This is a genomic window from Streptomyces sp. NPDC026659 (genome assembly GCF_040638245.1).
In the GTDB taxonomy this organism is placed as follows: domain Bacteria; phylum Actinomycetota; class Actinomycetes; order Streptomycetales; family Streptomycetaceae; genus Streptomyces.
The window spans coordinates 110284-167355 of the sequence record NZ_JBEZXY010000012.1; the positions used below are offsets into that span (position 1 = coordinate 110284).

52 protein-coding genes (2 of these 52 cut by a window edge) are annotated in these 57072 nt (G+C 71.0%); 20 read left to right on the forward strand and 32 right to left on the reverse strand.

Going from position 1 to position 57072, the window contains the following annotated elements:
- The 5 genes from AB0E91_RS27260 to AB0E91_RS27280 all read left to right on the forward strand — a co-directional run.
- A protein-coding gene (locus AB0E91_RS27260) for a sugar ABC transporter substrate-binding protein (protein ID WP_361787226.1) crosses the window boundary here: on the forward strand, positions 1-432 show its 3' end. Its footprint begins 942 nt before the window's first position; 432 of the gene's 1374 nt are visible here — the last part of the coding sequence; its start codon lies off the left edge, out of view; the stop codon is at positions 430-432.
- Between the two features lie 14 nt (positions 433-446).
- Positions 447-1385: a sugar ABC transporter permease gene (locus tag AB0E91_RS27265; RefSeq protein ID WP_361787229.1), complete on the forward strand. Its 939-nt coding sequence runs from the start codon at positions 447-449 to the stop codon at positions 1383-1385.
- On the forward strand, positions 1382-2221 hold the full coding sequence (locus tag AB0E91_RS27270) for a carbohydrate ABC transporter permease (protein WP_361787232.1): 840 nt from the start codon (positions 1382-1384) through the stop codon (positions 2219-2221). The genes AB0E91_RS27265 and AB0E91_RS27270 overlap by 4 nt, the downstream gene beginning before the upstream one ends.
- Positions 2218-3207 (forward strand): zinc-dependent alcohol dehydrogenase family protein, encoded by a 990-nt coding sequence (locus tag AB0E91_RS27275; protein ID WP_161182287.1) that lies wholly within the window; start codon positions 2218-2220, stop codon positions 3205-3207. Before AB0E91_RS27270 ends, AB0E91_RS27275 begins: the two co-directional genes overlap by 4 nt.
- 168 nt (positions 3208-3375) lie before the next feature.
- Positions 3376-4572: a TerD family protein gene (locus AB0E91_RS27280; protein ID WP_361787472.1), complete on the forward strand. Its 1197-nt coding sequence runs from the start codon at positions 3376-3378 to the stop codon at positions 4570-4572.
- Between the two features lie 68 nt (positions 4573-4640).
- Here the strand turns inward: AB0E91_RS27280 and AB0E91_RS27285 are convergent, their stop codons facing one another.
- From AB0E91_RS27285 to AB0E91_RS27305, 5 genes are all read right to left on the reverse strand, one after another.
- Positions 4641-5207 carry a helix-turn-helix domain-containing protein gene (locus tag AB0E91_RS27285; protein WP_361787236.1) on the reverse strand — a complete coding sequence of 189 codons (567 nt, stop codon included), beginning with the start codon at positions 5205-5207 and terminating at the stop codon, positions 4641-4643.
- 188 nt (positions 5208-5395) lie between these two features.
- Positions 5396-5569: a hypothetical protein gene (locus tag AB0E91_RS27290; RefSeq protein ID WP_361787239.1), complete on the reverse strand. Its 174-nt coding sequence runs from the start codon at positions 5567-5569 to the stop codon at positions 5396-5398.
- A complete protein-coding gene (locus AB0E91_RS27295) occupies positions 5566-5973 on the reverse strand; it encodes an ATP-binding protein (protein WP_361787242.1) in 408 nt (135 codons plus the stop codon). Before AB0E91_RS27295 ends, AB0E91_RS27290 begins: the two co-directional genes overlap by 4 nt.
- Positions 5974-6127: 154 nt before the next feature.
- Positions 6128-7282, reverse strand: a complete 1155-nt coding sequence (locus AB0E91_RS27300; RefSeq protein WP_361787245.1) for a helix-turn-helix transcriptional regulator — start codon at positions 7280-7282, stop codon at positions 6128-6130.
- 255 nt (positions 7283-7537) lie between these two features.
- A complete protein-coding gene (locus AB0E91_RS27305) occupies positions 7538-8965 on the reverse strand; it encodes a hypothetical protein (protein WP_361787248.1) in 1428 nt (475 codons plus the stop codon).
- 268 nt (positions 8966-9233) lie between these two features.
- Between AB0E91_RS27305 and AB0E91_RS27310 the strand changes: the two genes are divergently transcribed.
- Complete coding sequence (locus AB0E91_RS27310) at positions 9234-11054, forward strand: endonuclease/exonuclease/phosphatase family protein (protein ID WP_361787251.1); 1821 nt, start codon at positions 9234-9236, stop codon at positions 11052-11054.
- A gap of 77 nt (positions 11055-11131) precedes the next feature.
- Positions 11132-12028 carry a 4-hydroxy-tetrahydrodipicolinate synthase gene (dapA, locus tag AB0E91_RS27315; protein WP_361787254.1) on the forward strand — a complete coding sequence of 299 codons (897 nt, stop codon included), beginning with the start codon at positions 11132-11134 and terminating at the stop codon, positions 12026-12028.
- A gap of 29 nt (positions 12029-12057) precedes the next feature.
- On the opposite strand, the gene AB0E91_RS27320 is transcribed toward dapA, so the two are convergent.
- Positions 12058-14187, reverse strand: a complete 2130-nt coding sequence (locus tag AB0E91_RS27320; RefSeq protein WP_361787257.1) for an MMPL family transporter — start codon at positions 14185-14187, stop codon at positions 12058-12060.
- Positions 14188-14203: 16 nt separating this feature from the next.
- A complete protein-coding gene (gene sigJ / locus AB0E91_RS27325) occupies positions 14204-15151 on the reverse strand; it encodes an RNA polymerase sigma factor SigJ (protein WP_361787260.1) in 948 nt (315 codons plus the stop codon).
- A gap of 179 nt (positions 15152-15330) precedes the next feature.
- Here sigJ and AB0E91_RS27330 point away from each other — a divergent pair, with 179 nt between their 5' ends.
- Positions 15331-15840, forward strand: coding sequence for a hypothetical protein (locus AB0E91_RS27330; protein ID WP_361787263.1), 510 nt, complete (start codon positions 15331-15333; stop codon positions 15838-15840).
- A 23-nt stretch (positions 15841-15863) separates the two neighbouring features.
- Here AB0E91_RS27330 and dapD read toward each other — a convergent pair whose 3' ends face one another.
- From dapD to AB0E91_RS27375, 9 genes are all read right to left on the reverse strand, one after another.
- Positions 15864-16853 (reverse strand): 2,3,4,5-tetrahydropyridine-2,6-dicarboxylate N-succinyltransferase, encoded by a 990-nt coding sequence (dapD, locus tag AB0E91_RS27335; protein ID WP_361787266.1) that lies wholly within the window; start codon positions 16851-16853, stop codon positions 15864-15866.
- Between the two features lie 155 nt (positions 16854-17008).
- On the reverse strand, positions 17009-17341 hold the full coding sequence (locus AB0E91_RS27340) for a metal-sulfur cluster assembly factor (RefSeq protein ID WP_161182276.1): 333 nt from the start codon (positions 17339-17341) through the stop codon (positions 17009-17011).
- On the reverse strand, positions 17338-17805 hold the full coding sequence (gene sufU / locus AB0E91_RS27345) for a Fe-S cluster assembly sulfur transfer protein SufU (protein ID WP_161182275.1): 468 nt from the start codon (positions 17803-17805) through the stop codon (positions 17338-17340). Before sufU ends, AB0E91_RS27340 begins: the two co-directional genes overlap by 4 nt.
- Before the next feature lie 16 nt (positions 17806-17821).
- Positions 17822-19078, reverse strand: coding sequence for a cysteine desulfurase (locus AB0E91_RS27350; RefSeq protein ID WP_361787270.1), 1257 nt, complete (start codon positions 19076-19078; stop codon positions 17822-17824).
- Entirely contained in the window at positions 19075-19839 is a 765-nt protein-coding gene (gene sufC, locus AB0E91_RS27355) for a Fe-S cluster assembly ATPase SufC (protein WP_361787273.1), read from the reverse strand. The genes AB0E91_RS27350 and sufC overlap by 4 nt, the downstream gene beginning before the upstream one ends.
- A 7-nt stretch (positions 19840-19846) precedes the next feature.
- Positions 19847-20173, reverse strand: a complete 327-nt coding sequence (locus tag AB0E91_RS27360; protein WP_161182273.1) for a non-heme iron oxygenase ferredoxin subunit — start codon at positions 20171-20173, stop codon at positions 19847-19849.
- Complete coding sequence (gene sufD, locus AB0E91_RS27365; RefSeq protein ID WP_361787276.1) at positions 20170-21354, reverse strand: Fe-S cluster assembly protein SufD; 1185 nt, start codon at positions 21352-21354, stop codon at positions 20170-20172. Before sufD ends, AB0E91_RS27360 begins: the two co-directional genes overlap by 4 nt.
- 55 nt (positions 21355-21409) lie before the next feature.
- Positions 21410-22831, reverse strand: coding sequence for a Fe-S cluster assembly protein SufB (sufB, locus tag AB0E91_RS27370; protein ID WP_161182271.1), 1422 nt, complete (start codon positions 22829-22831; stop codon positions 21410-21412).
- Positions 22828-23562 carry an ArsR family transcriptional regulator gene (locus AB0E91_RS27375; RefSeq protein WP_361787279.1) on the reverse strand — a complete coding sequence of 245 codons (735 nt, stop codon included), beginning with the start codon at positions 23560-23562 and terminating at the stop codon, positions 22828-22830. Before AB0E91_RS27375 ends, sufB begins: the two co-directional genes overlap by 4 nt.
- A 183-nt stretch (positions 23563-23745) precedes the next feature.
- On the opposite strand from AB0E91_RS27375, the gene AB0E91_RS27380 reads away from it, so the two are divergent.
- From AB0E91_RS27380 to AB0E91_RS27395, 4 genes are all read left to right on the forward strand, one after another.
- Positions 23746-24561 (forward strand): AAC(3) family N-acetyltransferase, encoded by an 816-nt coding sequence (locus AB0E91_RS27380; protein WP_361787282.1) that lies wholly within the window; start codon positions 23746-23748, stop codon positions 24559-24561.
- Between the two features lie 31 nt (positions 24562-24592).
- Positions 24593-25516, forward strand: coding sequence for an ABC transporter ATP-binding protein (locus AB0E91_RS27385; RefSeq protein WP_361787285.1), 924 nt, complete (start codon positions 24593-24595; stop codon positions 25514-25516).
- A gap of 83 nt (positions 25517-25599) precedes the next feature.
- Positions 25600-26316: an ABC transporter permease gene (locus AB0E91_RS27390; protein ID WP_361787474.1), complete on the forward strand. Its 717-nt coding sequence runs from the start codon at positions 25600-25602 to the stop codon at positions 26314-26316.
- 85 nt (positions 26317-26401) lie between these two features.
- A complete protein-coding gene (locus AB0E91_RS27395; protein ID WP_361787476.1) occupies positions 26402-27412 on the forward strand; it encodes a COX15/CtaA family protein in 1011 nt (336 codons plus the stop codon).
- Positions 27413-27441: 29 nt separating this feature from the next.
- On the opposite strand, the gene AB0E91_RS27400 is transcribed toward AB0E91_RS27395, so the two are convergent.
- The 3 genes from AB0E91_RS27400 to AB0E91_RS27410 form a co-directional block, all read right to left on the reverse strand.
- On the reverse strand, positions 27442-28539 hold the full coding sequence (locus AB0E91_RS27400; protein WP_361787288.1) for an amidohydrolase family protein: 1098 nt from the start codon (positions 28537-28539) through the stop codon (positions 27442-27444).
- Between the two features lie 181 nt (positions 28540-28720).
- On the reverse strand, positions 28721-29035 hold the full coding sequence (locus AB0E91_RS27405; RefSeq protein ID WP_161180226.1) for a hypothetical protein: 315 nt from the start codon (positions 29033-29035) through the stop codon (positions 28721-28723).
- A gap of 93 nt (positions 29036-29128) precedes the next feature.
- Entirely contained in the window at positions 29129-30082 is a 954-nt protein-coding gene (locus tag AB0E91_RS27410) for a heme o synthase (RefSeq protein WP_361787478.1), read from the reverse strand.
- Positions 30083-30447: 365 nt separating this feature from the next.
- On the opposite strand from AB0E91_RS27410, the gene tkt reads away from it, so the two are divergent.
- The 5 genes from tkt to pgl are packed head-to-tail and all read left to right on the forward strand — an operon-like array spanning position 30448 to position 37143.
- Entirely contained in the window at positions 30448-32535 is a 2088-nt protein-coding gene (gene tkt, locus AB0E91_RS27415; protein ID WP_361787292.1) for a transketolase, read from the forward strand.
- A 34-nt stretch (positions 32536-32569) separates the two neighbouring features.
- Positions 32570-33688, forward strand: coding sequence for a transaldolase (gene tal / locus AB0E91_RS27420; protein ID WP_361787295.1), 1119 nt, complete (start codon positions 32570-32572; stop codon positions 33686-33688).
- A gap of 1 nt (position 33689) precedes the next feature.
- The gene (zwf, locus tag AB0E91_RS27425) at positions 33690-35228 is read left to right on the forward strand and encodes a glucose-6-phosphate dehydrogenase (RefSeq protein WP_361787298.1); all 1539 of its coding nucleotides are present in this window, start codon (positions 33690-33692) and stop codon (positions 35226-35228) included.
- Positions 35225-36364 carry a glucose-6-phosphate dehydrogenase assembly protein OpcA gene (gene opcA / locus AB0E91_RS27430; RefSeq protein WP_361787301.1) on the forward strand — a complete coding sequence of 380 codons (1140 nt, stop codon included), beginning with the start codon at positions 35225-35227 and terminating at the stop codon, positions 36362-36364. Before zwf ends, opcA begins: the two co-directional genes overlap by 4 nt.
- Entirely contained in the window at positions 36361-37143 is a 783-nt protein-coding gene (gene pgl / locus AB0E91_RS27435) for a 6-phosphogluconolactonase (RefSeq protein ID WP_161178243.1), read from the forward strand. Before opcA ends, pgl begins: the two co-directional genes overlap by 4 nt.
- A gap of 74 nt (positions 37144-37217) precedes the next feature.
- Here pgl and AB0E91_RS27440 read toward each other — a convergent pair whose 3' ends face one another.
- The 5 genes from AB0E91_RS27440 to AB0E91_RS27460 all read right to left on the reverse strand — a co-directional run bounded on the left by AB0E91_RS27440 (position 37218) and on the right by AB0E91_RS27460 (position 43833).
- Positions 37218-38057 carry a carbohydrate ABC transporter permease gene (locus AB0E91_RS27440; RefSeq protein ID WP_361787305.1) on the reverse strand — a complete coding sequence of 280 codons (840 nt, stop codon included), beginning with the start codon at positions 38055-38057 and terminating at the stop codon, positions 37218-37220.
- Complete coding sequence (locus tag AB0E91_RS27445; RefSeq protein ID WP_361787308.1) at positions 38054-39415, reverse strand: sugar ABC transporter permease; 1362 nt, start codon at positions 39413-39415, stop codon at positions 38054-38056. Before AB0E91_RS27445 ends, AB0E91_RS27440 begins: the two co-directional genes overlap by 4 nt.
- An 8-nt stretch (positions 39416-39423) precedes the next feature.
- Positions 39424-40752 carry an ABC transporter substrate-binding protein gene (locus AB0E91_RS27450; RefSeq protein ID WP_361787311.1) on the reverse strand — a complete coding sequence of 443 codons (1329 nt, stop codon included), beginning with the start codon at positions 40750-40752 and terminating at the stop codon, positions 39424-39426.
- Positions 40753-40809: 57 nt separating this feature from the next.
- Entirely contained in the window at positions 40810-42423 is a 1614-nt protein-coding gene (locus AB0E91_RS27455) for a glycoside hydrolase family 13 protein (RefSeq protein WP_361787314.1), read from the reverse strand.
- Between the two features lie 144 nt (positions 42424-42567).
- Positions 42568-43833: an ABC transporter substrate-binding protein gene (locus tag AB0E91_RS27460; RefSeq protein ID WP_361787317.1), complete on the reverse strand. Its 1266-nt coding sequence runs from the start codon at positions 43831-43833 to the stop codon at positions 42568-42570.
- Positions 43834-44164: 331 nt separating this feature from the next.
- On the opposite strand from AB0E91_RS27460, the gene AB0E91_RS27465 reads away from it, so the two are divergent.
- The 3 genes from AB0E91_RS27465 to AB0E91_RS27475 are packed head-to-tail and all read left to right on the forward strand — an operon-like array spanning position 44165 to position 47781.
- The gene (locus AB0E91_RS27465) at positions 44165-44680 is read left to right on the forward strand and encodes a PadR family transcriptional regulator (RefSeq protein ID WP_161178249.1); all 516 of its coding nucleotides are present in this window, start codon (positions 44165-44167) and stop codon (positions 44678-44680) included.
- On the forward strand, positions 44677-45456 hold the full coding sequence (locus AB0E91_RS27470; RefSeq protein WP_361787321.1) for an ABC transporter ATP-binding protein: 780 nt from the start codon (positions 44677-44679) through the stop codon (positions 45454-45456). The genes AB0E91_RS27465 and AB0E91_RS27470 overlap by 4 nt, the downstream gene beginning before the upstream one ends.
- 42 nt (positions 45457-45498) lie before the next feature.
- Positions 45499-47781, forward strand: a complete 2283-nt coding sequence (locus tag AB0E91_RS27475) for an FtsX-like permease family protein (protein ID WP_361787324.1) — start codon at positions 45499-45501, stop codon at positions 47779-47781.
- A gap of 22 nt (positions 47782-47803) precedes the next feature.
- On the opposite strand, the gene pgi is transcribed toward AB0E91_RS27475, so the two are convergent.
- From pgi to AB0E91_RS27515, 8 genes are all read right to left on the reverse strand, one after another.
- Entirely contained in the window at positions 47804-49456 is a 1653-nt protein-coding gene (gene pgi / locus AB0E91_RS27480) for a glucose-6-phosphate isomerase (RefSeq protein WP_361787327.1), read from the reverse strand.
- A gap of 73 nt (positions 49457-49529) precedes the next feature.
- Positions 49530-50798, reverse strand: coding sequence for an MFS transporter (locus tag AB0E91_RS27485; RefSeq protein ID WP_361787330.1), 1269 nt, complete (start codon positions 50796-50798; stop codon positions 49530-49532).
- Between the two features lie 141 nt (positions 50799-50939).
- Positions 50940-51275 carry an RNA polymerase-binding protein RbpA gene (locus AB0E91_RS27490; RefSeq protein WP_003957010.1) on the reverse strand — a complete coding sequence of 112 codons (336 nt, stop codon included), beginning with the start codon at positions 51273-51275 and terminating at the stop codon, positions 50940-50942.
- A 216-nt stretch (positions 51276-51491) separates the two neighbouring features.
- Complete coding sequence (gene secG, locus AB0E91_RS27495; protein WP_078495896.1) at positions 51492-51728, reverse strand: preprotein translocase subunit SecG; 237 nt, start codon at positions 51726-51728, stop codon at positions 51492-51494.
- Positions 51729-51859: 131 nt separating this feature from the next.
- Positions 51860-52636, reverse strand: coding sequence for a triose-phosphate isomerase (gene tpiA, locus AB0E91_RS27500; RefSeq protein WP_361787333.1), 777 nt, complete (start codon positions 52634-52636; stop codon positions 51860-51862).
- A gap of 6 nt (positions 52637-52642) precedes the next feature.
- The gene (locus tag AB0E91_RS27505) at positions 52643-53854 is read right to left on the reverse strand and encodes a phosphoglycerate kinase (RefSeq protein ID WP_361787336.1); all 1212 of its coding nucleotides are present in this window, start codon (positions 53852-53854) and stop codon (positions 52643-52645) included.
- 135 nt (positions 53855-53989) lie between these two features.
- Positions 53990-55000, reverse strand: coding sequence for a type I glyceraldehyde-3-phosphate dehydrogenase (gap, locus tag AB0E91_RS27510; protein WP_361787339.1), 1011 nt, complete (start codon positions 54998-55000; stop codon positions 53990-53992).
- Positions 55001-55320: 320 nt separating this feature from the next.
- A protein-coding gene (locus AB0E91_RS27515; RefSeq protein WP_361787342.1) for a M14 family zinc carboxypeptidase crosses the window boundary here: on the reverse strand, positions 55321-57072 show its 3' portion. 1209 nt of this gene lie beyond the right edge of the window; only the last 1752 of its 2961 coding nucleotides appear in the window; the start codon falls outside the window, past its right edge; it ends in the stop codon at positions 55321-55323.

Consider the following 57072-nt stretch of genomic DNA (forward strand, 5'->3'; position numbering starts at 1 on the left):
AGCTCCGGCTGGCTCTACACCTGGGCGTGGGGCATCCAGAAGGCGTCCAAGAACCCCGACGACGCCTGGAAGTTCATCTCCTGGGCGTCCGGCAAGGGCTACGAGAACCTGGTCGGCAACCAGGCCGGCTGGTCCAACGTGCCCGCCGGCAAGCGCGCTTCGACCTACTCGATCCCGCAGTACACCAAGGAGGCGGGCGCCTTCGCGGACGTCACCAAGGAGGCCATCGCGAGCGCCGAGCCGACGAACCCGGGCGTGCAGCCCCGGCCCGCGCCCGGCATCCAGTTCGTCGGCATCCCCGAGTTCACCGACCTGGGCACCAAGGTGGCCCAGGAGATCAGCTCCGCGATCGCGGGCCGTCAGTCGGTGGACAGCGCTCTGAAGAAGTCGCAGGCGTACGCCGAGACCGTCGGCAAGAAGTACCAGAAGTAAGAAGTACGAGGATCATGACCGTCACTACATCGGCCCCGGCCGCCGCCACCGCGCGGCCGGCGGTCCGGCGGCCCTCGGACCGCCTGCGCGCGTGGGCCACCCGCGCCCCGCTCCTGCCCGCTCTGGTCTTCATGATCGCGGTGACCCAGCTGCCCTTCGTGGCCACGCTGGTGATCTCGTTCTTCGACTGGAACGCCCTCTACCCGAAGGACCGCCGGTTCAGCGGGATCGACAACTACCGCCAGGTGCTGACCGACGCGGACCTGCGTCAGTCGGTGTGGGTGACCGTGCTGCTCACCGTCGCGGTGGTGCTGGCCAGCCTGGTCATCGGACTGGGTCTGGCGCTGCTGCTCGACCGTAAGTTCCCGGGCCGCGGTGCGGTGCGCACCCTGCTCATCGCGCCGTTCCTGGTGGTGCCCACGGCCGCCGCCCTGCTCTGGAAGCATGTGCTCTACAACCCGGAGTACGGACTGTTCAATGGGTTGCTGCACTATGTGGGCGGCCCACAGCCCGACTGGATCTCGAACACCCCGCTGCTCGCGGTCGAGGCCTCGCTGGTGTGGCAGTGGACGCCGTTCATGATGCTGATCCTGCTGGCCGGACTGCAGAGCCGGGACCAGCAGCAGATCGAGGCCGCCCGGGTGGACGGGGCGAGCGACTGGCAGATCTTCCGCCATCTCACGCTGCCGCACCTGCGCCGCTACCTGGAGCTCGGCGCCCTGCTCGGCTCCATCTACATCGTGCAGAACTTCGACGCGGTGTTCACGCTGACCTCCGGCGGTCTCGGCACCGCCAACCTGCCCTACACCGTGTACCAGACCTTCTACCAGGCGCACGAGAACGGCCTGGCCTCCGCTGCGGGCGTGCTCGTCGTCATCGGCTCCATCATCATCGCGACGTTCGCCCTGCGCGTGGTGTCGTCCCTGTTCCGCGAGGAGGTGTCGCGCGGATGAGCACCATGACCGCGAAGCGGCGCGGCGGCCTCGGGCTGGGCCTCGTGGCCTGGCTGGCCGGCATCGTCTTCTTCCTGCCCATCGCCTGGATGGCGCTGACGTCCTTCCACTCCGAGACGGACGCGGCGACCAACCCGCCGTCCTTCGCCGCCGCCCTCACCCTGGACGGCTACCGCGACTTCTTCGGCGCGAACGGCGGGGCGAGCCCGTGGCCCGCGCTGATCAACTCGGCGATGGCGTCGGTTCTCTCGACCCTCTTCGTGCTGCTGCTGGCCCTTCCGGCGGCGTACGCGCTGTCGATCCGGCCGGTGAAGAAGTGGACGGACGTCCTGTTCTTCTTCCTGTCGACCAAGATGCTGCCGGCCGTGGCGGGCCTGCTGCCGCTGTACCTGTTCGCGAAGAACACCGGTCTGCTGGACAACATCTGGCTCCTGGTCATCCTCTACACCTCCATGAACCTGCCGATCGCGGTGTGGATGATGCAGTCCTTCCTCGCCGAGGTGCCGGTCGCGATCATCGAGGCGGCGCGGGTGGACGGGGCGCCGCTGCCGATGATCCTGGCCCGCGTGGTGGCCCCGATCGCCCTTCCGGGCATCGCGGCGACGTCCCTGATCTGCTTCATCTTCAGCTGGAACGAGCTGCTGTTCGCCCGGGTCCTGACGGGCGTGGTCGCCGAGACCGCCCCCGTGTTCCTGACGAGCTTCATCACCAGTCAGGGCCTGTTCCTGGCCAAGGTGTGCGCCGCGTCGCTCGTCATCTCCCTGCCGGTGCTCGCCGCGGGGTTCGCCGCCCAGGACAAGCTGGTCCAGGGCCTGTCTCTTGGAGCCGTGAAATGAAGGCCGCCGTCATCGAGTCCGTGGGCCGCGCCGTCGTCATGGAGGTCCCCGACCCGACGCCCGGGCCCCGCGAGGTCGTCGTCGAGGTCGCGGCCTGCGGCCTGTGCGGCACCGATCTGCACATCCTCCAGGGCGAGTTCGCGCCCAAGCTGCCGATCATCCCCGGGCACGAGTTCGCGGGCGAGGTCGTCGGCATCGGCAGCCAGGTCACCGAGGTCGCGGTCGGCGACCGGGTGGCGGTCGACCCCTCCCTCTACTGCTACGAGTGCCGCTTCTGCCGCGACGGCCACAACAACATGTGCGAGCGCTGGGCCGCGATCGGCGTGACCACGGCGGGCGGCGCCGCCCAGTTCGCGGTGGCCCCGGTGGCCAACTGCGTGAAGCTGCCCGAGCACGTGCGCACCGAGGACGCGGCCCTGATCGAGCCGCTGTCCTGCGCGGTGCGCGGCTACGACATCCTCAACTCCCGTCTCGGCGCCCATGTCCTGATCTACGGCTCGGGCACCATGGGCCTGATGATGATGGAGCTGGCCAAGCGCACCGGCGCCTCCAGCGTGGACATCGTGGACATCAACCCGGCCCGTCTGGAGACCGCCAAGCTGCTCGGTGTCTCGGGCGCGGCGGCCAACGCGGACGAGCTGGACCGGCCGCAGGGCTGGGAGGTCGTGATCGACGCGACCGGCAACGCGGCGGCGATCCAGGACGGTCTGGGCCGGGTCGCGAAAGCGGGCACGTTCCTGCAGTTCGGCGTGGCCGACTACGCGACGCGGGTCACCATCGACCCGTACCGCATCTACAACCAGGAGATCACCATCACGGGCTCCATGGCCGTGCTGCACAGCTTCGAGCGGGCGGCGGAGCTGTTCGCGAACGGCGTGCTGAACCCCGAGGTGTTCATCAGCGACCGGATCGCGCTGGAGAACTACCCGCAGGCGCTGGACCAGTTCGCGGCGGGCGTCGGCCGCAAGATCGTCGTGGTGCCCTGACCGTCGTGGTGCCCTGACCGGGGCATCATCGCGGTGCCCCGGCCCGGGGCACCGCCACTGACCCTGCCTGACCCAGGGCCTTGTCCGGTGCCGTGACCCGAACGGGGGTCACGGCACCGGGTAAGGGAACGGCAAAGTCATGTCGTTCGTTCACCCGGCATGACCGCTATGACCCCTGGTTCGAACGTCCCGCTGCCGGCCGCCCGTGTCTCGGTGGACGTCGCCGCGCCCGTGCGGCTCGACGTGTCGGGACTGCTGCTCACCGCCGACGGCAAGGTGCGCTCCGACGCCGACTTCATCTTCTACAACCAGCCGTCGGGCCCCGGCGTGGCCTACCGCTCCGGCGGCGGCGGTGCGCCGGACGCGATCACGGTGGACACCGCCGCCGTGCCGCCGGACATCGAGAAGATCGTGGTGACCGCGAGCCCGGACGCGGCGGGCCAGACCTTCCAGGGCATCGAGCCGACGGCCACGATCCGCGACGCGGACGGCGGTGCCGTACTGGCCACTTTCACCCCGCCCAGCCTGGCCAGCGAGACCGCGCTGGTGATCGTGGAGATCTACCGCAGAAACGGCCAGTGGAAGGCCCGCGCGGTCGGCCAGGGCTATGCGAACGGCCTGGCGGGCATCGCCACGGACTTCGGCGTGACGGTGGAGGAACCGGCCCAGCCCGCCGCGACCCCCGCGCCCCAGCAGGCCGCGCCCTCCTCCCCGCAGGCCGCTCCCCCCATGCCCGCCGCTCCCCCGGCCCAGCCCGCCGCGCCCGCCCCTCCCGTCCCCGGCGCGGGCAAGATCAACCTGGACAAGGGCCGGGTCAGCCTCCGGAAGAACGAGACGGTGTCGCTGGTCAAGGGCGGCGCCCCACTGCTCTCCCGGGTCCAGATGGGCCTCGGCTGGGAGCCCGCCTACCGGAGCAGGGACATCGACCTGGACGCCTCGGTCATCGCCTACGGCCCGCAGCGCAACGCGGTCGACGCCTGCTACTTCGGCAAGCTGTCGATCCTGAACGGCGCGATCAAGCACTCCGGCGACAACCTCACCGGCGAGGGCGGCGGAGACGACGAGGTGATCACGGTCGACCTCGGCCGCATCCCCCCGGAGGTCACCGGCCTGGTCTTCACCGTCAACTCCTTCTCCGGCCAGAAGTTCACGGAGGTCGCCAAGGCGTACTGCCGCCTGATCGACCCGATGACCGGCGAGGAACTGGTCCGCTTCGACCTGACCTCCGCCGAACCCCAGACCGGCGTCCTCATGGCCAAGCTGATCCGCCAGTACTCCGGCGAGTGGGACATGACCGCCCTCGGCGACTTCGTGAAGGCCCGCACGGTGAAGAACATGGTGAAGCCGGGGGCGCAGGCCCTCTGACGGCCCGGTCGACTCCCGCACACTGAAACGCCGGTGGCCGGGCGCCCGTAGGCCCGGCCACCCGAGGGCTACGGCCGCAGCCCCTCCGTCAGCAACGCCAGGTACCGGCGGATCTCGCGCCCCTCGCCGTCCGCCAACTCCGAGGCGGTGGCGACTCCATGGGCCAGGCGGAGGAGGTCCACCGGGGAGAGGTCGGTGCGCAGGGTGCCCTCGGTCTGGGCGGCGGACACCAGGCGGGTCACCGCGCCCTTGACCACCGCGCCGCAGGTGGTCAGCGGGACCGAGGTGCCGTCGGTGACGGCCTTGCCCAGCAGGGACTTCATGCCGCGGACCTGGATCGAGGCGACGCAGAGTTCGTAGAGCCACTCCGCGAGGGCCTCGCCCGGGGGCAGACGTTCGGCGAGGGCGTCGGCGCGGTCGCCCAGCGCCTCGATCCGCTCCACGTACGCCGCCTCAAGGAGTGCCTGGCGGGTGGGGAAGTGCCGGTAGAGGGTACCGGAGCCGACCCCGGCGCGCTTGGCGATGTCGTCGAGGGAGGCGTTCTCCCCGTGCTCGGCGAAGGCCTCGGCCGCCACCTCCAGCAACCGCTCGTAGTTCCGCCGAGCGTCCGCACGCATGGGCCTGACCTGCGCCATCAACTCACTCCTTGCCAACCGGATCACCAGTCTCGGAGTGCCCGAGAAGCGATCTCGGCTCGATCCTCCCTTTCAACCAGCAGGTCAGGCAAGGAAGCCTCGTTCGACGGTTCGGGAACGGGTGCCGACTCGGCTCCTTCGAGAACGGCGGCCACCCGCGCCAACGCTTCACCCGCGCCCTGAGACGGTCACGTCTGCTCGTCGTCCTCCAGCTCTCCGGCGACGGCGGCCGGGCCGGGCTCAGTGTCGGGCTCAGTGGGGGCCGTGCTGATGCGCAGGCCCCCGTCCGCGCCGAACAACTCGATCAGCTGGGACAAGTGGGCTCGGGCCAGACTGCGACTGGGGGTCTCGTCGCCACTCATCCGCGCGCCTCCAGCTCCGCCCACACGACCTTGCCCCAGGGCCGCTCCTTCGTGCCCCAGTCGGCCGCCAGCTCCGCCACGAGAGCCAGGCCACGCCCGCCCTCCTCGTCGCCCTTGGGCGTGCACAGCTCGGGCAGCGCGCGGGAGAAGTCCGCGACGGCCACGCGGACCGTGCGCGGCGCGGTGCGCTCCACCATGACGCGGATGGACTCCCGCCGGGCGTGCCGCACGGCGTTGGCCACCAGCTCGGAGACGACCAGGGCGCCGTTCTCGGCCGTCCCGTGCAGCCCCCACGCCGCACAGGCCGTGCGCACCAGGCGCCGGGCGGTGGCGGCGCTCTTGGGGTCACGCGGAAGAGTCTGGCTGTAGCCAGGATGCCCGGTCGGACGGGATGTGGTGGTCATGATCACCGGCCACCCCCGTCCGGGGCGCTCCGGGGTCGGCACACGCAGGCAGCGGAGCATGGAAAAAGGCTCATGCTCTCAACCGTGACGACACCACTGCGACGGCTCAATGACAGTCTGTTAGGACGTCAGGTCGAAGTATCAAAAGTGGAGTTCAGAGCGGCAGCCCCACCAAGTCGGCAAGTTGACGGGTCTCGTCGGTGAGGGTGCGCCGCCGGGCGATCGTGTCGGCCAGCGTGTCACGGGCGTAGGGCTGCTCAGCGATCCACTCCGGTGCCTCGGCCGCCACTTCCCCCAGCACTTCCAGTGCGTGGCCGTGCTGATGCGTCATCGTGTACGCCTTCGCCACATCGAGCCGGTGGCGGTGATACTCGGAACCCTTGCCGCCCTTGAGCCGGGAGGCGATCTCCAGCACCTCGTCCGGCCTCTCCGTCACAACGCCCTGCTCGGCGGCCTTGTAGGCGACCGTGGCAGGCCCCCAGGTCGCGATGCGCACGTCACCGTGCCCCAGCGGGCCGGTGGCGACCGCCGCCGACCGGGCGAGGCGCAGCATGTCGGCGGCCTCCCCGCCCCGGTTGTCCCGGAGCGCTGCCGCCTGTCCCTGGATGAGCAGCCATCCCCAAGCCGCCAGCTCCTCGGCGGTCGCCCGGGAGAACCGGGGTTCAGTGTCGTCCGCCCACTTCACCGCCATGTCACGAGCAGCGTCGAACCGTCCTTGCCGCACGAGCAGCCACGTCCAGGTGGTGATGACGCTTGCGGCCCGGAGGCGATCCGGGGCTTCGTCCAGGGCTCGGCGCAACGCGGTCTCAGCGGCCGCGAATTGGCGGGCGCTGGTCAGAGTCGAGCCGGCGATCTGGAGAAGCTGAGCGCGGGCCGCCCGCACGGCTGGGCCGTCTCCAAGAGCTTCAGCGTCCCTCAGCAGCGGCACCAGAAGGTCCACGGTTTCACGCATCCGCTTGCCGAAGTGAGCTGCCCTGACGTCCTCCAGGCCGTCCAGAACGCCTCGGGTCGTCGGCTCCTCGTCGGGCTGTTCGGCGGGGCGCTCCACGGCACGCTGGAGGGCTTGCCAGGGCTCGGGCGCGGGGTGGGGCTCGGCAGGCATCCGCGTCACCAGCGCAGTGGTGGGGACCCGCAGAGCGTTGGCCAGTTTCCGGGCAGTCTCCATGCGCGTGTCAGTGACGACGCCCTGTTCGAGCTTGGTGATCAGTGAGTGGCTGACCTTGGAAGCTTGCGCCAGTTCACGCTGTGAAAGACCGCGCCGCTTGCGGATCTCGCGTAGCCGGTCCCCGAGGCCGTGTTCGTCGGACATGGGCCCTCCTTCGGTGGCTCACTTCCGACAGTACCCAGGCAGCGTGAATCTGTGGTAACAACCATCAGCCCGGCCTCCTTTCGGGTTGACCACCGCACGGCCAGACGCCCGAGCGTGACGAGACCGATGCGCAGCCCCCAACCGCGAAAGCTCCGCGCCTACCTGGGGTGCGGGCCGCCTCCCAACGCGTACGGGAGCCGCAGCCGCACCATGCTCATCGGCCTCGGCGTCGCCCTCGACGTCCCCGCCGCAACCTCAAAGCCCCTGCTGCGACCGCGCCTTGAACGCCGCCTTGCGGGCTTCCTTGGCCACCCGCTTGTCCGGGTGGAGCCGCCCCATCGCCTCCAGCACCTCGGGAGTGGCCGGGTGGTCCACCCGCCAGGCGGCGGCGAAGAAGCCGGTGTGCTGTGCGGCCAACCCCTCGACCAGGGCCTGGAGTTCCTCGGAGTTGCCCTCCGCCTGGAGCTGCGCGGCGATGGTGTCGACGGTCAGCCAGAACACCAGGTCCTCGGTGGGCGGGGGCACATCGGCCGCGCCGTGCTCGCTGAGCCACACCCGGGAGAGGCCGCCCAGCTCGGGGTCGTCCAGCACCTCGCGCAGCGCGGGTTCCGCCTCGGGGCCGACCAGGGACAGTGCCTGCTGGCAGTGCAGCCGCCGCAGCGGGGCCCCGGCGTCGGCGCCCCGGGCAGCGGCCAGCAACTCCCGCGCGGCGGAGAGCGGTTCGCGCTCGGCGAGCCACCGCTCGGTCTCGTCGCGCGCGGCCTGCGGCCCGAACATGGCGGTGCCGTCGAGCAGTACGTCCGCGCCCTTGTCCGCGAGGTCGCCGACGGCCGGCGCCTCGAACCCGGCCTCAAGGAGCCGGGCGCGCATCCCCCACACACCGAGCGGGGTGAGGCGGACCATGCCGTAGCGGGAGATGTCGTCTTCGTCCACGAACGCGGCGGGCTCGGTGTCGGCGTCGCCCATCAGCGCCTCGTCGACCGGCTCGTACTCCACCGCGCCGACCGGCTCAAGCAGCCGGAACTGGTCGTCAAGGCGCATCATCGCGTCGGAGACCTGCTCCAGGACGGCGTCGGTGGGCTCGTCCATGTCGCCGGGCACGATCACGGAGGCGGCGAGGGCGGGCAGCGGGACCGGGCTCTCGCCGGGGCCGTCCTCGCTGGCGGACAGGAGGTAGAGGTTGCCGAGGACGCCGTCGAGGAACTCCGCCTCGGCCTCGGGGTCCCAGTCGAGCGACGCGAAATCGATCTCGCCGCCCTCCTCCAGGGCGTCGACCAGACCGTCCAGGTCGGGCACGCTCGCGTCCTCAAGGACCGTCTCCAGGGCGGCCAGCCAGACCCCGAGCACGTCCTGCGGGGAGCCGCCCGTGAGCAGCGCGAGGGCGTCGCCGGGCGCCACGGTCCCGGTCTCCTCGTCGGTGATCCCGACCAGCCCGGCGTCCACCGCGACCCGCCAGGCCTCGGCGGCCTCGGCGGCGGCGTCCGCCCCGTCGAGCCCGAGCAGCGCGGCGGCGGCCGGCAGCTGCTCCTCGACCAGGCTGCCGCCCGTGTCCACGCGCGTCTCGGGACCCGCCCAGCGGGCGAGGCGGGCGGCGCGGGAGAGCAGGGGGGTGGACAGCGCGGCGTGCGCCAGCTCCGCTTCGGGGCGCAGCCGCACGGGCGGCAGGGGGGCGCTGTCTGACATCGGCTGGTTCTCCTCGGACCGTGAACGGGCTCGACCGCTCAGCCTAGACGGGTTTCGCCCCGTGCCCCCCGGTTCATCCGTCCGTCATCACCCGTCCATGGCCTGAACCTTGACAACTCCCGTCGCCAGGCAGGAGATTGACGCGCGTAGAAGTCGGGGGGACTCCTGTTCGCCCGGTCCTGCGCGCGTCACGGAGGGCCACCGGCCCGACACGCAACAGCATGTCCACCCTCGTTCCGGCGTTCTCGTACGTCCCCGGAGGCATCCCTTGCCGAGCAGGTCTTCCGCGCGTCTCGCCGCGCTCACCGTCGCCGCCGTGTGCAGCGCGACGTCCGTCGTCGTCCTCACCTCGCCCGCGCACGCGGACGCGGTGCGTATCCACGACATTCAGGGCACCACCCGTCTCTCGCCGTACGTCGGCCAGAAGGTCGCGGACGTGCCGGGCATCGTCACGGCCGTGCGGGACTACGGCTCGTCCAAGGGCTTCTGGCTCCAGGACCCGACGCCGGACGACAACCCGGCCACCAGTGAAGGCGTGTTCGTCTTCACCAGCTCCGCGCCGAAGGCCGCCGTCGGCGACTCGGTCACGGTGTCGGGCACGGTCTCGGAGTACGTGCCGGGCGGCACCGCCTCGGGCAACCAGTCGCTGACCGAGATCACCAAGCCGGTCGTCACCACGGTCTCCAGCGGCAACCCGGTCCCGGCCCCGGTCGTCATCGGCAAGCGCTCGGTGCCGGACAGCTACACCCCCGCCGGGGACGCGAACGGCTCCGTCAACAGCGCCCAGCTCGCCCCCTCGACGTACGCCCTGGACTACTACGAGTCCCTGGAGGGCATGAACGCCCAGGTCGCCGACACCCGTGTGGTCACCGGCACGGACCCCTACAGCGAACTGTGGGTCACCGTGAAGCCCGGCGAGCACCGCACCCCCCGGGGCGGCACGCTCTACGGCTCGTACGACGCGCAGAACACCGGCCGTCTCCAGATCCAGTCGCTCGGCGCGACCGCCGACTTCCCGCAGGCGAACGTCGGCGACACCCTTCAGGGCGCCACGACCGGCCCGCTGGACTTCAACCAGTTCGGCGGCTACACCCTCGTCGCGAGCAGCCTCGGCACGCTCAGGAGCGGCGGGCTGGAGCGGGAGACGACGCGCGCGCAGTCCGCGCGGCAGCTCGCGGTGGCGACGTACAACGTCGAGAACCTGGACCCCTCCGACAACACCTTCGCGCAGCACGCGTCCGCGATCGTGAACAACCTGCGTTCGCCCGACGTCGTGTCTCTGGAGGAGATCCAGGACGACAACGGCGCCACCGACAACGGCACGGTGTCGGCGGGCGTGACCGTGAACAAGCTGATCGACGCGATCGTGGCGGCGGGCGGCCCGCGCTACGACTGGCGCTCGATCGACCCGGCCAACGACCAGGACGGCGGCGAGCCCGGCGGCAACATCCGCCAGGTGTTCCTGTTCAACCCGGAGCGGGTGTCCTTCGTGGACCGCGCGGGCGGCGACTCCACGACCGCCGTCGGTGTCACCAAGGACCACGGCAAGGCGCACCTGACCGCCTCGCCCGGCCGGATCGCCCCGGACGACACGGCCTGGAAGGCGAGCCGCAAGCCGCTGGCGGGCGAGTTCGTCTTCCGCGGCAAGACGGTCTTCGTGATCGCCAACCACCTCAACTCCAAGGGCGGCGACCAGGCGCTGACCGCGCAGTACCAGCCGCCGACCCGTAGCTCGGAGACGCAGCGGCACGCTCAGGCGACCCTGGTGAACGCGTTCGTCAAGGACATCCTGTCCGTCCAGAAGGACGCGAACGTCATCGCGCTCGGCGACATGAACGACTTCGAGTTCTCCGACACCGCCAAGATCCTGGAGGGCCGCGGCGATCTCTGGTCGGCGATCAAGTCGCTGCCCAAGAAGGAGCGTTACACCTACGACTACCAGGGCAACGCGCAGGTCCTGGACCAGATCCTGATCAGCCCGGAGATCAGGCGGAACGGTTCCTTCGCGTACGACAGCGTGCACATCAACTCGGAGTTCCACGACCAGATCAGCGACCACGACCCGCAGGTGCTGCGCTTCCGCCCGTAACCCTTCAGAGCTGCTTAGCGATATCTCGCAGCAAATTTAAGTGGAGCTGTACGGTCGAGGGTGCCGAGACTACGTCCATGACACCTCGCACCGCACCCTTCGGCCGTACGCTCTGCGCGATGGTCACCCCGTTCACACCGGCCGGCACGCTCGACGTGGACGGGGCGGCCCGCCTCGCCGCCCATCTGGTGGCCGAGGGCTGTGACGGCCTGGTCCTGAACGGCACCACGGGCGAGTCGCCCACGACGACGGACGCGGAGAAGGCCGAGCTGATCGCGGCGGTCCGCGCGGCGGTGGGCCCCGGGGTCTCCCTGGTGGCCGGTGTCGGCACGGCGGACACGCGCCACACCGTCGAACTGACCCGCGCGGCCGAAAAGGCGGGCGCCGACGGCGCGTTGGTGGTCACGCCGTACTACAGCAAGCCCCCGCAGGAGTCGCTGGAGGCGCACTTCCGCCAGGTCGCGGACGCGAGCGGCCTGCCGGTCATGCTCTACGACATCCCCGGCCGCACCGGCACCCGCATCGAGCCGGAGACGATGATCCGCCTCGCCGGACACCCCGGGATCGTCGCCGTCAAGGACTGCTCCTACGACTTCCTCGGCACCCAAAAGATGCTTGCCGCAACCGACTTGGCCTACTACGCGGGCTGCGACGAGCACATCCTCGCGCTGTACGCGGTGGGCGCGGCGGGCTGCGTGAGCACCGTCGCGAACGCCGTCCCGCGCCAAGTCGCCGCCATCCTGGACGCGTTCGACGCGGGCGACACGGCCAGCGCCACCGAACTCCAGCTGCGGGCCATGCCGTTGATCGAGGCGATGATGGCCGCGGGTCTCCCCGGCACCGTCACGGCCAAGGCCCTGCTGGACCGGCTCGGCCTCCCGGCGGGACCGGTACGGGCACCGCTGCTGCCCGTCGGCCGGGAGAGGGCCGACGAACTGCTGCGGTGCCACGCGGAGTTGACCGGGAGCCGTTGAACAGGCAGGTGGTGAGGGGAGGTTCGGCCTCACACGCCTCCGAGGGCGGGTTCGCGGTCGGGCTCGCCCTCGGGCAGAACGGGCTCGTCGCGCCGCCGGAACAGCGCGCCGGGCCACCACATCCACCGGCCCACGTCCAGGGTCAGCGCGGTCACCAGCACCGAGCGGACGATCACGGTGTCCAGCAGTACGCCGAAGGCCACCGCGAACCCGAGTTCAGCCGCGAACACCAGCGGCAGCGACGCCATCGCGGCGAAGGTACCGGCCAGCACGAGCCCGGCCGAGGTGATCACGCTCCCGGTGGCGGACAGCCCCGTCAGCGCGGCACGCCGGGTGCCGTGCCGCTGCGCCTCCTCGCGTACCCGGGTGACCAGGAAGATGTTGTAGTCGATCCCCAGCGCGACCAGGAACACGAACGTCAGCAGCGGGAAGGAGGCGTCCGCACCGGCGAAGTGGAACACGTGGTCGAAGACCAGGGCGCTCACCCCGAGGGCCGCGCCGAACGACAGCACCACGGTCGCCATGAGCAGCAGCGGCGCGACCACCGCCCGCAGCAGCAGCGCGAGGACGAGCAGCACCGCGATCAGTACGGCGGGGATGATGACCCGGTCGTCGCGGGCGGCGGCGTCCCGTACGTCGAGCACGATGGCCGTGTTGCCGCCGACCTGGGCGTTCGCGCCCTCGATCCGGTGGACGGCGGCCCTGGCGCGCTCGACGGTACGCATCGCGGCCGGGCCGCTGGGGTCGTCGTCCAGCTCGCCGAGCAGGAGGGCGTCGCCGCCCCTGACGACCGGCGCCGAGACGCCGGTGACCCCGGGGACGCCGGACAGGGCCGCCCGCACCCGCTCCGCCGAGGCCGCCGAGGTAACGACCTGGACGGGGTCGCCCGAGCCTGCCGGGAAGTGCCGGGCCCTGATCTCCTCGCCGACGGCCATCTGCGGCTTGCCGGTGAACTGGGCCGTGTCGGCGAGGCCGTCGGCCTTGAGCCCGAACACCCCGAGCGCCAGGGCGCCGAGGGCGAGCGCGGTACCGATCCACACGGCCCGCGGGCGACGGGCGACGAGGGCGCCGACCCGGGCCCAGACACCGCCGTCGCCCGTGCCACCCGAGCCAGCCGGTGCTGCCGGTGCGTACGGCGGCCGGACCGGCCAGAAGACCCAGCGTCCGCAGACCACCAGCAGGGCCGGCATCAGGGTGACCATGGCGAGCAGCCCGACGAGGATGCCGACGGCGCAGGCGGGCCCGAGCCCCTTGGTGGAGTTGAGGGTGGCCAGCATCAGCAGGGTCAGGCTGACCGCGACGGTCGCAGCGCTGGCGACGAGCGCGGGGCCGGAGCGGCGCAGCGCCTCGGCCATCGCCTCGTGCCGGTCCTCGTGGCGCCGGAGTTCCTCCCGGTAGCGGGAGATGAGCAGGAGCGCGTAGTCGGTGGCGGCGCCGAACACGAGGACGGTCAGGATGAAGCCGGTCTGGCTGTTGACGGTGAGCCCGGCGTGCTTCGCCAGCAGGTAGATCAGCGCTTCCGAGGCGGCCAGGGCGCCGCCCACGGTCAGCAGCGGCAGCAGGGGGAGCACGGGGCTGCGGTAGGTGAGCAGCAGGATCGCGACCACCACGAGCGCGGTGACCGTCGTCAGGTCGCCGCCTCCCCCGAAGGCGCCGATCGAGTCGGACGCGTAGCCCACCGGTCCGGTGATGTGGACGCCGAGGCCGTTCGCGTGTTCCTCGCCGACCCGGCGCAGTTCACCGGCGACCTCGGCGAGCCCGTTCCAACCGGTCCGGTCCTTGCGCACCTGGACCACGGTCTGGATGGCCTCGCCGTCCCGCGCCTCCACCGGTCCCTGCGGGGGTCCGGCGACGCGGTCGAGGCGCTGGAAGGCCCGGGCGTCGGCGCGGGCCTCGGCCAGGTCGGCGGGGGTGACGCCGCCGGGCCGGTCGTAGACGACGATCGCGGGCAGCGTGTCGGCGGGCAGGAACTTCCCGGCGCGCTCGACGACCTTGGTGGACTCCGCGTTGCCGGGGAGCCAGGCGGAGTTGTCGTTCTGCTCGACGTCCCCGAGCCGGCCCGCCAGCATCAGGGCGGGAACCAGCAGGACCGCCCAGAGGCCGACGACGACCCACTTTCCCACCCGTCCCGCGGGCCATGAAGCCATGGTGCGCAGCATGTGGACTCCTCGGGGTTCAGCCGACATGGGAGAGCTTGTCGGGGTTGGAGACGGCGTAGATCCCGCGGACCTGGCCGCCGTCCGGGGTGAGGTCGAGGACGAGTACGGCGTAGGGGGTGCCGCCCGCGAAGAGCAGCGCGGAGGGGTCGCCGTTGACCCTGCGGTAGGCGATGTCGAAGCCGTTGCCGGAGGCGGGGCCGAGGGCGGCGAGCAGCCGGGCGACCTTGCCGCGTCCCTGGAGCGGCTGGAGACCTCCGGCCGCCTTGCCGCCGCCGTCGCCCCACAGCGTCACGTCGGGGGCCAGGATCTCCAGGAGGGCGTCCAGGTCGCCGCCGAGCGTGGCGGCCAGGAACCGTTCGGTCACCTGCTGCCGTACGTGCGGCGCGGCCTCGTAGCGGGGGCGCCGGGCGTGGACGTGCTCGCGGGCGCGGTGGGCGAGCTGGCGGATCGCGGCGGGGGTGCGGCCGAGCATCTCGGCGATCTCGGTGTGGGGGTACCCGAACACCTCGTGCAGGACGAACACCCCTCGCTCCAGCGGGGTGAGCGTCTCCAGCACGACCAGCAGCGCCATCGACACGGACTCGGCGCGTACGGCCGCGTCGGCGGCGTCGGCGGCTTCCGGGACGTCGGCCGAGAGGGGGCCGACGAGGGGTTCGGGCAGCCAGGGGCCGACGTACGTCTCCCGGCGGCGGGTGACGGTGGCCCGGTGGGCGAGGGCCGCGTTCATGGCGATCCGCACCAGATAGGCCCGCGGGCTGTCGATCGGCTCCGCCTTCGGCGCCCGGTTCCTCGCCGTCCACGACAGCCAGGTCTCCTGCAGCACGTCCTCGGTGTCGGCGACGCTCGCGAGCATGTTGTAGACGAGGGAGAACAGCAGCTCCCGGTGCTCGGCGAACGCCTGCGTGACGGCGTCCGCCGGGTCCTGCACGGGTGCCTCCGGTGAGCTGGGCGGGGTGTCGGACATCGAACGGCCTCTCGTCGCGGATACTTTGCCGAACCCGAGAGAAATCCAACCCGCCGATGTGTGACATGGATCTTGCGGAATGTGACCCAAGTCACTTGTTGTTGGCCCGACTTGAGCGGCCTCGCCGCCGCCCGAACAATTCCGGGCGAGCCCCGCACCCCGCCCCGTACGGTGCCCCCATGCCCCGCCCCCTGCTGTTCCTGGACGTCGACGGCCCCCTCAACCCGTACCTCGCCAAGCCCCAACGCCGCCCGGCGGGTTACACCACCGTCCGGGCGTCCGTGCGCCCCGGCCGCCCCCTGCGGCTCTGGCTCAACCCGTCCCACGGACCGGCACTTCTCGCGCTCGGCTACGAGCTGTGCTGGGCGACGACCTGGATGGCCGAGGCGAACCGTTGGATCGCGCCGACCGTCGGGCTGCCCGAACTGCCGTACGTCGACTTCGGCGACCGCCTGTTCGCCGAGCGCCCCGACGGGGTCCACTGGAAGACGGACGCACTCCTCGAATACGCCGGGGGTCGCCCCTTCGCCTGGGTGGACGACGAACAGAGCCCGGCGGACACCGCGTACGTGGCGGCCCACCACCCCGCCCCGGCCCTCCTGCACCACGTGAACCCACGCATCGGCCTGCGCGAACAGGACTTCGCCGCCCTCATGCAAGCGGCCCCCGGACTCGCCGGGGGCCGCTGACCAGAACTGGCTTCCGCTGTACGTCAGTTGTGGCTGTGCAGAACCTCGTTCAGACCGCCCCACACCGCGTTGTTCGGGCGGGCCTCCACCGCGCCCGTGACCGAGTTGCGGCGGAAGAGGATGTTGGAGGCGCCGGAGAGTTCGCGGGCCTTGACGATCTGGCCGTCGGGGAGGGTGACGCGGGTGCCCGCGGTGACGTAGAGGCCGGCCTCGACGACGCACTCGTCGCCCAGCGCGATGCCGACGCCCGCCTCGGCGCCGACCAGGCAGCGCTCGCCGATGGTGATGATGACGTTGCCGCCGCCGGAGAGGGTGCCCATGGTGGAGGCGCCGCCGCCGATGTCGGAGCCGTCACCCACGACGACGCCCGCGGAGATGCGGCCCTCGACCATGGAGGTGCCGAGCGTGCCCGCGTTGAAGTTGACGAAGCCCTCGTGCATGACCGTGGTGCCCTCGGCCAGGTGCGCGCCGAGGCGGACCCGGTCGGCGTCGGCGATGCGCACGCCCTTGGGGGCCACGTAGTCCGTCATGCGCGGGAACTTGTCGATCGAGGTGACCTGGAGGTGCAGGCCCTCGGCGCGGGCGTTCAGCCGCACCGTCTCGACGTCGTCCACGGCGACCGGGCCGAGCGAGGTCCAGGCGACGTTGGCGAGGTGGCCGAAGATGCCGTCCAGGCTCACGCCGTGCGGCTTGACCAGGCGGTGCGAGAGCAGGTGCAGGCGCAGATAGGCGTCGTGCGCGTCCACCGGCTTCTCGTCCAGCGAGCCGATGACCGTACGCACCGCGACCACGTCGACACCCCGGCGGGCGTCCGGGCCGAGCGCGGCCACGGCCTTGTCGCCGAGCAGCTCGGCGGCCCGGTCGGCCGACAGCCGCTCGGTGCCGGAGGGACCCGGCTCCGCGACCAGCTCGGGGGCCGGGAACCAGGTGTCGAGAACGGTGCCGTCGGCGGCGATGGTGGCGAGACCGGCGGCGACGGCGCCGGTGGTGGTACGGGAAGCGGTGTCGGTCATACGGAAAACCTAACGTGCAGTGGGGGCGGGTACGCACCCGCGCGCCGGACGTGCGGACGCGCCGGGTGTGCGAAGGCGGCGGCACCCGAAGGCACCGCCGCCTCGCTCACGAAGCTCACAGAGCTCACAAACTCACAAAGAGCCCCGAGGGGACCTCAGACGTTGAACCCGAGGGCCCGCAGCTGCTCGCGGCCCTCGTCGGTGATCTTGTCGGGGCCCCACGGCGGCATCCAGACCCAGTTGATGCGCAGCTCGTTGACCAGGCCGTCCGTGGCGGACTTGGCCTGCTCCTCGATGACGTCCGTGAGCGGGCAGGCCGCGGAGGTCAGGGTCATGTCCAGCGTCGCGACGTTGGAGTCGTCGATGTGGATGCCGTAGATCAGGCCGAGGTTGACGACGTCGATGCCCAGCTCGGGGTCGACGACGTCGTACAGGGCCTCACGGAGTTCCTCTTCCGAGGCCGGCTTCATCTCAGCGGTGTCGGTCATGCCGTCTTCCTTTCGGCTTCGGCGCCACCCAGCGCCTGGGCCGTCGCGTCCTTCCACGCCATCCAGCTCAGGAGGGCGCACTTGACACGGGCCGGGTACTTGGAGACACCGGCGAACGCGACCGCGTCCTCCAGCACCTCCTCCATCGCGTCGTCGGGCTCGATCCGGCCCTTGGACTGCATCAGCTCCAGGAAGGTCTCCTGGATCTTCTGCGCCTCGGGCAGGTCCTTGCCCACCAGCAGTTCGTTGAGCACGGAGGCGGAGGCCTGGCTGATGGAACAGCCCTGGCCCTCGTACGACACGTCGGCGATCCGGGTGCCGTCGTACTTCACCCGGAGGGTGATCTCGTCGCCGCAGGTCGGGTTCACATGGTGCACCTCGGCGTCGCCGTCCCTGAGGCCACGCCCGTGCGGATTCTTGTAGTGGTCCAGGATGACTTCCTGGTACATGGAGTCCAGCTTCATGCGATCGCTCGTCCCGTCAGCCGAAGAAGTTCCGTACGTGCTCCAGCCCCTCGACCAGTGCGTCGATCTCGGCGGGCGTGGAGTACAGGTAGAACGACGCCCGCGTGGTCGCCGGAATTCCGTACCGCAGGCACACCGGCCGCGCGCAGTGGTGGCCGACGCGCACGGCGATGCCCTGCTCGTCGAGGACCTGGCCCACGTCGTGCGGGTGGATGTCGCCCAGCGTGAAGGAGATCGCCGCGCCCCGGTCCTCGGCCGTGGAGGGGCCAATGATCCGCAGGTCCGGGACCTCGCCGAGCCGCTTCACCGCGTACTCGGTGAGGGCGTGCTCATGGGCGAGGATCTTGTCCATGCCGATCGAGTCGAGGTAGTCGATCGCGGCACCGAGACCGACCGCCTGGGCGATCGGCGGGGTGCCCGCCTCGAACTTGTGCGGCGCCGGGGCGTACGTCGAGGAGTGCATCGAGACGGTCTCGATCATCTCGCCGCCGCCGAGGAACGGGGGCAGGTCCTCCAGGAGTTCCTGGCGGCCCCAGAGCACACCGATGCCGGTCGGGGCGCACATCTTGTGGCCGGTGAAGGCCACGAAGTCGGCGCCGAGCGCCTGGACGTCCAGCGGCATGTGCGGCGCGGCCTGCGAGGCGTCGATGCACACCAGCGCACCGACCTCCTGGGCGCGGCGCACGATCGCCTCGACCGGGTTGACCGTGCCCAGGATGTTGGAGACCAGCACAAAGGAGACGATCTTCGTCTTCTCGGTGATGATCTCGTCGATGTTGGACAGGTCGAGGCGGCCGTCGTCGGTGAGGCCGAACCACTTCAGCTTCGCGCCGGTGCGCTGCGCGAGCAGCTGCCACGGCACGATGTTGGAGTGGTGCTCCATCTCCGTGATGACGATCTCGGTCTCGTGGTCCACCCGGTAGGGCTCGTCGGCCCAGCCGAGCATGTTGGCCACGAGGTTGAGGGACTCGGAGGCGTTCTTGGTGAAGATCACCTCGTCGCGGCTGGGCGCGTTGATGAACGACGCGACCTTGTCACGCGCGCCCTCGTACAGCGCCGTGGCCTCCTCGGCGAGCACGTGCACGCCGCGGTGGACGTTGGCGTTGTATCGCTCGTAGTACTCGCTCAAGGCGTCCAGCACCTGGCGCGGCTTCTGCGAGGTCGCCGCGTTGTCCAGGTATACGAGCTTCTTCCCGTCGTGGACCTGGCGGTCCAGGATGGGGAAGTCCTTGCGGATCGCCTCTGTGTCGAGGAGGCCCGGCAGCTGAGTCACGCGGTTACGCCACCCTTCGTGTAAGCCTCGTAGCCCTCGTTCTCCAGCTTGTCGGCCAGCTCCGGACCGCCGGACTCGACAATGCGGCCACCGGCGAAGACGTGGACGAAGTCGGGCTTGATGTACCGCAGGATGCGCGTGTAGTGCGTGATCAGCAGGGTGCCGGTCTCGCCGGTCTCGCGGACGCGGTTGACGCCCTCGGAGACGATGCGCAGCGCGTCCACGTCGAGGCCGGAGTCGGTCTCGTCCAGGATCGCGATGTGCGGCTTGAGCAGTTCGAGCTGGAGGATCTCGTGGCGCTTCTTCTCACCGCCGGAGAAGCCCTCGTTGACGTTGCGCTCGGCGAAGGAGGGGTCCATGTGGAGGCGCTCCATGGTCTCCTTGACCTCCTTCACCCAGGTGCGCAGCTTGGGGGCCTCGCCGCGGATGGCGGTGGCGGAGGTGCGCAGGAAGTTGGAGACGGAGACGCCGGGGACCTCGACCGGGTACTGCATGGCGAGGAAGAGGCCGGCGCGGGCGCGCTCGTCGACGGACATCGCGAGGACGTCCTCGCCGTCGAGGGTGACGGTGCCGCCGGTGATCGTGTACTTCGGGTGACCCGCGAGCGAGTAGGCGAGGGTCGACTTGCCGGAGCCGTTGGGGCCCATGATGGCGTGCGTCTCGCCCTGCTTCACGGTGAGGTCGACGCCCTTGAGGATCTCCTTCGTGGCGTTGTCGGCCTCGACGGTGACGTGCAGGTCTCGGATTTCAAGCGTTGCCATGGATGCCTCAGGACTCCTGGGAGAGGGAGACGAGCACGTCGTCCCCTTCGATCTTTACGGGGTAAACGGGGACGGGGCGCGTCGCGGGCGGGCCGGACGGCTTGCCGGTGCGGAGGTCGAAGCAGGAGCCGTGCAGCCAGCACTCGATCTGGCCGTCCTCCACCTCGCCCTCCGAGAGGGAGACGTTCGCGTGCGAGCAGATGTCGTAGATCGCGTACACCTCACCCTCGGTCTTCACGACCGAGACCGGCGTGCCGTCGAGCTCCACCCGCTTGGGGGTGTCCTCCGACAGCTCGCTCAGCCCACAGGCGCGTACGAAGCTGTTGGTGGTCATCCGACCGACGCCTCCAGCTCCTCCTCGATCTTGGCGAGCAGGCGCTCCTCGATGTCGGTGACACCGATCTGCTGGACCAGCTCGGCGAAGAAGCCGCGGACCACCAGACGGCGGGCCTCGTGCTCCGGGATGCCGCGGGCCATCAGGTAGAAGAGCTGCTCGTCGTCGAAGCGGCCGGTGGCGGAGGCGTGACCGGCGCCGACGATCTCGCCGGTCTCGATCTCCAGGTTCGGCACCGAGTCGACGCGCGAGCCGTCGGTGAGGACGAGGTTGCGGTTCATCTCGTAGGTGTCCGTGCCCTCGGCCTTGGCCTCGATGAGCACGTCACCGATCCACACCGCGTGCGCGTTGTCGCCCTGGAGCGCGCCCTTGTAGACGACGTTGGACTTGCAGTGCGGGGTGTTGTGGGTGACCAGGAGGCGGTGCTCCTGGTGCTGGCCCGCGTCGGTGAAGTACAGGCCGAACAGCTCGGCCTCGCCGCCGGGGCCCGTGTACTCGACGCGCGGGTGGATGCGCACCAGGTCGCCGCCGAAGGTGACGACCACGGACTTGAAGGAGGCGTCCCGGCCGACCAGCGCGTTGTGCTGGGAGACGTGCACGGCCTTGTCGTCCCAGTCCTGCACGGAGACGACGGTCAGCTTGGCGCCGTCACCGAGGACGTAGTCCACGTTGGCGGCGAGCACCGCGTCACCGGTGTGGTCGATGACCACGACGGCCTCGGCGAAGGCACCCAGCTCGATCACCTGGTGGCCGAAGGCGGTACCGCCCTCGCCGTGCACCGCGATGCGGATCGGCTCGGTGAGGACGGTGTCCTTCGCGACGGTGACGACCGACGCCTGCTCGAAGGCGGAGTACGCCTGGGCGGCAACACGGTCCACCGGGGTGCCCGCCCTGCCGAGCCGGGCGTCGTCGCGGCCGACGGTCTCGACGGTGACGCCCTCGGGCGCCTCGACGGCGACCTTCACGCCCTCGCCGGTGGCGACGGCGGTGCCGTCGTGCAGACCGCGCAGACGCTCCAGCGGGGTGAAGCGCCACTCCTCCTCACGGCCGTGCGGGACGGGGAAGTCCGCCACGTCGAAGGAGGGGGGCGCGCTCATGCGCGAGACGACGGTCGACTCGGCGGCGACCGCGATCGAGCCGGCGGTGGTGGAGCCCACCGGGATGTTCTGAGCCTCAGCCATGGCTGTCGTAGTGCTCTCTTTCCTGAGTTCGGGCGGCTGCGGGGTGGGGGCGGTCTTAACCGACCGCGCCCTCCATCTGCAGCTCGATCAGCCGGTTGAGCTCCAGGGCGTACTCCATCGGCAGCTCCTTGGCGATGGGCTCGACGAAGCCGCGCACGATCATCGCCATCGCCTCGAACTCGGAGAGACCGCGGCTCATCAGGTAGAAGAGCTGGTCCTCGGAGACCTTGGAGACGGTGGCCTCGTGGCCCATGGACACGTCGTCCTCGCGGACGTCCACGTAGGGGTAGGTGTCCGAGCGGGAGATGGTGTCGACCAGCAGCGCGTCGCACAGCACGTTCGACTTGGAGCCGGCCGCGCCCTCGCCGATCTCGATGAGACCGCGGTAGGAGGTACGGCCGCCGCCGCGCGCCACCGACTTGGAGACGATGTTGGACGACGTGTTCGGCGCCATGTGCACCATCTTGGCGCCCGCGTCCTGGTGCTGGCCCTCGCCCGCGAAGGCGATGGAGAGGGTCTCGCCCTTGGCGTGCTCGCCCATCAGGTAGACGGCCGGGTACTTCATCGTCACCTTGGAGCCGATGTTGCCGTCGATCCACTCCATGGTCGCGCCCTCGTACGCCACGGCGCGCTTGGTGACCAGGTTGTAGACGTTGTTCGACCAGTTCTGGATGGTCGTGTAGCGGCAGCGGGCGTTCTTCTTGACGATGATCTCGACCACGGCGCTGTGCAGCGAGTCCGACTTGTAGATCGGGGCCGTACAACCCTCGACGTAGTGCACGTAGGCACCCTCGTCGACGATGATCAGGGTCCGCTCGAACTGGCCCATGTTCTCCGTGTTGATACGGAAGTAGGCCTGGAGCGGGATCTCCACGTGGACGCCCGGCGGGACGTAGATGAAGGAGCCGCCGGACCACACGGCGGTGTTCAGCGAGGCGAACTTGTTGTCGCCGACCGGGATGACCGTGCCGAAGTACTCCTTGAAGAGCTCGGGGTGCTCCTTCAGGGCGGTGTCGGTGTCCAGGAAGATGACGCCCTGCTCCTCCAGGTCCTCGCGGATCTGGTGGTAGACGACCTCGGACTCGTACTGGGCGGCGACACCGGCGACGAGGCGCTGCTTCTCCGCCTCCGGGATGCCGAGCTTGTCGTAGGTGTTCTTGATGTCCTCGGGCAGGTCTTCCCAGGACTCGGCCTGCTTCTCCGTGGAGCGCACGAAGTACTTGATGTTGTCGAAGTCGATGCCCGAGAGGTCCGAGCCCCAGTTGGGCATGGGCTTCTTCTCGAACAGCTTCAGGCCCTTGAGACGGAGCTTGGTCATCCACTCCGGCTCGGACTTCTTGTCCGAGATGTCGCGGACGACGGCCTCGTTCAGGCCACGCTTCGCTGCGGCGCCGGCCACGTCGGAGTCGGCCCAGCCGTATTCGTACTTGCCCAGACCCTCGAGTTCGGGGTGGGCAGTCTCCGTGGGGAGAGTCATGCGGGGTTCCTCCCGGCCGTGCTTGCAGGTGCGTCGGTGATGGTCTTGGGGATGAACGTCGTACAGACGCCGTCGCCGTGCGCGATGGTCGCCAGTCGCTGGACGTGGGTTCCCAGCAGCTCGGCGAAGAACTCCGTCTCCGCCTCGCACAGCTGGGGGAAGCGTTCGGCGGCGTGGGCGACCGGGCAGTGGTGCTGGCACAGCTGCTCGCCGACCGGTGCGCTGCGCGCTGTAGCAGCGTACCCGTCCGCGGTCAAGGCCTTGGCCAGCGCTTCGGCGCGGTGCTCGGGGGCGACGCCCTCGACAGCCTTGCGGTAGCCGTCCGCCTGGGCGGCGATCCGGGCGCGGGCGAAGGCGGCGACCGCCTCGTCCCCGCCCTCGCGCTCGGCGATCCAGCGCAGGGCGTCGACGGCGAGCTGGTCGTAGGACTGGTCGAAGGCGTCCCTGCCGCAGGGGGTCAGGGCGAACACCTTGGCGGGACGGCCGCGCGTACGGGCGCCGTACACCCGCTGCTCGCGTGCCTCCACGACGTCGTCGGCGGCCAGCGCGTCCAGATGCCGGCGGACGGCGGCCTGGGTCAGCCCCAGCCGGCCTGCCAGCTCGGCGACGGTGGACGGGCCGTGATCCAGGATGGACCGCGCGACCCGGTTGCGCGTCGAACGCTCACCGGTCGCTAGCTCCTCCTGCGGGGTACCCACCGGGGTCTCCCGAGCCTCGCCGACGTTTTTCACAACGCCATTGTTGCGTAATTCCTTGGAGCCTGACAAGCCGGGCCCCGCCGGGCGGACGGTGCCCTGCGTCACTTAGGCACACCTAACCTGACCTGCGGAAACGATCTCCGGAGCGTCGTCGACGCCACCTCTCACCAGGCAAAATCCGTGGCACCGGCGGGCCCCGCGCGACACACTCCGGTCATGCCGAAACCCGCCCCGAACGGCCCGCTGATCACCCGCGACACGATCTCCGCGAAGCTACGCGAACTGGGTGTCGAACCCGGCGAGACCCTCCTCGTCCACTCCTCGCTGAGTTCCCTCGGCTGGGTGAACGGCGGACCCGTCGCCGTCGTCAAGGGCCTCCTGGACGCCCTCGGCCCGACGGGCACGCTGACCGTCCCGGCCCACTCCGCCGATCTCTCCGACCCGGCCCACTGGCGCAATCCCCCGGTGCCCGAGGAGTGGTGGGACGAGATCCGGACCACGATGCCCGTCTACGACCCCCGGATCACCCCCACCCTGGGGATGGGGGTGATCCCGGAGACCGTCCGGACCTGGCCCGGAGCCCTGCGCAGCGCCCACCCCCAGACCTCGTTCGCCGCGCTCGGACCGCGCGCCGCCGAGATCACCGAGGGCCACGCACCCGACTGCCGCCTCGGCGAGCACAGCCCCCTGGCCCGGCTGGAGCGCGCGGGCGCGCGGGTGCTGCTGCTCGGGGTCGGGTACGGCTCCTGCACCAGCTTCCACCTGGCCGAATACCGCGTACCGACCCCGTCCGCACGCATCGGCTGGCCTGCGCCCGGCGGCGGCTGGGAGGAGGTGCGGGACGTGTCGATCGACTCGGACCGGTTCGACGAACTGGGCCACGACTTCGAGCGGGACCGCCCGGTCGTGCGCGGCCGGATCGGCACCGCCGAGGCCCGGCTCTTCCCGCTCGCGGACGCCGTGGCCTACGCCGAGCGCTGGCTCCCGGTGCACCAGCCCCGGGAGGAGGAGTTCTCCGACCCCCGCGCCTGAGTGTCCGCGCGGCTCCCTAGACTCTGGGGTCATGCGAAGTGAGCCCGTGGTCCAGATACAGGCCCTGGTGAAGCAATACGGCCAGAAGACCGCGGTGAACGGCCTCGACCTGGAGGCGCGGGCGGGGGTGACCGCCGTGCTCGGTCCCAACGGGGCCGGCAAGACGACCACCGTCGAGACCTGCGAGGGGTACCGGAAGCCGGACTCCGGCACGGTGCGCGTCCTGGGGCTCGACCCCGTGCGGCAGTCCGCCGAGCTGCGACCCCGGATCGGGGTGATGCTCCAGTCCGGCGGCGTCTACTCCGGCGCCCGCGCCGACGAGATGCTGCGCCATGTCGCCAAGCTGCACGCCCACCCGCTGGACGTGGACGCGCTGATCGAACGTCTCGGCCTCGGCTCCTGCGGCCGGACGAGCTACCGGCGACTGTCCGGCGGACAGCAGCAGCGGCTCGCGCTCGCCATGGCCGTGGTCGGCCGCCCCGAGCTGGTGTTCCTGGACGAGCCCACCGCCGGACTCGACCCGCAGGCCCGCCGGGCCACCTGGGACCTGGTGCGCGACCTGCGCGCCGACGGCGTCTCGGTGATCCTCACCACCCACCACATGGACGAGGCCGAGCAGCTCGCCGACGACGTCGCGATCATCGACGGCGGCCGGGTCATCGCCCAGGGCTCCCCCGAGGAACTGTGCCGCGGCGGCGCCGAGAACACCCTGCGCTTCACCGGCCGCCCCGGACTCGACCTCGCCGCGCTGCTCAAGGCGCTCCCCGCCGACTGCACGGCCGCCGAGCTGACCTCGGGCACCTACCGGGTGACCGGCAAGATAGACCCTCAGCTGCTCGCCACGGTCACCTCGTGGTGCGCGCAGCACGGCGTGATGCCGGACCGGCTCTCGGTCGAGCGGCACACCCTGGAAGACGTATTCCTCGAGCTGACCGGCAAGGAGCTGCGCTCGTGACCACCCCCTCGGACACGACCGCCCCGGGCACCGCCGCCTCGGGCACCTACGCCCCGAAGCCCGGAGCCGCGCCGCTCCCCCGCATGATCGCCGCGCAGGCCGCGCTGGAGACGCGGATGCTGCTGCGCAACGGCGAACAGCTGCTGCTGACCGTGGTCATCCCGACCCTGCTGCTCGTGCTCTTCAGCTCGGTCGACATCGTCGACACCGGCTCGGGCAAGGCCGTGGACTTCCTCGCGCCCGGCATCCTGGCGCTGGCCGTCATGTCGACGGCGTTCACCGGCCAGGCCATCGCCACCGGCTTCGAGCGCCGCTACGGCGTGCTGAAGCGGCTCGCCGCCTCACCCCTGCCGCGCTGGGCCCTGATGACCGCGAAGACCGCCTCCGTGCTGGTCACCGAGGTGCTTCAGCTGATCCTGCTGACGGTGATCGCCTTCGCGCTCGACTGGTCCCCGCACGGCAACCCGGCCGCGGTCCTGCTCCTGCTGGTCCTCGGTACGGCCGCCTTCTCCGGGCTCGGCCTGCTGATGGCGGGCACGCTCAAGGCGGAGGCCACGCTCGCCGCCGCCAACCTCGTCTTCCTGCTGCTGCTCGTCGGCGGCGGGGTGATCGTGCCGCTGGAGAAGTTCGGCTCCGCCGGACAGCACATCCTCGGCCTGCTGCCCATCTCCGCCCTCTCCGACGGCCTGCGCGACGTCCTCCAGCACGGCGCCGGGATGCCCTGGGGCGACCTGGCGATCCTCGCGGTGTGGGCGGTCGTGGGGCTCGCGGCGGCGGGGAAGTTCTTCCGCTGGGAGTAAGTGGGGGGGCGGCCGCACGTCTCTGACCTCGGGAAACCGGCGTACCCCAGACCCTAGTGAAAGCGTGCACAAGCGGGCATCTACTATTACGCGCGTGCCAAAGCTGACCCCCGCCGACACCGCAGCGGCCCTGCGCAACCCGCTCGCCTTCATCGCCGAGCGCTGGACCCCGGACCCCCGTACGGTCCGCCGGGCCGCGCTCGCCGCACTCGTGATGGCGGTGGTCATCGTGGTCACCGGCGGCGCGGTGCGGCTGACCAGCTCGGGCCTCGGCTGCCCGACCTGGCCCACCTGCACCGCCGACTCGCTGACCACGACCCGCGCGATGGGCTTCCACGGCGCGATCGAGTTCGGCAACCGGATGCTGACGTACGTGCTGTGCGCCGCCATCGGCTGGGCGATCATCGCCGCGCGTTCGGCGAAGCCCTGGCGGCGGAGCCTGACCCGGCTCGGCTGGGCCCAGTTCTGGGTGGTCATGGGCAACGCGGTGCTCGGCGGCATCGTCGTGCTGGTCGGCCTGAACCCCTACACCGTCGCCGCGCACTTCCTGCTCACCACGGCGCTGATCACCGTCGTGACCGTGATGTGGCAGCGCACCCGTGAGGGCGACGGGGAGCCGCGTCCGCTGGTCGGCGGGGCGGTACGGCAGCTGGTGTGGTTCCTGGTCGTCGCGTCCGTGCTGCTGATCGCGGTCGGCACGGTGGTGACCGGCGCGGGTCCGCACGCGGGCGACTCCAGCGAGGTCGAGCGCATCCCGCTCGACTGGGAGATGATCGCCAAGCTGCACGCGGTGCTCGCCTGGATCGTGGTGACGCTGACCTTCGCGCTGTGGTTCGTCCTCAAGGCGGTCGACGCCCCGAAGGGCCCGCTGAACCGGACGCGCGAGCTGTTCGTGATCCTGCTGCTTCAGGGTGTCATCGGCTATGTCCAGTACTTCACGCACCTCCCCGAGGCCCTGGTCGCCCTGCACATGCTGGGCTCCTCGGTGATGTGGATCTGGGTGCTGCGCGTCCTGCTCTCGCTGCGCGAGCGTCCGCTCGACGCGGTGACGGTGCCCGGCCCCTCGGCCGAGGTCAAGGTCGGCACCTCCGCCTGACCGGTACGGGCTGACCTGTACGGGCAGGTTCACTCCAGCCCGTACACCCTGAGCGCGTTCTCCGCCGCCACCATGCGGGCCACCCGGCGCGCGTCCGTCAGGGACCAGGCGCCGTCGGTGACCCAGGTGCCGAGGACGCGGTTGAGGGACTCGCGGAAGAGCTGGGCGGCGACGACGTGCAGTTCCGGCAGGGAGCGCGCCCCGCTGGAGAAGAGGATCTTGCCGAAGGGCGCCAGTTCCAGGATCTCCGCGAGCACGGTGGCCGCGCGGGCGCCGGTACGGACGAGCGCGGCGCCGGAGTCGGCGTAGACGTGCGGATGGGCGGCGGCCAGATGGGCCGCGTACCGGTGATGCGGGTAACCGTGCAGCAGGACCACGTCCGTGCCGAGGCCGGCCGTGGCCCGTACGAAGCCGGTCAGCGGACCGGGGTCGGCCGGGACGCCCGGGGCGCCGAGCCCCGCGTGCAGCTGGAGCGGCCGCCCGGAGGCGACGGCGGTCCACAGCAGATGGCGCAGCAGCACCGGATCGGTCGGCGCCTCCCCCACCCGCCGTCCCGCCAGCCAGCGCGAGGCCGCGCCGCGTACCTCACCGGGTCCGGGCGGCTCGGGCGAGAGTGCGGCGCCGTCCGCGAACCCGGCCCCGGTCGTGAAGGCGACGGCGTGGCCCGCGGCGCCGTGCACCGACTCGGCCAGGTTGGCGAGGAAGGACGCGACGCTGCCCGAGGTGTCCGCGACCTGCTCCGCGAGGGGCTCAAGGCGGACGATCTCCCGCGCGTCGGCGTCCCCGGCGGCGGCCATCTCCTCGGGCCCGGTGAGATCCCCGGGCAGACCGGTGTCGACCAGATAGGTCGTGATCCCGCTCCCCCGCAGCAGCCTGCGCCCCGCCTCCAGGACGCCCAGTTCCCGCCGCCGCGCCAGATACCGCGCGGGCGCGCAGTGCGGCTCGAGCCCGAGCAGCGGCGGACACCACCGCCGCACGGCGAACCCCGTCTGCGTGTCGAACAACGTGGTCCCCGCCGCGGGCGCCCCCTCCGTCCGCCCGAGCTGAGCCTCGAACGTCCCAAGCCCCAGTTCGGTCCGCAACACCCCGTGGCAGTACTGATCCACGAGCGACGCCGTTTCGATCATCTCGAACTCCCGCAAGGACGGTGCACTGCCTTACCGTCCTAACGGCGCGAATGAGATTCAGGTGGCGCTGCCCAACCTAAAAGGGGCGCGGGGCCCTGTCGATTTGCGGCTCCGCCGCGTGGGCGCGATCAAGCACGACGCAGCCGCACCCTGCAACGCACCGCCACCCCCCGAGCCGGACTCAGACCTGAATACCAGCCATCCGCTTCCATTCATACGCACTCGTACGAATCTTCGCCGCGAACTCCCCGTCGAACTCCTCGTGCACCGTGACCCCCGCCTTCTCCAGCGCCCGCAGCCCGATCTCCACGCTGGGTGCCACCAGGTTCCCCCACTCCCCGTCCTCGCCGACGAGGGCGATCCGGGCCCCCCGCTCACCGATGTACGCCACGTTGCCCCCGGCCCCGCCGTGCGCCTTGGCGAAGGCGCCGATCTCGTGGGCGAGGCGCTTCACCTTGCGCTCGGTCTTCGCGTCAACCTGCTCCGTGTCTGCCATGGTCAGGATGCTACCGACGGGTAGATGAAACAGCGAAGGGAGGGGCGCGTGGCCTTGACCACGCGCCCCTCCCTTATGGAAGAAACAAACGGACTACCTGAGGAACGGGTCCACCGCGACCGCCACGAACAGGATCGACACATAGGTGATCGACCAGTGGAACAGCCGCATCTCCTTGAGCTTGACGCCCGTCACCTCGGCCTTCGCCCGGTTCTGCAGCCCGTGCGCCTCCCACAGCCAGAAGCCGCCGGAGGCCAGCGCGACGGCCGTGTAGAACCAGCCGGTGTAGCCGAGCGGCTGGAGCAGCAGGGAGACGGCGACCATGACCCAGCTGTAGATCACGATCTGCCGGGCGACGACCTTGTTGGAGGCGATCACCGGAAGCATGGGCACGCCCACGCGCGCGTAGTCGTCCTTGACCTTCATGGAGAGCGGCCAGTAGTGCGGCGGCGTCCAGAAGAACATGACGAGGAAGAGGATGACCGGAGCCCACGACATGGAGTTCGTGACCGAGGACCAGCCGATCAGCACCGGAAGGCAGCCCGCGATGCCGCCCCACACGATGTTCTGCGACGTACGCCGCTTGAGGATCATCGTGTAGACGACGACGTAGAAGAGGAGCGCTCCGAGCGACAGCCAGGCGGACAGCCAGTTGACGGTGAATCCGAAGAGCAGTGTGGAGACGACCGCCAGGCTGATGCCGAAGGCGAGGCACTCGCGCGGACTGACCATGCCGGTCACCAGCGGCCGCTGCGAGGTGCGGTCCATCAGGGCGTCGATGTCCCGGTCGATGTACATGTTCAGCGCGTTGGCGCCGCCCGCGGACAGGTAGCCGCCCACGCAGGTGAGCAGCACCAGCTTGAGGTCGGGCACGCCCTGCTGGGCCAGGAACATGACCGGCACCGTGGTGATGAGCAGCAGCTCGATGATCCGCGGCTTGGTCAGCGCCACGAAGCCCTTGACCCGGGCGCCGAACGGCCGGTGGACCGGGCTGTGGCTCACACCGAGCGCACCAGCAGGACGGGATTCGACGGCCGTCACGCACACCCCTGACAGAGACATCCCAGCGGGCCACCCGTGTGAAACCGGTGTAAAGACCCGCGCGTACCACGCCACTTTAGACGTTGCCCATATCCGGTTTTCCGCCGGGGTCCGCTCGTGTTGGCGGGGTGCCCGCCGAACCCCCTTTGAGCAGGACGGCGGGCCGCTCCGTATTCATGTGCCCAGCGGCTTCCGGGCCGGTCGGGAGGCGGATGGCGGCGAGTCCCGGCAGTCTGGAATGACTCGAAAAACGCACGTCCCCTCGGGGGTAGGCTCGACAACGGCCGGTGGACACCAGTGCACCGGCGGGCCGGCGGGCGCCACGCGCCGCGTACCGGCGAACAACATGTGGAGAGGAGCCCTGACCCAGGGTGAGCACCAAGCCGACCACCACAGACCTTGAGTGGACCGAGCTGGACCAGCGGGCCGTGGACACCGCCCGTGTCCTGGCCGCCGACGCCGTACAGAAGGTCGGCAACGGCCATCCCGGCACGGCGATGAGCCTGGCCCCGGCCGCCTACACCCTCTTCCAGAAGGTGATGCGGCACGACCCGGCCGACCCGGAGTGGGTGGGCCGCGACCGCTTCGTGCTGTCCGCCGGTCACTCGTCCCTGACCCTCTACACGCAGCTCTACCTGGCCGGCTTCGGCCTGGAGCTGGACGACCTGAAGTCCTTCCGCACCTGGGGCTCGAAGACCCCGGGCCACCCGGAGTACGGACACACCAAGGGCGTCGAGACCACCACAGGGCCGCTGGGCCAGGGTGTGGCCAACGCGGTGGGCATGGCCATGGCCTCCCGCTTCGAGCGCGGCCTGTTCGACCCGGACGCGCCGGAGGGCTCGTCCCCCTTCGACCACTACATCTACTGCATCGCCGGTGACGGCTGCCTCCAGGAGGGCATCTCCGCCGAGGCGTCCTCGCTCGCGGGCCACCAGAAGCTCGGCAACCTGATCCTGCTGTGGGACGACAACCACATCTCGATCGAGGGCGACACCGAGACGGCCGTGTCCGAGGACACGATGAAGCGGTACGAGGCGTACGGCTGGCACGTCCAGCGCGTGGAGCCCAAGGCCGACGGCGACCTGGACCCCGAGGCGATCTACGCGGCGATCGAGGCGGCCAAGGCCGTCACCGACCGCCCGTCCTTCATCGCCATGCGCTCGATCATCGCCTGGCCCGCCCCGAACGCCCAGGACACCGAGGCCGCGCACGGCTCGGCCCTCGGTGACGACGAGGTCGCGGCCACCAAGCGCGTCCTCGGCTTCGACGACACCCAGACCTTCGCCGTCGCCGACGAGGTGCTCACCCACACGCGCGGCGCCCTGGAGCGCGGCCGCGAGGCCAAGGCCGAGTGGGAGAAGTCCTTCCAGGAGTGGCGGGGCAACAACGCCGAGCGCGCGGCCGAGTTCGACCGCATCGCCGCGGGCGAGCTGCCGGCCGGCTGGGCGGAGAAGATCCCGGTCTTCGAGACCGGCAAGAGCATCGCCACCCGCGCCGCCTCCGGCAAGGTCCTCCAGGACCTCGGCGCGGTCGTGCCCGAACTGTGGGGCGGCTCCGCCGACCTCGCCGGTTCGAACAACACGACCATCGACAAGGACAGCTCCTTCCTCCCGGCGGGCAACCCGCTGCCCGAGGCGGACCCGTACGGCCGCACCATCCACTTCGGCATCCGCGAGTTCGCGATGGCCGCCGAGATGAACGGCATCACGCTGCACGGGAACACCCGTGTCTACGGCGGTACGTTCCTCGTCTTCTCCGACTACATGCGCAACGCCGTGCGCCTGTCGGCCCTGATGCACGTGCCGGTGACGTACGTGTGGACGCACGACTCCATCGGCCTGGGCGAGGACGGCCCGACCCACCAGCCGGTCGAGCACCTGGCCGCGCTGCGCGCGATCCCCGGTCTGAACGTGGTCCGCCCGGCGGACGCCAACGAGACGGCCATCGCCTGGCGCGAGATCCAGAAGCGCTGGACGAAGGAGTTCGGCAAGGGCGCCCCGCACGGTCTGGTCCTCACCCGCCAGGGTGTGCCGGTCTACGAGCCCAACGACGACGCCGCCCGTGGCGGTTACGTCCTGCTGGAGGCCGAGGGCGGCGAGCCGCAGGTGATCCTGATCGCCACCGGTTCCGAGGTGCACGTGGCCGTCGAGGCGCGTGAGCAGCTCCAGGCCGAGGGCGTACCGACCCGCGTGGTCTCGATGCCGTCGGTGGAGTGGTTCGAGGAGCAGGACCGGGGGTACCGGGAGTCCGTGCTGCCGCCGTCGGTCAGGGCCCGGGTCGCCGTGGAGGCCGGTATCGGCCTCACCTGGCACAAGTACGTGGGCGATGCGGGTCGCATCGTTTCCCTGGAGCACTTCGGCGCGTCCGCGGACGGCAAGGTCCTGTTCCGCGAGTACGGCTTCACTCCGGAGAACGTGGCGGCCCAGGCGCGGGAATCCCTCGCCGACGCCCAGCGCTGACGCCCGTAAACGACACGTAGGAGATGCAATTTCCATGACAGACGCACTCAAGCGCCTCTCCGAGGAAGGCGTCGCGATCTGGCTGGACGACCTGTCGCGCAAGCGGATCACGTCCGGCAATCTCGCCGAGCTGATCGACCAGCAGCACGTCGTGGGCGTCACCACCAACCCGACGATCTTCCAGAAGGCGATCAGCAGCGGCGACGGCTACGAGCAGCAGCTCGCCGACCTCGCCGCCCGCGAGGTCACCGTGGAAGAGGCCATCCGCATGATCACCACGGCGGACGTCCGCGACGCCGCCGACATCCTGCGCCCGGTCTTCGACGCGACCGGTGGCCAGGACGGCCGGGTCTCCATCGAGGTCGACCCGCGCCTGGCGCACAACACCCGGGCCACCGTCGCCGAGGCCAAGCAGCTGGCCTGGCTGGTGGACCGGCCCAACGCGCTGATCAAGATCCCGGCCACCGTGGCGGGTCTGCCGGCCATCGCGGAGACGATCGGCAACGGCATCAGCGTCAACGTGACGCTGATCTTCTCCCTCGACCGGTACCGCAAGGTCATGGACGCGTACCTGACCGGCCTGGAGAAGGCCAAGGAGCGCGGCCTGGACCTGTCGCTGATCTACTCCGTGGCGTCCTTCTTCGTGTCCCGCGTGGACTCCGAGATCGACAAGCGGCTGGCGGTGCTCGGCACCGACGAGGCCAAGGCGCTGCGCGGCAAGGCCGCCATCGCCAACGCCCGGCTCGCCTACCAGGCGTACGAGGAGGTCTTCTCGTCCGACCGCTGGAAGGCGCTGGAGAAGGCGGGCGCGAACAAGCAGCGTCCGCTGTGGGCGTCGACCGGTGTGAAGGACCCGGCGTACTCGGACACGATGTACGTCACCGAGCTGGTCGCGCCGAACACGGTCAACACCATGCCGGAGGCCACCCTTGAGGCCACCGAGGACCACGGGCAGATCACCGGCGACACGGTGTCCGGCACGTACGAGCAGGCTCGCGCCGACCTCGACGCGCTGGAGGCCCTGGGCATCTCCTACGACGACGTCGTCAAGGTCCTGGAGGACGAGGGCGTCGACAAGTTCGAGGCGTCCTGGAACGACCTGCTGAAGTCGACCGAGGCGGAGCTCAAGCGGCTCGCCCCTTCGGAGGGCTGATTTGTCACCCCTCAACGGTTCCGGAGCCAATCCGCTTCGTGATCCCGCGGACCGACGGCTCCCGCGCATCGCGGGGCCGTCGGGCCTGGTGATCTTCGGCGTCACCGGCGACCTGTCCCGCAAGAAGCTGATGCCCGCGGTCTACGACCTCGCCAACCGCGGTCTGCTGCCGCCGGGCTTCGCCCTGGTGGGCTTCGCCCGCCGCGACTGGGAACACGAGGACTTCGCGCAGGTCGTCCACGACGCCGTGAAGGAACACGCCCGTACGCCGTTCCGCGAGGAGGTCTGGCAGCAGCTCCTCCAGGGGATGCGCTTCGTCCAGGGCACCTTCGACGACGACGAGTCCTTCGAGCGGCTGCGCACGACCATCGAAGAGCTGGACAAGGCGCAGGGCACGAGCGGCAACTTCGCCTTCTATCTGTCGGTGCCGCCGCGCGCGTTCCCGGTCGTCATCAAGCAGCTCAAGAAGCACGGGCTGGCCGACCAGACCGGTGGCTCCTGGCGGCGCGCGGTCATCGAGAAGCCCTTCGGCCACGACCTGAAGTCGGCCGAGGAGCTGAACAAGGTCGTGCACGAGGTGTTCGAGCCGGACCAGGTGTTCCGGATCGACCACTACCTCGGCAAGGAGACCGTCCAGAACCTGCTGGCGCTGCGCTTCGCCAACACCATGTTCGAGCCGATCTGGAACCGGTCCTACGTGGACCACGTGCAGATCACCATGGCGGAGGACATCGGCATCGGCGGCCGCGCCGGGTACTACGACGGCATCGGCGCCGCCCGTGACGTCATCCAGAACCACCTGCTCCAGCTGCTCGCGCTGACCGCGATGGAGGAGCCCTCCTCCTTCGACGCGGACGCGCTGGCGGCGGAGAAGACCAAGGTGCTGGGCGCCGTCCGGCTGCCGGACGAGCTGGGCCTGCACACGGTGCGCGGTCAGTACGCGGCCGGGTGGCAGGGCGGCCAGAAGGTCATCGGCTACCTCGAAGAGGACGGGATCAACCCCGAGTCGAAGACCGACACCTACGCGGCCGTGAAGCTGGAGATCGACAACCGCCGCTGGGCGGGTGTCCCCTTCTATCTGCGCACCGGCAAGCGGCTCGGCCGCCGGGTCACCGAGATCGCGGTGGTCTTCCAGCGCGCCCCGCACTCCCCGTTCGACCACACGGCGACCGAGGAGCTGGGCGAGAACGCGATCGTCATCCGCGTTCAGCCGGACGAGGGCATCACGGTCCGGTTCGGCTCCAAGGTGCCCGGCACCTCCATGGAGATCCGGGACGTGTCGATGGACTTCGCGTACGGCGAGTCCTTCACCGAGTCCAGCCCCGAGGCGTACGAGCGGCTCATCCTGGACGTGCTGCTCGGCGACGCCAATCTCTTCCCGCGCACGGAGGAGGTCGAGCTGTCCTGGGAGATCCTCGACCCGGTCGAGGAGTACTGGGACACCCACGGCAGGCCCGCGCAGTACAAGTCGGGTACGTGGGGTCCGGCCGAGGCGGACGAGATGCTCGCACGAGACGGACGGAGCTGGCGCCGGCCATGAAGATAGACCTGACCGGAACCACCGCCGGAGAGATCAACAAGGCGCTGGTGGAGGGCCGCCGGGCGATCGGCACCCCCGCCGTCGGCATGGTGCTCACCCTCGTCGTCGTCACCGACGAGGAGAACGCCTACGACGCGCTGCGCGCCGCCAACGACGCCTCGCGCGAGCACCCCTCGCGCACCCTGGTCGTCATCAAGCGGCACGCCCGTACCCTGCGCGACCGCACCACCTCCCGGCTCGACGCCGAGGTCAGGGTGGGCGCGGACGCGGGCACCGGGGAGACCGTGGTGGTGCGGCTGCACGGCGAGGTCTCCGACCACGCCGACTCGGTCGTGCTGCCGCTGCTGCTGCCCGACGCCCCCGTGGTCGTCTGGTGGCCGGTGTCCGCGCCGCTGGACCCGGCCAAGGACCCGCTCGGCGCGCTCGCGCAGCGCCGGGTCACCGACACCTACGCCGCCGAGCAGCCGGTGCGGGAACTGGCCGCGCGTGCCGAGACCTACGCCCCCGGCGACACCGACCTGTCCTGGACCCGGATCACGCCCTGGCGCTCGATGCTGGCGGCGGCCCTGGACCAGGTGGTCTGCGAGGTCGCGGGTGTCGAGGTGGAGGGCGAGGAGTTCAACCCGAGCTGCGAGCTGCTCGCGATGTGGCTGGCGGACCGCCTTGCGGTGCCCGTGAAGCGGACGCTGTCGGCGGGGCCCGGGCTCACCGCCGTCCGGCTGGACACCACCTGCGGGCCGATCGTGCTGGACCGGGCGGACGGTTCGCTGGCCACCCTGGCCATCTCGGGCCAGCCGGCCCGCGCGGTCGCGCTCAAGCGGCGGGACACCGCCGAGCTGCTCGCGGAGGAGCTGCGCAGGCTCGACCCGGACGACACCTACGCGGCGGCGCTGCGCTACGGCGTGGAGCGGCTGGCGCAGGCGGAGGACGCGGTGACGGGCCTGGCGTCGGTGGCCGAGGACGTCGCGGCGGAGGAGGCGGCGATCCAGCAGACCGTCGCCGAGGACGCGGTGACGGAGGTCGTGGCCGAGGAGGCGGTGGCCGAGGAGGCCGCCGTCGACAAGGCTTCCGATCAGGCGGGTGCGGCGGAGAAGCCGACCCCCAACTCCCTCGCGAGGAAGGCGGCGTCGAAGTGAGCACTCCGCAGCTGGTCGTGCACCGCGACAAGGAACTGATGGCCGAGGCCGCCGCGGCCCGTCTGATCACGAAGATCGTGGACGCGCAGGCTTCGCGCGGTCACGCCTCCGTGGTCCTCACGGGCGGCCGCAACGGCAACGGTCTGCTGGCCGCGCTGGCCTCCGCGCCCGCGCGGGACGCCATCGACTGGAGCCGCCTGGACCTGTGGTGGGGCGACGAGCGCTACCTCCCCGAGGGCGACCCGGACCGCAACTACACGCAGGCCCGCGAGGCCCTGCTCGACGCCGTACCGCTGGACCCGGCGCGGGTGCACCCGATGCCCGCCTCGGACGGTCCGTACGGCGCCGACGTGGACGCGGCGGCCGAGGCGTACGCGGCGGAGCTGGCCAAGGCGGCAGGACCCGAGGACCACGCCGAGGTGCCGGAGTTCGACGTGCTGCTGCTCGGCGTCGGCCCGGACACCCATGTGGCCTCCCTGTTCCCGGAGTTGCCGGCCGTCCGGGAGACCGAGCGCACGGTGGTGGGCGTGCACGGCGCGCCCAAGCCGCCGCCGACCCGCGTCTCCCTGACGCTGCCCGCGATCCGCGCGGCGCGTGAGGTGTGGCTGCTGGCGGCGGGCGAGGACAAGGCCGAGGCGGTGGCCATGGCCCTCTCCGGCGCGGGCGAGGTCCAGGCCCCGGCGGCTGGCGCCCAGGGCCGGGCCCGGACGCTGTGGCTGCTGGACGCGGCCGCGGCGAAGGACCTGCCGCGTTCGCTGTATCCCCCGGCTTCGCCGTGAGAACCGCGGGCTGAGAGCACAGAGGGGCGGCGCGAGTTTCGACTCGCGCCGCCCTTTTGCGTGTTGACCGCCGGTCACTTGACCGACCCGGCCATCACCCCCTGCACGAAGTGCCGTTGGAAGGCGAAGAAGACGGCCACCGGCACGATCAGCGAGAGGAAGGCCCCCGGTGCCAGTACGTCGATGTTGCTGCCGAACTGGCGTATCTGTGACTGGAGTTGGACGGTGAGCGGCTGGGACGAGCTGTCCGCGAAGAGCAGGGCGACCAGCATGTCGTTCCACACCCAGAGGAACTGGAAGATGGCGAGGCTGGCGAGGGCGGGGCGTCCCACGGGCAGGACCAGCTGGGTGAAGATGCGCCACTCGCCGCCGCCGTCCATGCGGGCGGCCTCCAGCATCTCCTTGGGGATCTCGGCGAAGTAGTTGCGCAGCAGGAACACCGCGAACGGCAGTCCGTAGGCGACGTGGAAGAGGACGACGCCGGGGATCGTGCCGAACAGGCCCAGTTGGCCGAAGAGTTTGGCGACGGGGAGCAGTCCGACCTGCACCGGCACCACCAACAGGGCGACCACCAGCAGGAAGAGGGGCTCCCTGAGGGGGAACTCCAGCCAGGCGAAGGCGTATCCGGCCAGTGCCGCGAGGATGACGACCAGTGCGGTGGTCGGCACCGAGATCAGCACGGTGTTCCAGAACGCCTGCGTCATACCGGAGTTCTTCAGCAGGGCCGCGTAGTTGTCGAAGGACAGCTGGCCGGGACTGGTGAGCGCCGTCCACCAGCCGCCCTTGGCGGTGTCCTCGGGGGTGCGCATGGAGGAGACGAACAGCCCGGCGAGCGGTGTCAGCCAGACCAGTCCGACCACCACCAGGAACGCCTGGACCAGGCCGTTGCCGAGGCCGCGCCGGACCGCGTTCATCGCTGACTCCTTCGGAAACGCCGGACGTTGAAGACCATCGCGGGGATCACCAGGAGCAGCAGGAGCACGCCGAGGGCGCTGCCGAGGCCCTGGTTGTTGCCGCCTCCGAAGGAGACCAGCCACATCTGCGTGGCGAGGACGGTGGCGTCCTCCTGCACCGGGCCCGGGGCGATGATGTAGACGAGGTCGAAGACCTTCATCACGTTGATCACGAGGGTCACGAAGACGACCGTGAGCACGGGCGCGAGCAGCGGGACGGTGATGCGGCGGAAGATCTGCCACTCGTTCGCGCCGTCGACCCGGGCCGCCTCCAGGGTCTCCCGGGGCAGCGTGGACAGGCCCGCGCCGATGAGGACCATGGCGAAGCCGGTCCAGATCCAGAGGTACGCGCCGATGATCGCGGGCGTGACCAGCGCCGGGCCGAGCCAGGAGACGCCCTGGTAGGGCGCGGCAAAGTTGGCGCCGGGCAGCCGGAGCGCGTACGAACCGGCGGCGAGGTGGGTGAAGCGGAAGGAGCCGTCGGCGGTGGTGGTCGCGGTGGCGGCGGTGTGCCCGTCGCGCACGGCCTCGACCTTCATGCCGGGCAGTCCGCTCTCCTTGGCGTCGACCTGGCCCTGCTTCCCTCCCCCGCCTGGGGTGAAGTCGAGGTAGACGACACCGCGCACCTCGCCGGAGGGGGCGCTGCCCGACGGCTGCCGTGCGGGTTCGGCGCCCTTGGGGAGGTCCTTGGGCAGGACGCCGACCATCGGGAGGACGACGCCGCTGCCGCCCGGCGAGACATGAGCGGCCGTGGTGTACGCGCCACCGGCGGCCGGGGTGAGCCCGTGGCCGGTGCGGGCGCGGGCGGTCGGGTAGGAGGAGGTGCCGGCGAAGGCGTCGTGGACGGAGACGACGGCCGCGTTGAGGACGCCCTTGTCGGGGTCCTCGTCGTAGGCGAGCCGGAAGATGATCCCGGCGGCGAGGAAGGAGACCGCCATCGGCATGAACAGCAGCAGCTTGAAGGCGGTGGCCCAGCGGACCTTCTCCACCAGGACGGCGAGGATCAGGCCGAGCCCGGTGAGCAGGGCGGGGGCGACGACGACCCAGATGGCGGTGTTCCGGATGGCCTTCACGGTGGCCGGGTCCTGGAACATCTCGGCGTAGTTGCCGCCGCCGACGAACCGGGTGCCGGAGGCGTCGAAGAAGCTGCGGCCGACGGAGAAGAGCACCGGGTAGACGACGAGCGCGCCGAGCAGGAGCAGCGCGGGGAGGACGAAGAGGAGGGCGACCGCCCGGCCGCGCCGCCGGGTGCGGCGCTGGCGCGCCGGCCCGGCGGCGGACGGGGCCGCCTGTTCCTTGACGGGGACGGTGGCGGTCATCGGGCCACTCAGTTCTGGTAGGCCTTGGCCGCCGCGGACTCCAGCTTCGCCGCGGTGCCCTTGGCGTCGGAGGGGTCGCGCAGGAAGTCCTGGAGGATCTTCCACTCACCGGCACCCTTGGTGCCGCCGAACGCGGCCGGGGCCTGGTCGGACATGTCGAAGCGGACCGAATCGCCAGCACCCACGAGGGACTTGGCGGTGGCCCGGGTGACGTCGTCGCCGTAGGCAGCGAGGTCGAGGTTCTTGTTCGGGGACAGGAAGCCGCCCGCCTTGGCCCAGACGGCGGCGGCCTCGGGGGTGGCCAGGTACTCCAGGAGCTTCATGCCGGCCTTGGCGTTCTTGCCGTCCTTGAGGACGACCGCCGCGTCACCGCCGCTGACCACGGGCGCGGTGCCGCCGTCGACCGCCGGGAAGGGGAAGAAGTTCGCGTCCTTGCCGATGGTGCGGTGGAACTGGTCGTGGGCGACACCGGCCACGAAGTCGCCCTCGTAGACCATGCCCGCCTGGGGCTTGGGGCCGAAGACCTTCTCGACGGAGCCGGGGAAGTCGGTGTTGAGCGCCTCCTTGCTGCCGCCCGCGATCAGCTGCTTGTCCTTGAACAGCGTGCCGAGGGTGGTGAGCGCCTTGACCACGCTGGCGTCGGTCCACTTGAGCTTGTGGGCGGCCAGCGCGTCGTACTTCTCGGGGCCCGCCTGGGAGAGGTAGATGTTCTCGAACCAGTCGGTGAGGGTCCAGCCGTCCTGTCCGGCGACGGCGAAGGCGGCGAGCCCGGAGTCGGAGACGGTGTGCCCGGCCTTCAGCAGGTCGGCGTACGTCGTGGGGGGCTTGACGCCCGCCTGGTCGAGGGCGTCGGGGCTGTACCAGACGGTGGACTTGTGGGCGGCCTTGAAGTAGAGGCCGTAGAGGGTGCCGTCGACGCTGCCGTACTTCTTCCAGACCGGGGCGAAGCCCGAGTCGACCGACTTCTCGGTGGTGGCGGACAGCGGCGTGAGCCAGCCCTTCTGGGCGAACTGCTGGAGCACGCCGACCTGCGGGACCATCACCACGTCGGGGGCGTTGCCGCCCTCGATCTTGCTGCCGACGACGGTGGAGACGTTGTCGCCGGTGGAGGTGAACTGGGTCTTGGCGCCGGTCTTCGCGGTGAAGGCGTCGAGCACCTTCTGGAAGTTCTTCTGCTCGCTGCCGGACCACACACCGGCGACGGTGACGGTCTGGCCGGTGAGCGCCTTGTCGCCGCCCCCGGCGGCGACGGGCTTGTCGCCGCCGCACGCGGTCGCGCCGAGCGCGAGGACGAGAGCGGTGCAGCCGGTGAGCAGGGTGGTGCGTCGTCGCATCATCGTTGATGCCCCTTCGGTAGGACGGGAGTTGACTTCCGGGTGGGTGTTGACGGCGGATCAGAGGTCGGCGAGCCACCAGGCGGCGGTGGAGCCGGGGAGTTCCCCGGCCGGGCAGGGGCCGCTGGCGAGCAGAGGGGTGCCGGGGACGGGCGCGGTCGTGGGCGCGGTACCGAAGTTGACGGCGCAGACCAGGCCGTCGCCGCGGGTGAAGGCGAGGACGCCGGGCTCGGTGTCGAGCCAGCGCAGCGTGCCGTCACCGTCGCCCAACTGGGGCAGCGAGGCGCGCAGTTGGAGTCCGTCGCGGTAGAGGTGCCAGAAGGAGCGGGTGTCGGCGAGGGCGCGCTCGGTGGCGTACTCGGCGAAGTAGTCGGGCTGGGGCAGCCAGGTCTTGACGCCCTCGACGCCGGTGGTGAAGCCGAACGGGGAGGCCTGTCCGGACCAGGGCAGCGGGACCCGGCAGCCGTCGCGGACCCGGGCGCGGCTGCCGGTGCGGTGGAAGACGGGGTCGGTGAGTACGTCGTCGGGGAGGTCGACGACCTCGGGCAGACCCAGTTCCTCGCCCTGGTAGATGTACGCGGCGCCGGGCAGCGCGAGCATCAGCAGGGCGGCGGCGCGGGCGCGGGCGGCGCCGAGGCCGCTGCCGCCGGGGGCGGGTTCGCCGTAGCGGGTGACGGTGCGGACCTGGTCGTGGTTGTTGAGGACCCAGGTGAGGGTGGAGCCGGTGCCGGCGATGTCCCGCATGGCCTCGGAGATGACCTTGCGGAAGGCGTCGGCGTCCCAGGGGGCGCCGAGCAGGTCGAAGAAGAAGGCCTGGTGGAGTTCGTCGGGGCGGACGTAGGCGGCGTGCTCGCGGGCGGTGGGGACGGAGACCTCGCCGACCAGGAGGCGTTCGCGGCCGTCGCGGGCGGTGTACTCCTCGCAGACCGCGCGCCAGCGGCGCCACACGTCGTGCACCTCGGGCTGGTTCCAGGCGAGCGGGTTGACCGAGTCGCGGGTGCGGGCGTCGGCCTCCGGGTCGTCGGAGTCGGGCAGTTCGGGGTGCTTGAAGAGTCCGGCGGCCACGTCGATGCGGAAGCCGTCCACGCCCCGGTCGAGCCAGAAGCGCAGGACCTCCTCGAACTCGGCGGGGATCTCGGGGTGGCGCCAGTTCCAGTCGGGCTGTTCGGGCGTGAACATGTGCAGGTACCACTGGCCGTCGTCGGTCCGGGTCCAGGCGGGTCCGCCGAACATGGCGTGCCAGTTGTTGGGCGGCTCGGCGCCGCCCGGGCCGCGTCCCTCGGCGAAGTGGAAGCGGGCGCGCTCCTCGCTGCCGGGCCCTGCGGCCAGGGCGGCGCGGAACCAGGGGTGCTCGCTGGAGCAGTGGTTGGGGACGATGTCGAGCAGGATGCGCAGGCCGAGCCGCCGGGCGTCGGCCATCAGCAGGTCGAACTCGGCGAGGTCGCCGAAGAGCGGGTCGACGTCGCGGTAGTTCGCCACGTCGTAGCCGTGGTCGTGCTGGGGCGACGGGTAGAACGGGCTCAGCCAGACGCCGTCCACGCCGAGCTTCTTCAGGTACGGAAGTCCGGCGCGGACTCCGGCGAGGTCGCCCACGCCGTCACCGGTGCTGTCCAGGAAGCTCCGGACATACACCTGGTAGATCACCGCGTCGCGCCACCAGTGGTGCCTTTTCATGCATGCATGTTAGGTAGCTGTTTCTCAGGGGTGTCAATGAGAAGAACGCACGGCGCCGCCAAGTAGAGCACACAAAAGGGAACTTACTCGGGCAAGGCGAAGCGCTTCGATATGAGCGCGTTACTTAACAAGTAACTAGTCGAGCTAGCGACTGGCTACGGCGTCGAGTTCCCGGGCCAGCCTGCGGACGGCGGCGGCCGGGGTCTGCCGGCCGGTCAGCGCGTCGTGCACGACCGCCTGGACGACGAGGCTCACCTGGTCGTAGCGCGGGCTCTTGGGGCGCGGGGCGGCCGTGAGTACGGCGGTGCGCAGGGTCGGCAGATAGGGGAAGCGCCGGATCAGGTCCGGGTCCCGGTAGAGCGCGGCGCGCACGGGTGGCAGCGCACCCCGGGTGAGGACCTGGCGCTGGACGGCCTCGCTGGTGAGGTAGGCGATCAGCCGAGCCGCCGAATCGGGGTGCCGCGCATGGCTGTTGACGGCCAGGTTGGAGCCGCCGAGCACGCTGGTGCCGGGGCCGTGCGGGCCGGGCAGGGTCACGGCGCCGATCTTCCCGGCCACCTTGGAGCCCTTGGCGGAGGCGACGGCGTAGGCGTAGGGCCAGTTGCGCAGGAAGAGCAGCTTGCCGTCCTGGAACGCCTGCTTGGACTCCTCCTCCTTGTAGGTGAGGGCCGCCTTCGGTATCCAGCCCTCGCGCACGCCCCGGGCCAGGAAGCCGATGCCCTCGCGGGCGGCGTCGGAGTTCACGGTGACGCGGGTTCCCTCGTCGCCGAGGATGGAGCCGCCCGCCGAATAGACGGCCTCGGCCGCGTTGACGGTCAGGCCCTCGTAGGGCAGGAACTGGCCCGCGTAGCCGCCGAGATGGTACTTCGGGGCGATGGTCCGGGCGTCGTGCTCCAGCTCGGCCCAGGTGCGCGGGGGCGGTACGCCCTCCTTGTCGAGCACGTCCTTGCGGTAGAGCAGCAGCCCGGCGTTGGTGACGTACGGGACCGCGTAGAGCCGTCCCTCGTAGGTGGCCGTGTCCACGACCGGGGGCAGGAAGGTCTTCAGCGGGAAGCGGCTCGGGGGCAGCGGGCGTATCCAGCCCGCCGCGGCGAACTCGGAGGTCCAGTTGACGTCGATGTTGAGGACGTCGAAGCGGCCCCGGTCGCCGCCGCGCAGGTCGGTGGTCATCTGCGCGTGGGTCTCGTCGGCGGAGTCCGGGAGTTCGACGAGGGTGACGCGCTCGGCGGGATGGGCGCGGTTCCAGCCTGCGAGCAGTGGGCCGAGATAGCCGGTGAGGTCGCCCGCGGTGGCCAGGGTGAGCGGTCCGCGCCCGCCTCCGCCGTCGGCCCGGGCCCCGGAGGACACGCATCCGGCCAGCACCACGGCGAGAACGAGGAGCCCCCTACCGGCGGCGTGCGTCCACCGCATAGGTTCCTCCCCGTGCACCCCACGCGCCCCGGGCATCATCGCCCGGGACCGAGCCATGTATACCCGTTAGGTATGCGCGATACTAGGGCCTGGCGTCAAACTCACGTCGTCCGCCCGAAGGGCGGGCGGCGCGGTGCCAGGTGCGTGCTCTCGGCGTGCCGGGCGTGGGCCCTCGTACTGGACGTACGTGGGTCCGCGCCCGGTGCGGCGAGTGGGGGCGCCCCCTGCTCGAAGAGCTTGGGGGAGCGTGCATGGCGCCGGGCCGCAGACGGGAGTTTGACGGCAGGCCCTTGGGCCTGGAGCACATTCGGCGGACAGGAGGACAGCACGAGTGCGCCTGCCCCTCCTGGCACTCCTCGCGCGCGGCCCCGCCCACGGCTACGAGCTGAAACAGGACCTTGAGCAACTGCTGGGCTCCGCGTACCCTCAGCCGAACGTCGGGCAGATCTATGTGACCCTCGGGCGCCTGGAGAAGTCGGGGCTGATCGCGGGCGAGGACGTCGAGCAGTCCGGCCGTCCCAACAAGAAGGTCTACCACCTCACCGACGCCGGGCGTGAGGCGCTGCACGTCTGGTTCGAGGAGACCGAGGGCGAACCCCGGGTGCGGGACGAGTTCTTCATGAAGCTCGCGCTGGCCCCGAGGACCGGCCTCGCCGACCAGATCGACCTCATCAACAAGCAGCGGCGCCGCTATCTGAACACCATGCGGGATCTGTCACGCCTCGCGGCGGCGGAGGACCGGGACAACCGCGTCGCCCAGTTGCTCATCGAGGGCGCGATGCTGCATCTCCAGGCGGACCTCGACTGGCTGGAGCGCTGCCAGGAGGAACTGGAGGGGCCTCAGTGAGCGAGAAGCCGGGCGAGAAGCCGCCGTCTCCCGTACCGCCGCCGCCCGTGCTGCGGGCCGAGGGCCTGGAGAAGACCCACCACGGCGAGGGCGCCCCGGTGCGGGCCGTGCGCGGGGTCGATCTGACCGTGGCACGCGGCGAGTTCGTGGCCGTCACCGGGCCGTCCGGCGCGGGCAAGTCCACGCTGCTGCATCTGCTCGGCGGCCTCCAGCGGCCCGACGCGGGCAGCATCCGGCTCGACGGACGCCCGACGGACTCCTTCAGCGAGGCCCGCTGGGCGGTGGAGCGCCGCAAGTCCATCGGCATCGTCTTCCAGTTCTTCAACCTGGTCTCCAACCTGTCCGTCGCGGACAACGTGGAGCTGCCCGCCCTCCTCGCGGGCGTCCCCCCGAAGCGCGCCCGCGCCGAACGCGAGGCACTCCTCGCCGAGCTGGGCCTCACCGGCAAGGAGCGCGCCATGCCCCGCGAGCTGTCCGGCGGCGAACAACAACGGGTCGCGCTGGCCCGTGCGCTGGTCAACCACCCCCCGCTGCTGCTGGCCGACGAGCCCGCAGGCAGCCTCGACAGCAAGGGCACCCGCGAGGTGATGCGGCTGCTGACCCGCTTCCACGCGCGCGGCCAGAGCATCGTCCTGGTCACGCACGACGCCCGCCTCGCGAGCGCGGCGGACCGCGTGATCAGCTTCTTCGACGGCCGTATCGCCGACGACGCGACGCTCGACGGCACCCCGTCCCCGAGGTCCGGCACCTCGGGCGTCCTTGAGCTGAGGGACTGACCGCCGTGCGCCACCATGCTCTTGGTACGAGGAGCTGAGCCCGTGCGTGCCACCCTGCGCTGGGCCCACTCCGATCTGCGCGCGCACCGCGGCGAGGCGCTGTTCCTGACCCTCGCCACCGCCGGGATCGTCGCCTCCCTGCTCCTTGCCGCCGCCCTGTTCGGCTACGCCACCAACCCCTGGCAGCGCGTCTTCACCCAGGCCCACGGCGCCCACGTCTGGCTGCACACCGCGCCCTCCGCCGACGCCACGCGGCTCGCCGGTCTGGACGGGGTGCGCGCGGTCGCCGGGCCGTACGACACCGAGGCCGCCACCGTCTCCTGCCGGGGCACCCGGGCCGCCGTGGAACTGCGCGCCACCGCGCAACTGCCCTCCGTGGGACGCCCGTTGCTCACCGCCGGGCACTGGCTCGACCCCGCCCGGCCGGACGGCGTGGTCCTGGAGAGCGGCCTGGCCCGCGCCCTGCTGGCGGAACCCGGCGACACCCTCACGCTGCCCGGCACCGCCCGCACCCTCACCGTGGAGGGCATCGCCGACAGCGCGGAGCCCCGCTACAGCGCGGGCGAACAGCCGGGCCTGGTCTGGGCCCTGCCCTCCGCCGTACGCGCCCCCGGCTACCAGGTCACCGGGCTGCGCCTGGCCGACCCGGCCGACACCGACTACGCCGTCCAGCGCGCGGTGACCCGGCTGGGCGCGGGCGCGGTCGGGGAGGTCTCCACCTGGCAGCAGGCGCGGGCACAGGCACAGGGCGACAACCGGCTCCTCGGCCAGGTGCTCGGGGCGTTCGGGCTCGGCGCGCTGGCCGCCGCCGGGTTCGCGGTGCACGGGGCGATCGGCACCCGCATCCGGGGCCATCTGCGGGACATCTCCGTGCTCAAGGCGATCGGCTTCACGCCCTCCCAGGTCGTCCGGGTCTTCCTGCTCCAGCATCTGGCGTACGCCCTGCTCGGCGCGGTCGCCTCGGCCGCGCTCATCGAGAGCCTGGGCACCCGGGTGCCGGGTCGGCTCGGTGACGCGGTGGGCGTGTGGCAGGGGCTGCCCGGGCACACCCTGGCACTGTCCGCCGTCCCCGTCGGCACGGTGCTGCTCATCGGCCTGACGACGGGACTCGCCGCCTGGCGCGCGGGGCGGGTGCCGCCGGTACCGGTGCCCCGTCCGGCGGGACCGTCGGGTGCGGGGCTGACCGGGGTGGCCCGGCGGGCGCTCGGGCTGCGGCTGCCCGCCGCGCTGGTCCTCGGCTGCCACCGGGCCTTCGCCGGGCGCGGCCGCTCGTCCGCCGCGCTGGCCCGGCTGACGCTTCCGCTGTTGCTCATGGTGGTCGCGCTGAGCGCCTGGACCACCATCGACCGCTTCCACACCGATCCGTCCCACGTGGGCCTGCCCGCCGCGCTCACCGTCCGCGCCGACGACGGCCTGAGCGACCAGCGGACCCGGCAGCTACTGGCGGCCGACGACCGGATCGCCGAGGCGTACCCGGGCGTGGAACTGGCCGCGCTGGTACCCGGCCAGACCGGCACCATCGCCCTGCGCGGCCTCGGCACCCGCGAACGGCCGTATCCCTACGCCCTCGTCGAGGGGCGGCGCGCACAGGGGCCCGACGAGGCGGTGGCGGGCCAGGGGCTGCTCGACCTGCTGCACGTGCGGGTGGGCGACTGGGTGCGGATGACGGTCGGCGACCAGCCGCAGATCCTGCACATCGTGGGCCGCGCCCTCGAACCGCAGAACGGCGGCCGGACCGTGACCACCTCGCTGGACACCCTCCGCGAGAACGGCCCCGCGCTCGCCCCCGCCTTCTACCAGCTGCGGCTGCGCCCCGGGGCCGATCCCGCGCGGGTCGCCGCCGCGCTGTCCTCGGCGGGCGGCGGCCATCTCGACGTGCACACCGTCACCAACCCGGCCGACGGCCTGACCCCGCTGCGCGCGGTGGTCGCGGGCCTGATCGCCGTGCTCGCCCTGGTCGGCCTGGTCGAACTGCTCACCGCCATCGGCGGCACCGTCCGCGAGGGCGAACGGGACGTGCTCGCCCTGCGCGCCATCGGCATGTCCCCGCGCCAGATCACCGCGATCACCGTCACCTCGATCAGCTGTACGGCCCTGGCGGCGGCCCTCGCCGCGACGGCCCTCGGCCTGCCGCTGGCCCGGCGGCTGATCGACGCCCAGGGCGACTCCAGCGGCATCGGCGCCGGAATCGCCCGCTCGCCCTCCCCCGGACTGCTGCTCCTGGTCGGCGGCGGCGCCGTGCTCGGGGCGGCCGCCCTCGCCGCACTGCCCGCCGCCCGGTCGGCACGCGGCCGGCCGGCGGACACGATGAGCGCGGTGGGCTGACGAGGGCCGCTCCGGTGGCAGGTCAGCTCCGGTCGCGCAGCTCGCGGTACTCGGCCACGAGTGCCTTGGTCGACGGGTCGAGCCCCGGCACCTCGGCACCTTCGGTCAGGGCGGGCTCGATCCGCTTGGCGAGGACCTTGCCCAGCTCCACGCCCCACTGGTCGAAGGAGTCGATGTTCCAGACCGCGCCCTGCACGAACACCTTCTGCTCGTAGAGGGCGATGAGCTGGCCGAGCACGGAGGGGGTCAGCTCGGGGGCCAGGATGGTGGTCGTCGGCCGGTCGCCCTGGAAGGTCTTGGCCGCGACGAGTTCCTCCGGCACCCCTTCCGCCCGCACTTCCTCCGCCGTCTTGCCGAAGGCGAGGGCCTGGGTCTGGGCGAAGAAGTTGGCCATCAGCAGGTCGTGCTGGCCCTTGAGCGCGTCGCTCAACTCCTCGGCGGGGCGCGCGAATCCGATGAAGTCCGCCGGGATCAGCTTCGTCCCCTGGTGGATCAACTGGTAGTACGCGTGCTGCCCGTTCGTACCCGGAGTACCCCAGACGACCGGGCCGGTCTGCCACTCCACCGGAGCACCGTCACGCTGCACCGACTTGCCGTTGGACTCCATGTCCAACTGCTGCAAGTACGCCGTGAACTTCGACAGGTAGTGGCTGTACGGCAGCACCGCCAGCGACTGCGCGTCGAAGAAGTTGTTGTACCAGATCCCCAACAACCCCATCAGCAAAGGCGCGTTCGCCTCCGCCGGAGCCGTGCGGAAGTGCTCGTCCACGATCCGGAAACCGTCCAGCAGCTCCCGGAACCGGTCCGGGCCGATCGCGATCATCAGCGACAGACCGATCGCCGAGTCGAACGAGTACCGCCCGCCGACCCAGTCCCAGAACTCGAACATGTTGTCCACGTCGATCCCGAAACCGGAGACCTTCTCGGCGTTCGTGGACAGCGCCACGAAGTGCCGCGCCACCGCCTTCTCGTCGCCCAGCGACTCCAGGAGCCACTGGCGCGCGGAGGTCGCGTTGGTGATCGTCTCGATCGTGGTGAACGTCTTCGACGCCACGATGAACAGCGTCTCCGCCGGATCCAGATCACGGATCGCCTCGTGCAGGTCCGCGCCGTCCACGTTGGACACGAACCGCACGGTCAGATCGCGGTCGGTGAAGGCGCGCAGCGCCTCGTACGCCATGGCGGGACCGAGGTCGGAGCCGCCGATGCCGATGTTCACGACGTTCTTGATCCGCTTGCCCGTGTGACCGGTCCACTCACCGGAACGGACACGGTCGGCGAAGGAGGCCATCTTGTCGAGGACGGCGTGCACGCCGGGGACGACGTTCTCGCCGTCGACCTCGATCACCGCATCGCGCGGAGCCCGCAGCGCGGTGTGCAGGACCGCGCGGTCCTCGGTCACGTTGATCCGGTCACCGCGGAACATCGCGTCCCGCAGCCCGAACACGTCCGTGGCCGTGGCCAGTTCCTGGAGCAGGGCGAGCGTCTCGTCCGTCACCAGGTTCTTGCTGTAGTCGATGTAGAGGTCACCGACCTGGACGGTGTATCCGGTGCCGCGTCCGGGATCGGCGGCGAACAGCTCCCGCAGGTCGGTGCCGCCGATGTCCTCGCGGTGCCGGGCGAGGGCGTTCCACTCGGGCAACTGGTTGAGCCTGGTACGGCCGTCTGCGTTCATCTCCGACTTCAGCCTTCCTTCCTGGGCCTGTCCTGCCGCGTGCCTTGCCCGGCGGCGGAACCAACCTAGTTGATCAGCGGGCGGGAGGAACGGTGGCCGTGTCCACCCGCGTCGTGACCACTGGTACGTCCGCGCGCCGCGCCGGTATCAGCGAGACGACGGCCAGGGCGAAGAGGGCGCCCGCGAGCAGGGCCGGGGCCTGGAGGCCGAGGAACCGGGCGGCGCCCCCGGCGAGCAGCGCGCCCAGCGGCGCCCCGGCGACGGAGGCGGTACGGAACGCGGCGGAGACCCGGCCGGTCATGGACGCGGGGGCCCGCTGCTGCATCAGCGTCGTCTGGTTCACGTTCCACACCATGCCCATGGCGCCGAGCACGGCCATGGCGACGAGGAGCGCGGACAGGTGGCGTACCGAGCCCATGAGGAGGAGCGCGGCGGTCTGCACGGTGCCGCCGAGGAGCAGGGCCCGCACGCGTCCGGTGCGGCGGGCGATCCGCTGGGCCAGGAAGCCTCCGGCGATGCTTCCGGCGGCGTACACCGACATGGCGGCCGCGTAGCCGGAGTTGCTCGCGTGCAGCCAGCGGGTGACGTGCAGGACGAGGGTGGCGATGAGGCCGCCCATGCCGATGTTGCACAGCAGGGTCGCCACGCAGCAGGCGCGCAGCGCGGGGTCGCGCCACAGGGTGCGCAGGCCCTCGGCGGTCTCGGCTCGCAGGGTGCTGCCCTGCGGCCGGGGCTCGCGGTCCGGGGGCGCGGTGCGCAGGGAGGCCACGAGTGCGGCGGCGGCCAGGAAGGTGCCCGCGTCGGCCGCGAAGGGCATCGAGGCCCCGGCCGCGAACAGCAGGGGCACGAACGGCCCGGTGAGCAGCCCGCCGGCGAGTTGCTGACCGGTCATCAGCCGGGCGTTGGCGGTGCCCAGCTCGTCCGGCCGGACCAGCGAGGGCAGCAGGGCCGTGGCGGCGTTGTCGAAGAGCGTCTGAAGGGCGGTCAGACAGAAGGCCAGGGCGATCAGCAGCGGGAGCGAGGCGTGTCCCAGGCCGACGGCGAGGGCGAACGCGGCGACCAGCAGGGCGCGTACGAGATCGACCGACCACATGGCCCGGCGCTGGTCGACCCGGTCGGCGACCGCCCCGCCCAGCAGCCCGAACAGCAGCCAGGGCACATAGCCGCAGGCGCTGACGGCGGCGACCGCGAGCGGATCGTCCGTCAGCCGCACGGCGAGCAGGGGCAGGGCGACCGTGCGCAGCGCGTCACCGACGCGGGAGACGATCGCGGCCGTCCACAGCCGCCCGAACCCCCCGCGCCACGCGGGCGCCCGCTCCTCCGCCGCCACGGCCCCGGCCATCCATCCCCCTCGGCACACGCTTCACCGACGCACGTTCCATCAATGCGTGAACCGTAGCGGGCACCACTGACAACGGGTCCTGACCGCCGGGTGGTACGGCTCCGGCCGGGCACCCTCAGGGCTCCCGGCCGGTGTGAACTACTAGATCTCGCCCCGCAGTTTGGCGAGCGCCTCGGCGAGGATCGCCTCGCCGTCCGCGTCGCTGCGGCGCTCCCGGACATAGGCCAGGTGCGTCTTGTAGGGCTCGGTGCGCGGCGGGTCCGGCGGGTTGTCCCGGTCCTGACCGGCCGGGAAGCCGCAGCGCGGGCAGTCCCAGGTGTCGGGGACCTGCGCGTCGCTGGCGAAGCTCGGCTGGGTCTCGTGCCCGTTGGAGCACCAGAAGGAGATGCGCAGCCGCGGAGCGGACTCCCCGCGCTCTGCCTCGCCCATCGGCCCCGCCCCGACCCGGCTTCCTCGGATCGCGTTGCCACTTGCCACGGTCGTAACTCCCTGCGTGATGGTGCCGCGAAGCCGGTCGGCCTTTCGCTTCGCCGCGAGCGCCTCAGTCTACGTAAGGCCCAACGCGCGTCCAGTGATGGGAGGTACGGTCCCCGCCCAGACGCAAGCCCCATGATAGGCCGCGCCGTGAAGCGCGTACCGAACATGGGGCTTTACGTACGGGATGTATCGAGTTGTGCGGTGCGGACGTGCGCGTCAGGCGTTCGACTTCATCATGATGCCGAGGACGATGATGCACGCGAACCACAGCAGACCGATCACGATGGTGATGCGGTCGAGGTTGCGCTCGGCGACCGAGGAGCCGCCGACGGAGGACTGCATGCCACCGCCGAACATGTCGGAGAGACCGCCGCCCTTGCCCTTGTGCATCAGCACCAGCAGCATCAGCAGCAGGCTGAAGACGATCAGGGCGATCGAGAACCCCAAAACCACGGCTGGACCAACTTCCTCGGATTCGGATGGACGACGGGGCACGGCACCCTGGCCATGCCCCTCGCAAGGGTACGACGTATCGCCGCTACCGCCTACTCACGGCCTTGATCAGGATCAATGATCGCGGCCGGTCACTGGTCGCGGAAGCGCACGATCCTGACGAACTCGTCCGTGTCCAGCGAGGCACCGCCGACCAGGGCGCCGTCGATGTCCGGCTTGGCCATGATCTCGGCCACGTTGGCCGCCTTCACGGAGCCGCCGTACTGGATGCGGATCTTGTCGGCCACGTCCTGGGAGTACAGCTCCGCCAGCTTGCCGCGGACGGCCGAGCAGACCTCCTGGGCGTCGTCGGAGCCGCAGACCTTGCCGGTGCCGATGGCCCACACGGGCTCGTAGGCGATCACGACGGTCTCGGCCTGGTCGGCCGGGACGTCCTTCAGGCCGCCCTCGACCTGGCGGAGGGTGTGGGCGACGTGGTCGCCGGCCTCGCGGACGTCCAGCTCCTCGCCGACGCACAGGATCGGGGTGAGGCCGTGCTTGAAGGCGGCCTTGACCTTGGCGTTGACGATCTCGTCGGTCTCGTGGTGGTACTGGCGGCGCTCGGAGTGGCCGATGACCACGTAGGAGCACTTGAGCTTGGCCAGCATCGGGCCGGAGATCTCGCCGGTGTAGGCACCGGAGTCGTGCTCCGAGATGTCCTGGGCGCCGTACTTGATCTTGAGCTTGTCGCCGTCGACCAGCGTCTGCACGGAGCGCAGGTCGGTGAAGGGCGGCAGGACGGCGACCTCGACCGCGTCGTAGTCCTTGTCGGCCAGGGCGAAGGCGAGCTTCTGGACGTGGGCGATGGCCTCGAGGTGGTTGAGGTTCATCTTCCAGTTGCCCGCCATGATCGGCGTGCGAGTGGTCATGCGGGGTCAGTCCTCCAGTGCGGCGAGGCCGGGGAGCGTCTTGCCCTCGAGGTACTCGAGGGAGGCGCCGCCGCCGGTCGAGATGTGGCCGAATGCGTTCTCGTCGAAACCGAGGGTACGCACCGCGGCGGCGGAGTCACCGCCGCCGACGACGGTGAAGCCGTCGGAGTCGACGAGGGCCTGGGCGACCGCCTTGGTGCCCTCGGCGTAGTCGGGGTGCTCGAAGACGCCCATGGGGCCGTTCCAGAAGACGGTCTTGGCGTCGGCGAGCTTCGAGGCGTACAGCTCCCGGGTCTTCGGGCCGATGTCCAGGCCCTCCTCGTCGGCGGGGATCTTGTCCGCGTCGACGACGGTGTGCCGGGAGGGGGCCTTGGTCTTCAGGTCCGGGAACTCCGGGGAGACCAGGACGTCGACGGGCAGGAGCAGTTCCACGCCGTTCTTCTCGGCGCGCTCCATGTACTCCTTGACGGCCGGGATCTGGTCCTCCTGGAGGAGGGAGATGCCGACCTCGTGGCCCTGGGCCTTGAGGAAGGTGTAGGCCATGCCGCCGCCGATGAGCAGCCGGTCGGCCTTGTCGAGGAGCTGGTCGATGACGGCGAGCTTGTCGGAGACCTTGGCGCCGCCGAGGACGACGACGTAGGGGCGCTCGACGTCGTCGGTGAGCTTCTTCAGGACACCGACCTCCTGGGCGATCAGGTAACCGGCGTAGTGCGGCAGCCGGGCCGGGAGGTCGTACACGGAGGCGTGCTTGCGGTGCACCGCGCCGAAGCCGTCGCCCACGTACACGTCCGCGAGGGCGGCCAGCCGGTCCGCGAACTCACCGCGCTCGGTGTCGTCCTTGGACGTCTCGCCGGGGTTGAAGCGCAGGTTCTCGATGACCGCGACCTGGCCGGGCTCCAGGCCGTCGACGGCGGCGTGGGCGGCGGGGCCGACGGTGTCCTGGGCGAAGGCGACCGGGGCGCCGAGCAGTTCACCGAGGCGCTCGGCGGCGGGCAGCAGCGAGAAGGCCGGGTCCGGGGCGCCCTTGGGGCGGCCCAGGTGGGAGGCGACGACCACCTTGGCGCCCGCGTCCGCGAGGGCCTTGACGGTGGGCAGGACGGCACGGATGCGGCCGTCGTCGGTGATGGTCCCGTCGGCCAGCGGCACGTTGAGGTCGGCGCGGACGAAGACCCGCTTGCCGCTCACGCCGTCGGCGAGAAGTTCGTCGATCGTCTTCATTGAGTGGACTCCTGAGGAGGGCTCGTGATGCCCCCGATCGTAAGAGGGCGTGGTCCGTGCGTGAGACAGGGCCCGGTCAGCGCGGCCGTGCGCTGCCCGGGCCCTGCTCTCACTTCAAGGTCCTGCGGGGGTCGTTCAGAGCTGCTCGCCGACGAAGACCGTCAGGTCCACGAGGCGGTTGGAGTAGCCCCACTCGTTGTCGTACCAGCCGAGGATCTTCACCGTGTTGCCGTCCTGGACCATGGTCAGGGACGAGTCGAAGGTGCAGGAGGCCGGGTCGCCGACGATGTCGGAGGAGACGATCTCGTCCTCGGTGTAGGACAGGAAGCCCTTGAGGGAGCCGTCCTCGGAGGCCTTCTTGAACGCGGCGTTGACCTCGTCCTTGGTGACCTCGCGCTGCAGCTCCACGACCAGGTCGGTGGCCGAGCCGGTCGGGACCGGGACGCGCATCGCGATGCCGTCGAGCTTGCCCTTGAGCTGCGGCAGGACCAGCGCGGTGGCCTTGGCGGCACCGGTGGTGGTCGGGATGATGTTCTCGGCGGCGGCCCGCGCGCGGCGCAGGTCGCTGTGCGGGAAGTCAAGGATGCGCTGGTCGTTGGTGTACGCGTGCACCGTCGTCATCAGGCCGCTGACGATGCCGAAGTTCTCGTCCAGGACCTTCGCCATCGGCGCCACACAGTTGGTGGTGCAGGAGGCGTTGGAGATGACGTGGTCCGTCTCCGGGTTGTACTTGTCCTGGTTGACGCCCATGACGATGGTGATGTCCTCGTTCTTGGCCGGAGCCGAGATGAGGACCTTCTTGGCGCCACCGGCGAGGTGCTTGGCGGCGTCCTCGCGCTTGGTGAAGATGCCGGTCGACTCGATGACGATGTCGACGCCCAGCTCGCCCCACGGGATGTCGGCGGGGTTGCGCTCGGAGAGCACCTTGATGGTGTGGCCGTCGACCGTGATGGTGTCGGCGGTGTGCGTGACCTCGGCCTTGAGGCGGCCCAGGATCGTGTCGTACTTCAGCAGGTGCGCCGTGGTCGCGGTGTCACCCAGGTCGTTGACAGCCACAATCTCGATGTCCGCACCCTGCTCCAGCAGTGCACGGAAGTAGTTACGCCCGATGCGGCCGAAGCCGTTGATGCCTACGCGGATCGTCACGAACCGATCTCCTCGTTGGTACGCCGGCTATGCGGTGCCGGCGAGCTGTATTTGGGATGTCCCCGACCACCCCCGACCCTACCTCTCCGCAGCCCCCGGGGTGACATCGAGATGGCGCATACACGGGCAGGCCTTCCTTACCCGTCAGTAGGGTACGGACCAGCCCGGAACGGCGGTCGTTTCACTCCCTTTTGTCAGAGACTGACTGTCGTTCCGGGCGGGTATTTCACTCGTTCGTGAGGGTGTCGGCTCACCTGATGTCGGGTGCTCCCGCGCACCGTTGAGAAGGGGTCTCGCTCACCTGTGAGGGGCGGCCTCCGTCATCTGCCGAGCGCGGCCAGCGCCTTGCGCGTCAGAGCGGTCCGGTCGGCCGCCGAGGACATCTGGTCCAGGCCGAATCCGAGGAGCACCGTGTCGCGGGTGGTGACTGCTCCGTAGGTGCGGAAGAGGGCGCCGGTGCGCGTCCAGTCCTTCAGCACACCGGGGCTGCCGGGCGGGGGTCCGGCCACGCGCCAGGGGCCGAGGGAGGTCTCGAATCCCTCGGTGTCCCGCGCGGTGCCGCCGACGACGAGCGAGGCGTCGTCCACGAGGACGCCGTGGCCGCCGGTGCCGGGGTCGGTGACATAGGAGACGGACACCTCGATGTTCCGGCCCGCGTACGCGCTCAGGTCGAACTGCGCGTGCTGCCAGCCCGCGGAGGCGCCGGTGAGGCTGTGCCAGGTGCCGGTGGTGCCGGTAGCGGTGCAGACGCCGCCGGAGAGCGTCAGATAGTGGCGCAGCCAGGGGTGCTCGCCGATCAGGAACCCGGCCCCGCACTCCTCGGGCACGGCCGTGCCGGTCGCACCGCCCGCCTCGGGCAGGGTCGTCCAGTCGTCGGCGCCCACGGTGTGGACCTCGACGATCGCGTGGTCGTAGCCGGGCTCGGTGTCCCACAGCAGCCGGGTGCTCAGCGCGGGTTTGTCGGCGGCGCCGACACCGGTGAGGTCGACGGTGCGGGTGAGGCGCTTGTAGGCGTCGTCGGTGTGGACGGCGGCCGCCATGAAGGAGCCGGAGTACGGGCCGTACGGGGTGGGGGCCCCGGCGAAGGCGCCCGCGCCCGCGCTCCCGAACTGCGGGTAGTTGGCGGGGGCCAGCTCGTCGGAGGTGACCCCGTAGGCACCGGCCGCGTCGAGCGGGTCGCCGGGCGCGTCGCCGAGGGCGGCGGAGATGCCGGAGAGGGCGCCGGAGCCGGTGAGCGCGGTGACGCCCTTGACGGAGGTGCGGCTGTACGCGCCCAGCCAGTACTGGCTGAAGTCGTCCGACCGGTTGCCGCCGCCGAGGTCGACGCTGCCCCCGGCCTTCTCCCCGGCCTCGATCAGCCGCCCGCCCTCGTTGAGGTAGGCGCGCAGCTGGAGCTGGGTGGCGTTGCCGGGGCCGCCGGGGCCCGTGTAGTGGACGACCGTGCGGAAGTGGCCGAGCACGCCGAGCGCGTCCGGGGCGCCCCGGGTCGCGGTGTCCCAGAAGAGGGCGTGGTGTCCGGCCGCCCGCAGCGCGTCCGTGTAGGCCGTGGCCCGCGCGGCTTTCGCACCCTCCTCCGCGACGACGAGGGTGTCGGCGGCGGGGCGCTTCTCGACGGTGTACGTGAAGTGGGCACTGGCGGTCCTCGCGCCGTTCCTCCCCTTGCCGCTGAACCACACCTCGACCCGGTCACCGGGCCTGCCGCCGGGCACCTCGGCGCGGTACTCGTCGAAGTAGAGGTGGTCGGCGCCGCCGTACCGCTCGCCGCCCTTCCAGGCGCGCAGGCTCCGCTGCTGCGTACGGCCGCCGTTGACGCGGTACTCGAGCCGCTTGTCGCGGACCGCCTTGCGGGCGGTGACGGAGACCTCCTGGGCCGTGCCGCGCGCGTACGAGACGGCGAAGGGGGCCGGGGTGAAGTCGGCCGCGCCCAGGCCGACCGCCGAGACGGGGTGGTCGGGGTGGGCGGCGGTCTCGGCGACGGACAGCGCGAAGGGGATGTTCTTCTCGAACTCCCGCTGGATCAGCCGCTCGTCGTCGGGGAAGCTGAAGACCGAGCGGCAGTCGTCCGGGTTCCA

Coding starts and splice junctions, on each gene's coding strand:
- AB0E91_RS27265 (WP_361787229.1), top strand. CDS start 447: ATGACCGTCACTACATCGGCCCCGGCCGCCGCCACCGCGCGGCCGGCG.
- AB0E91_RS27270 (WP_361787232.1), top strand. CDS start 1,382: ATGAGCACCATGACCGCGAAGCGGCGCGGCGGCCTCGGGCTGGGCCTC.
- AB0E91_RS27275 (WP_161182287.1), top strand. CDS start 2,218: ATGAAGGCCGCCGTCATCGAGTCCGTGGGCCGCGCCGTCGTCATGGAG.
- AB0E91_RS27280 (WP_361787472.1), top strand. CDS start 3,376: ATGACCCCTGGTTCGAACGTCCCGCTGCCGGCCGCCCGTGTCTCGGTG.
- AB0E91_RS27285 (WP_361787236.1), bottom strand. CDS start 5,207: ATGGCGCAGGTCAGGCCCATGCGTGCGGACGCTCGGCGGAACTACGAG.
- AB0E91_RS27290 (WP_361787239.1), bottom strand. CDS start 5,569: ATGAGTGGCGACGAGACCCCCAGTCGCAGTCTGGCCCGAGCCCACTTG.
- AB0E91_RS27295 (WP_361787242.1), bottom strand. CDS start 5,973: ATGACCACCACATCCCGTCCGACCGGGCATCCTGGCTACAGCCAGACT.
- AB0E91_RS27300 (WP_361787245.1), bottom strand. CDS start 7,282: ATGTCCGACGAACACGGCCTCGGGGACCGGCTACGCGAGATCCGCAAG.
- AB0E91_RS27305 (WP_361787248.1), bottom strand. CDS start 8,965: ATGTCAGACAGCGCCCCCCTGCCGCCCGTGCGGCTGCGCCCCGAAGCG.
- dapA (WP_361787254.1), top strand. CDS start 11,132: ATGACACCTCGCACCGCACCCTTCGGCCGTACGCTCTGCGCGATGGTC.
- AB0E91_RS27320 (WP_361787257.1), bottom strand. CDS start 14,187: ATGCTGCGCACCATGGCTTCATGGCCCGCGGGACGGGTGGGAAAGTGG.
- sigJ (WP_361787260.1), bottom strand. CDS start 15,151: ATGTCCGACACCCCGCCCAGCTCACCGGAGGCACCCGTGCAGGACCCG.
- AB0E91_RS27330 (WP_361787263.1), top strand. CDS start 15,331: ATGCCCCGCCCCCTGCTGTTCCTGGACGTCGACGGCCCCCTCAACCCG.
- dapD (WP_361787266.1), bottom strand. CDS start 16,853: ATGACCGACACCGCTTCCCGTACCACCACCGGCGCCGTCGCCGCCGGT.
- AB0E91_RS27340 (WP_161182276.1), bottom strand. CDS start 17,341: ATGACCGACACCGCTGAGATGAAGCCGGCCTCGGAAGAGGAACTCCGT.
- sufU (WP_161182275.1), bottom strand. CDS start 17,805: ATGAAGCTGGACTCCATGTACCAGGAAGTCATCCTGGACCACTACAAG.
- sufC (WP_361787273.1), bottom strand. CDS start 19,839: ATGGCAACGCTTGAAATCCGAGACCTGCACGTCACCGTCGAGGCCGAC.
- AB0E91_RS27360 (WP_161182273.1), bottom strand. CDS start 20,173: ATGACCACCAACAGCTTCGTACGCGCCTGTGGGCTGAGCGAGCTGTCG.
- sufD (WP_361787276.1), bottom strand. CDS start 21,354: ATGGCTGAGGCTCAGAACATCCCGGTGGGCTCCACCACCGCCGGCTCG.
- sufB (WP_161182271.1), bottom strand. CDS start 22,831: ATGACTCTCCCCACGGAGACTGCCCACCCCGAACTCGAGGGTCTGGGC.
- AB0E91_RS27380 (WP_361787282.1), top strand. CDS start 23,746: ATGCCGAAACCCGCCCCGAACGGCCCGCTGATCACCCGCGACACGATC.
- AB0E91_RS27385 (WP_361787285.1), top strand. CDS start 24,593: ATGCGAAGTGAGCCCGTGGTCCAGATACAGGCCCTGGTGAAGCAATAC.
- AB0E91_RS27390 (WP_361787474.1), top strand. CDS start 25,600: ATGATCGCCGCGCAGGCCGCGCTGGAGACGCGGATGCTGCTGCGCAAC.
- AB0E91_RS27400 (WP_361787288.1), bottom strand. CDS start 28,539: ATGATCGAAACGGCGTCGCTCGTGGATCAGTACTGCCACGGGGTGTTG.
- AB0E91_RS27405 (WP_161180226.1), bottom strand. CDS start 29,035: ATGGCAGACACGGAGCAGGTTGACGCGAAGACCGAGCGCAAGGTGAAG.
- tal (WP_361787295.1), top strand. CDS start 32,570: ATGACAGACGCACTCAAGCGCCTCTCCGAGGAAGGCGTCGCGATCTGG.
- opcA (WP_361787301.1), top strand. CDS start 35,225: ATGAAGATAGACCTGACCGGAACCACCGCCGGAGAGATCAACAAGGCG.
- AB0E91_RS27440 (WP_361787305.1), bottom strand. CDS start 38,057: ATGAACGCGGTCCGGCGCGGCCTCGGCAACGGCCTGGTCCAGGCGTTC.
- AB0E91_RS27445 (WP_361787308.1), bottom strand. CDS start 39,415: ATGACCGCCACCGTCCCCGTCAAGGAACAGGCGGCCCCGTCCGCCGCC.
- AB0E91_RS27450 (WP_361787311.1), bottom strand. CDS start 40,752: ATGATGCGACGACGCACCACCCTGCTCACCGGCTGCACCGCTCTCGTC.
- AB0E91_RS27455 (WP_361787314.1), bottom strand. CDS start 42,423: ATGAAAAGGCACCACTGGTGGCGCGACGCGGTGATCTACCAGGTGTAT.
- AB0E91_RS27460 (WP_361787317.1), bottom strand. CDS start 43,833: ATGCGGTGGACGCACGCCGCCGGTAGGGGGCTCCTCGTTCTCGCCGTG.
- pgi (WP_361787327.1), bottom strand. CDS start 49,456: ATGAACGCAGACGGCCGTACCAGGCTCAACCAGTTGCCCGAGTGGAAC.
- AB0E91_RS27485 (WP_361787330.1), bottom strand. CDS start 50,798: ATGGCCGGGGCCGTGGCGGCGGAGGAGCGGGCGCCCGCGTGGCGCGGG.
- tpiA (WP_361787333.1), bottom strand. CDS start 52,636: ATGACCACTCGCACGCCGATCATGGCGGGCAACTGGAAGATGAACCTC.
- AB0E91_RS27505 (WP_361787336.1), bottom strand. CDS start 53,854: ATGAAGACGATCGACGAACTTCTCGCCGACGGCGTGAGCGGCAAGCGG.